Here is a 57,671-nt window from a genome sequence, read left to right as displayed (position 1 = left end):
CTCTTGAAAATTAAAATCTTTTATGACACCCACAATAGAGAAAAATTTATCATCAATATTTATTTTTGAATTGATTAGGCCTCCTTCATTTAACTGTTTTGCCATTGACTCATTAATGATTACCGATAAACTATCACTAGCTAAGTTTTTATTAAAAGATCTACCCTCAACCAGATTTAAATCTAAAGTTTCGATATAATCTGAGTCAACAACCAACATATGTGTTTCTACTCCTCGTCCTTTATGTTCAAAACCTATAACACTAGTAGAGCGAGATCCATCCTTTCCAAGACCTAAAATGTTGTTAGATGCTGATACACTCAAAATATTAGTTTTATCCTCTAGAGCATCCCTAATTAATTGCATTGCTTGTTGATCGTTTCGCTTTCCATTAAGCGGAAAAGCTATCACTTGTTCCTTATTGAACCCTAAGTCTTTGGTTCTCATAAACTCAACTTGATCTTGAAGTACTAGTGTACTACTTATAAGTAATATAGCTATACCAAATTGTAATACCATTAGGCTATTACGCAAGTAGTTTTTGCCATTGCTATCCAGTTTTCCTTTTAGACTTTGTAGTGTTCCTAGACGGCTCATTAATATTGCCGGATAGCCACCAGCTATTAATGTTATACCAATAACACAAAGTATTAGAGTTATTATTAAAGATGGATTTAGAAAAGCTTCAAACGTGGCTCTTGTTCTAAATAGCAATTGAAAATGAGGCAATAGAAACATCGCTAACAGACACCCAAGGCTAGTAGATATTATAAATACTAAAATACTTTCTCCCCAAAATTGAAAGAATAATTGTTTTTTGTTTGCACCTAGCGTTTTACGCATCCCTATTTCACGTAGCCTTTGATCACTCTTAGCAATACTCATATTTATAAAGTTAACACAAGCGATAAACAAGATTAAAATCGCAATACCTAATACTAAATATGGCATTGTACGATTTACAGTAACTGGACCTTGACTGAATTTAGCAAACCTCATGTCTGCATAAGGCAATAATTTTATTTGTCTGTAATTACCTTCACTATTGGGTTGTACACCATCTCGTTTAGCATTATCAATTTCATTTTTATAGTGAAGTTGCGTGAAATCTTTTGTGCTGCTTTCAAACTGAATAGGTGTTACCGCTTTGGAAAGTTGCATATATACTTCATGATTTTCAACATCCCAGCGTCCGACTCCTCGCTCATAAGCATGATATGGCTGACTTTTAAAATTTAATATCACATCAAACCCTATGGAACTTGTCTCAGGAAAATCTTCTACAATTGCAGTAACAGTAAATGGTACTTCTTGCTCATCTCGTAAAATAGTAACCGTTTGGCCAATAGCATTTTCATCACCAAATATTCGTTTTGCTGCAAGCTCTGTCATAGCAACAGAAGATTCTGAAGTTATAGGGTTTTCTTTATCTCCTTTGATTATTGGGAAACTAAATATGTCAAAAAAATCAGGATCAACATAAGCACTACTCATACCAAGTTGCTTATCTTGATAACTCACCAACACACCAGAACCATTATATCGAGTTATCTTTTCAACTCCTGTAATTTCGTCGCGTAATGCAGCTGAAAAAGGCTCTGATTTAGATATATTAGCTTCAATACCATTTGGTGTACTGTCTTCTGAATACACCATATATATATTATCGCCATGTTCATGAAAACGATCATAAGAAAGTTCGTATATAGCAAACATGGCTAGCAATAGTGCTACACCAAATGCAATGGTAAGTCCAACAACATTAAGCGAAGTGAAAATTTTGTTCTTCCAAAGGTTTCTTATTGCTATTTTGAAATAATTCTTAATCATGATTTCTTCGGTTTTTGATTGACGATGTTTATTCTGTTTTAAGAGCATTAATCGGGTTTGCTGTAGCAGCTCTATAACATTGCCAACCAACGGTAACCATTGCTATTAAAAGTGTTACAAATCCTGCTAAGCCAAAAAACCACCATTTTAGCTCAATAGCATAACCAAAGTTGCTTAACCAATTCGAGCATAACCAATATCCAATAGGAAATGCAATTAGTGCTGCTATAATTACCATTTTACCAAATTCACTTGACAACATTTTTACGATGCCAAAAACACTTGATCCCAATATTTTGCGAATACCTATTTCTTTTGCTTTGCGTTCTGCTGTAAAAGTTGCAAGCCCAAAAAGACCAAGGCATGAAATAATAATAGCTAATGCTGCAAAAAAGTCAGAAAGATTAGCCACTTTTTGTTCTGAACTGTATAGCTTATCATAATCATTATCTAAGAAAGAATAGTCAAATGAATAGCCAGGATTAAACTTAACATAAATAGCTTCCATTTTTGATAATGTTTCACGCTCTGTCCCAGTATTAATTCTAGCCATTACATTATTTCCATAAGCCCTAAACCTAATAATTAATGGTTCCACTTTTTGATGTAGTGAACCATATTGGAAGTCCTTAACAATACCTACTATTTCTTGTTGATGTTCACCCTTTTGAAGTAATTTACCTATTGGATTTTCCAAGTTCATTAACTTTAACGCAGACTCATTAAGTATAATTTTATCATAGTCGTCGTTAAATTCTTTAGAAAAAGTTCGACCTGCTATTAATTCCATACCTAGGGTTTCTATAGCGCCATAACCCATTCTTGGAGATTGAAATACAACATGCTCTTGAGAATCTTTTCCAGGCCATATCCAACCACTATTATTATCGTTCCCTGCTAAAAAATCTCCATTCATTAGACCAACACTACTAATAGTTGGTATATCTTTCAATTCAGAAAGAAGAGCCTCTGGTCTTTCTATATTACTACCTATTTCAAATTGAATGACATTCTCTTTATGGTAGCCTAGATTTTTTGTTTGCATAAAATCAATTTGCTTATTGATCACCAGTATGCCTATAATAAAAATGATAGAAATCGAAAACTGAAAAATCACAAGTCCTCTTCTAATGAAAAATTCCCAGACTGATTTTGGAGCATTTCCTTTTAAAACTTCTACGGGTTTAAATGAAGACAATCTAAAAGCAGGATAGCTGCCTGCCAAGAACCCTGTTATTAAAATAATGCCTATAATTAACAGGAGTTGATTTACATCGAAATTCAATACAATATTTTTATCAGTAATAGCATTAAAATTTGGCAGAAACAGAATCACTAAAAGTATAGCAACCACAAGTGATATTAATACCAAGATAATCGCTTCGCTTAAATATTGATATATTAATGATTTTCGATTTGCACCAAGTGTCTTTTTTACACCAACTTCTTTCATTCTCCTACTTGCTTGCGCTGTAGAAAGGTTCATGAAGTTGATACAAGCGATGAGTAAGGTAAATAGTGCAATAATGATAAATAACCTTATATAAACAATACGCCCACCAACTTGCACGCCATTTTCATAGGGTTGATTAAGATATCTTTCCGAAAATTTTTGGACAAAACTTGTAAACTTAAATTTGCCATCTCTTTTACTATTAAGATAGTTGGCAATCTTTTTATTAAAACTAGAAATGTTTGTACCGTCTTTTAAGACTAAAAAGGATTTAGCATAATGGCCGCTCCAGTCACCAGCCCATCTGTCTGCATCTATCAATAAATCTGAATGTACAATATATTCAAATTGAAGTGTTGAATTTATAGGAGGTGTCTTAAAAACACCGGAAACAACTAAGGTCTCTTCTCCATTCCCATCGGTCCATTTATAATTCCAATTTAAAGTTTTATCTACGGCATCTTCTACGGTTTTAAATAGTCTTTTTGCTAAATCTTCAGAAATAACAACTTTATGCTTATTGTTTAAAACTTCACTTTGATTTCCAACTAACAAATCGAAAGAAAATACTTCAAAGAAATTAGGTGCTGCAAATAATCCTTTTGCCACTTGATCATTATCTTCATAAGTAAATACACCTTCGGGAGTAGCAAAATCGCTATTAACACATGTTGCTGATATAACTTCGGGAAACTCTTTGGTGAGTGCATCTGCTAGTAAAATTGGACTATCATCTAAAGTTATAATTTCATCACTCATTTTTAAATTTGAGATCACCTGATACAACTGTGCTTCGTTGTCATGAAATTTGTCTACACTCATTTCATCACTTACCCAAAGCGAAATAAAAAGCACACATGCCATACCAGCTGAGAGTCCAATTATATTGATAATAAAACTGCTCTTATACTTTTTAAAACCTCGAATCGCTATTTTAAGATTGTGTTTTAACATGGTTAATACTTTTTATTCCGTACGTAATGATTTTACTGGGTTAGTAGTGGCTGATTTAATTGCTTGAAAGCTAACCGTTGCCAAGGCAATTGTAATGGCTATAACACCTGCCATGATAAACATCCACCACTCTATATCAATTTTATAGGCAAAATCCTCCAACCAATTATGCATCGCGTACCATGCTAATGGTGCCGAAATCACAAATGCAATACCTACAAGTTTTATAAAGTCTTTGGATAACAAATTCACAATACTGCCTACAGAGGCACCAATCACCTTACGAATCCCAATTTCTTTTTTACGCTGTATTGTGCTGTGCGCTGCAAGTCCTAAAAGTCCTAAACAGGATATAAAAATCGCCAATAAAGCAAAGCTTAGAAATAAGTTTCCAAAATCTTCTTCGGCTTCATATTGTTCATCGAATAGTTCGTCTAAAAAATAATACTCAAATGGATCAGCAGGCATCATGGACAACCATGTTTTTTCAATAGCTCCTATGGTCTGAGTAATATTATTAGATGCGATCTTAACAGTCATAATATTTGTACTATTAGGATCCAATCGCATAGTGATTGGAGCTATATCTTGCTGAAGTGATCTAAAATTGAAGTCCTTAACCACACCTATAATCTGACCATTACTTCCCCATTGCTGATATCTTGCACCAATAGCATCCTTAGCATTTGTATAACCTAAAAGTGACACTGCTTTTTCATTAATAATCATGGCTTGTGTCGAGTCTGAAGCAAAGTCCCTAGAAAAGGCACGACCAGCAACCACCTCCATTCCTAATTGTGGTATATAATCCTCATTAACAAAATACAAATCTAAGTTCGCCACTTGTAGGTCTCCATTTTGGTTTTCTATTTCAGAGTAAGCTGCAGGATTTCCAGAACCAGGTACGCTAGACGCTAGAGCTATTCCTTTAACACCAGGTATTGCAGAGATACTGGTTTTAAGGGCATCTTGACTATTTCCAATTTGTGTAGGAATAACCAAAGTATGCTCCTTGTTGAAACCTAAATCTTGATTTCTCATATATTGCATCTGGTTATAAATAATAATCGTCCCAATAATCAAAGCAATAGAAATAGTAAACTGCACCACCACCAAACTCTTTCTTAATAAGACGCCTTTACTACCTTTAGAAAAACTTCCTTTAAGCACGCTAACTGGTCTAAACGATGATAAAACAATAGCAGGATAGATTCCTGCAACAACACCGATGCTAAGTGCAATTAAAAAGAGATAAAGGATATTAACTGGTTCAGTAAAAATACCTGAACTTACGGTTTTACCTGCTAGCGCATTGAAGTAAGGCAAACTCAAAGCTGTTAGTCCTACGGCTAAAAGAAAAGCTAATAGACAAACCACAACAGATTCGCTGATAAATTGAAATGCTAGTTGATTTTTTTGAGCACCAACAACTTTTCTAATACCAACTTCTCGAGCGCGCTCAACGGATCTTGCTGTAGCTAAATTTATATAATTGATGCTAGCAATAAGTAATATAAAAATACCAATTATTGAAAATATGTAAACATTATTAATATTTCCGGTAATATTTCCCCCTCGACTAGATTTTAAATAAACGTCTGAAAAAGGCTCCAAAAACAAGGTGACAAACATTTGCGACTGGCGCATTTGATCCCCTGTTCTTTTCTCGATAAATGCAGGAAATTTTGACTCTAAATCTTTTGGATTTACGCTTTCACTAGTCAATACATAATGTGATGGATCATAACTACCCCATTGTTCATCACGGTCACTAGGAGAAGCCGTAAACGTAATCATAGACATGACTATATCCGCCTGAATTTGTGAATTCTCAGGAATTTCTTTCATTACTCCAGTAACTACTCCTAAATCATCAAAACCTTCCAACTCGAGATTTTGCCCTATGGGATTATCTTGACCAAAATATTTATTAGCTATAGTCTCAGAAAGTACTAAGCTATTAGGTTGTTTTAAAATTTGAGTTTTATCGCCTTTAACTAGTTCAAAATCAAAAATTTCAAAAAATGACGAATCTACTGCCACAACATCTTCCTCAATAACCTTTTTATTGTTTTTTACTACGGTCAAATTTAAATTCATGACTCGAGTAGATTTAAGAATCTCGGGGAATTCCTGTTCTAAGGCTGGAGCGACAGGCCAAGCTGCTATGCTCGCTTCTATGGTTTCAGATGGTGTTTTAATATCTGCTACTATTCTATAAATCGAGTCAGATTTCTCATGCATTTTATCATAACTCAACTCAAAACTCACATATAATAAGACAAGAAATCCTGCGGTCATACCTATCGCAAGACCACTTATATTTAATGCTGTAAATCCAATATGCTTAAACAAGTTTCTGAATGCTATTTTGAAATAATTCTTAATCATGACTATTCGATTTTTAATTGATAATAACTATTCTGTACGCAAAGATTTTACTGGATTTGCCATTGCTGCCTTAAATGATACCAAACCCACTATGAATATAGTTCCCATTAATACTAAGAGGGCAACACCAACTATTGCTAGTTGATTAATTTCTATGCGATAAGCAAAATTTGACAACCAATTTTTAACAACAAAAATTGAAATTGGCCAGGCAATTAAGGTTGCTAAGACTATAAAACCTATATACTCTTTAACTGAAATTTTTAGAATAGAAGCTACCGAAGCTCCCAAGACTTTTCGTATCCCTATTTCTTTAGTTCGACTAATAATGAGTAATAAAGTAATACCTATAATTCCTAAAAGGGCAAGAAAAATGGCAATACTATTAAGTACAAAAACGAGACTTCCCATCTGTTTATCCTCAGCATGCAGAGCTTTGTAATTAGAATCCAGAAATTGAACTTCTAGCGGAAATGGTTCATTTAACTCGTTATAAGCGTTCTGAATTTTTTCTAAACCAGATGCAGTAGTTCCAGGTCTTAGAGCTATTATACTCATACCATACATACGGACACTATTTGAAACCACTATAAAATAAGGTTGAATTTTCTCCCTTAGGGAAAAGAGATTTATATCCTCGAAAATACCGTCTATTGTAAATGGGAAACCAACATTACCTTCTTCATCTGTAAACTCAGGCTCCGTAATAATTGTTAAACCAATAAGTTCATTCGGTGTTATATTTTTTATATCGGCCAATTTATTTGCAGCCGTTCGGTTGATAATAGTACGTCTAGGCTGATTTTCAGAATCATTTAAAATGGATTCAGATAAGGATGTTTCCAATCCATAGGCTTTTAGCGCAGCGTAATCCATGTAGAGCTGATTTGCATCATCAAAAATAATTTCCTCCCCTTCGATTTTATAGGTGAGTTGGTTATATGTTCCAATAGCTAAAGAAGAACCGTTAGCCACGGTCTCGACTTCTGGTATTTGTTTTAATTTCTGCTGAAATACATCAAGATTCTCAGGAGATGTATTTGCGTAAAGGATATTCTCTTTATTAAAACCTAAGTCCTTGTTCGCAATAAAATCTACTTGTCCTTGAATAAAATAGGAAATAGCTGTGATACCAATTATTATGACAAACTGACTTATAATAAGATATTTTCTCACTGAAAATTCTTGGTAGCTTTTTTCTTTTAGCCTATCCTGAAATAGGCTCATGGCACTCATTCCAGATAATTTAAATGCTGGTAAAATACTAGATACAATACCTATAGCTGCAGCCAAAAGAAGTATTGTAACATAAACCCTATATGCATTAGCAGGATCAAACTCTAACGACACACCCATTAATTCATTAAACACTGGTATAGCGAATGGCAATAAGATTATTGCCAATAATGCTGCTATCATCGATAAAAGAATGCCCTCAAAAACAAATTGCCTTGCCACCGAACTTCTTGAGGCACCTATAACTTTTTTAATTCCGATTGTTTTGGACTGTTTTGATTTTAGGGCGAACGTAAAATTAGAATAGTTAAAAACGCAAATGCATAAAATGAATACAGCAAAGCCTCCAATTAAAAGGACGTAATTTATATTTCCTGGTGGTTTTAGCTCATAAAGGATATTCGATTTGAGATGAATATCCGCGACAGGTTGTAAAAAATGCTTCTTAAAAGTTGGGTTATCAACAGTATTTGGAAAAATAGCTGCCCTAGCTTCTTTTATTTGTGCTTCAATAGTGCTTTGGCTGACTCCATTTTGAGCTTGGAGATACACGTGACTTCCCCAATAATCTAAATGCTTTGTATGCATTGCTAGTGAAAAATCAAAATGAGAATTGCCAGGAACATCTTCAATTATTGCGGCAATAGCATAATTTTCTCCTCCAATATTTACAGTCTGCTGAATTGATTCACCATAGTTATTCTCTTTTAATAGAACATTAGCAACGCTTTCTGTTAATATGACTGAATTTTGATTGTTATAAAAATCCGTAAAACTCCCGTACTTAATATCCCAAGTAAACAGTTCAGTAAAAGATCTAGGTGTATTGGTATACAGTACATCTTTTACTTTAATCTCCTTTTCATTGAAGCGTACATACTCTAAATCTGCAGTCGTTATAAAATGTGTGGCTGATTTCACTCCTGGCAAATCCGATAGTTTAGTGATTTGATTTATTTGCTCTTCTCCTTCACTACTATTCCAATTCTGGAAACCGATTATACTATAATCCTGCGAACGCAAGGTCGCTGCTAAACGATATATAGAATCCGAGTTTTTATGAAATTTATCATAACTCGTCTCAAAATTCAAATAGGCAATAGCAATATAAATCACCAAAATACTCGTGACTAGACTTACTAAATTAAAGCTCGTAAAAAGGGCGTTCTTTTTAAAACTTCTGAATGCTATTTTAAGACTGTTTTGTATCATGATTCTTATTTTTTTAGCTTAACTATTATTAAAAATGAATAGCCATTTATTCTGTCCGTAATGATTTTACAGGGTTTGCCGAAGCTGCTTTAATAGCTTGAAAACTAACAGTAATCAATGTGATTATTAGTGCTCCAAGACAAGCAATAAGAAACACATCCCAGCCTACTGAAGTTCTGTAAGGAAACTTTTGCAACCACCCACTCATTACATAATATGCTAAAGGCGAAGCAATTACTAAAGCTAACACAACTAAGGTTATAAAGTCTTTAGAAAGTAATAACCATAGCTGACTAATAGATGCGCCAAGTACTTTTCTAACACCTATTTCTTTAGTTCGCTGCTCTGCAACGAAAGATGCCAATCCAAAAAGCCCTAAACAACTAATAAAAATAGCCAGTGCCGTAAATACCCTTGCTAAGCTAGCCACACGTTCTTCTGATCTAAATTTCTTGCCATACTCTTCGTCTACGAACTGATAATCAAAAGGTAAATTTGGGAAGTTTGTCTGAAATGTGCTCTCAACAAGTTCCAAATTTTTGCTGACACTATTCTTCGGATTCAATCTTAAATTGTAATACGAAATATTTCCATACTGTTCAAACACATACATTGCTTGTTTAACTGGTGAATATGGCGATTGTACAACCATATCATCTATAACACCAATAATTTTTAGCGGTATCATTGTTGAATTTGGACTAGAGCCTCTAATATACTTGCCTATTGGATCTTGAATTCCCATATACTTGACAGCCGTTTTATTAAGAATAACTGCGTTAGAATCTGTTGCAAACTCTCGAGAAAAGCCTCGGCCGTCAATAAGTTTAAGACCAAGTGTTTTTACAAAATCATAGTGTACAGAAGTAAATGCCAAATCTTCTTGAAAACCTTCAGGTTTTCCCTCCCAAGTATAACCGCCACGATTAGACCAAACTTCTGTTGTAGGGCTACTCATTGCTGTCATATGTATGGCTCCTCCTGACGCAATAAATTGTTCGCGCATTATATCTTGTTTTCCAATAAACTCACTGCTCATCACTGGGATTTGAACCAAACCATTTTTGTCATATCCCGTTGGTCTATCCTTACTAAACTGAATCTGATTCATAACAACCAAAGTGCCAATGATTAGAGCAACTGAAATTGTAAATTGTGCAACTACTAAAACTTTCCGAGGCAGGGAAGCGTAGCGTCCTGCTTTAAAAGTTCCTTTCAGAACGGCAACCGGATTAAAAGATGATAAATACAAAGCAGGATAACTTCCAGCCAAGATTGCAGTCACCACAATAAATAATAATGTCGATAACCAAAACAAGCTATTTGACCATGGAAATAGTATCTCTTTACTGGCTAAATTGTTGAAACCGTTTAACGACAATAACACAATACCGATTGCTACTACGAATGCCAATAAAACAATAAGGAAAGACTCCGTTAAAAATTGAAAAACAAGTTGCCCTCTTTGCGACCCAATAGACTTGCGAATACCTACTTCAGTAGCTCGTTTTTCTGAGCGAGCTGTGCTTAAATTAATAAAATTGATACAAGCCAAAAGCAATACAAATACACCTATAATTCCAAATAGCCAAACGTTTTCAATTCGTCCACCGGTTTGCACGCCATTCTCCCAATCACTTCTTAGGTACCAATCTTTCATTGGAAACAAGAAAATCTGAGGATTAAACTCCGCTTCATCTGGTGCATTTCTTTTCTTCACATCAAGAATTTTAGCTGTTACAGCTTCCATCGTTGTATTATCGTTAATCTGAGCAAACATTTGAAATGAGTTATTACCCCAACTATCTTCAGCGTTTTTAACCCATTCTTCAGATGCTACATAAAACTTCCATGGCATTAAATATTTTAACCCGTTAAACGAGTTATTCTTAGATAAATCTTCATATACCGCTGTAACCTTTGCAGGATTAACATTATTTATTTTCACCATTTTCCCTATTGGATCCTCAGAGCCAAATAAAGTCTTTGCGGTCTCTTCAGAAAGTAATATAGAATTTGCGCCTTTTAGACTTTCTTTATCCCCTTTAATAATGTTAAGCTCTAACATTTCTACAGCTCCTTCTTGCATGTAGTTACCGGAAACATTTATATTCTTGTCACCATAACTAATATATCTCGTAAAATTCCAAGATGACATTATGAGATGCTTAAAATTATCTCCAAATTCTTCACGCATCGCAAACTCTAAAGGTCTAGGGATTGCAGGTCCTGTACCAACATTATTATTCGCAGATTCGTGCTGAAACACTTGCGCAATAGTGGCTTTTTCTTTGAAATAACTATCATAACTTAACTCATCATATATCCATAAACTAATCAGCATTGTAGCTGCCATACCAATGGCTAAACCAGAAATATTAATGAATGAATACACCTTATTCTTAAGAAGGTTTCTAAACGCTATTTTGAAATAATTTTTAAGCATAATTTCTAAGAATTACTGTTCGTTTTTGATGAATTTCTTATTCCGACCTTAAGACCTTTGCTGGATTTATTATTGCCGATCTAATTGCATGATAGCTTATGGTACACAATGCAATAACAATAACTGCAATACCCGCAAAAACAAATACAGTCCAAGACATCTCAATTCTATATTCATAATCTTGCAACCAAGTATGCATTAAGTAATAAGCTATAGGAATAGCAACGGTCAGAGCTACTAAGATTAGGATTAAAAAATTCTTTGTAAGTAGTTTAAAAATGGTTTGCACCGAAGCACCTAAAACTTTTCTAATGCTCATTTCTTTATTGCGTTGCTCTACCATATATGCTGAAAGCGCTAGTAATCCTAAACAGGCGACCAATATTGCTAAAATAGCAAAAGCAGTAAAAATCACTTTTATTCTACTGACACTATCATACATTTTCGCAAATGAAGCATCCATGAATTCGTATCGAAAAGCCATATTAGGTACAAACTCTTTCCACTTAGCTTCTAGTGATACCAATACTGCCGACAAATCTCTTGTATTCATTTTAACAGATGTAATTGTAGGACTAGTTCCCCTGAAAAAACATAGTGGTCTTACCGATGTTTTCATCGTATCGAAATTAAAATCTTCTACAACACCAATGATTTCATATAGTTGACCATACCTAGAAACTCTTTTGCCTAAAGGTTCTTTTAGTCTTAACGCTTTTACCATAGCTTGGTTCATAATAACTGATTGTTCGTCAGACACCCTGTCTTTAATAAAATTACGTCCTTCCACTATGTTCATGCCCATGGTTTCAATGTAGTCTTCATCTATAATCCATGCTTGCCCTGGAGTAGTTTCATCAATACCTTCTTTTCCTTCGTTTACAAAACTATTTCCATTTCGTTTTGTCCCTTCAATAGGCAAATAATCACTTATAGTAACATTACCAACTCCTTGTATTTTTTTAAGCTCTTCTTTAAAAGTTTCAAGACGGTCGTTCAAAACATTAGTGCTATGAATTTGAACAACTTGATCTTTCTCGAACCCAACTTTAGAATTTAAAATAAAATTCATTTGTTGATTTACTATTAGGGTCCCAACTATTAAAATAATAGAAACTGTAAATTGAAATACCACCAAACTGCTTCTTAGTCCACCTGATTTAACACCAGAAGTCAGCTTTCCTTTTAGAACATTAATAGGATTGAAGTTTGAGAGGTAAAAAGACGGATATAAACCTGCGAGTACACCCACTATTACTGAAGACGTCAGAACAATTGATATAAAACCAATACTAGACCAAGGTAGTATTAAATCTATTCCAGACATTGTTCTAAAAAGCGGCATTGATATAGCTGATAATGCTATACCCAGAATAAAAGCAATAAATGATATGAGTATAGACTCTGCCAAAAACTGACTAATAAGCTGTGTTCGCGAAGAACCAACAACTTTTCTTAATCCAACTTCTTTAGCACGGCTAGCAGATTTTGCTGTAGAAAGATTTACAAAATTTATACTGGCGATAATGAGAATAAACAAAGCTACGATGCCAAAAATCCAGATAACCTTTATATCATTTCGAAAACTTGATTCATAATTAACATGTGTAGAATAGAGATTAATATCAGTTAAAGGCTGTAAGTACATTTTTTCTCTTTCATGAGCTTGCTCCCACCCTGCAAATCCTGCCAGCTTATAGGATGGTTTTATATACTTTTCCATTAATGTACTGTTCATCTTATTTTCAAAAGATGAAACATCTATCCCTGCTTTTAAAACTATATAAGTAAAATAATTATTTTGAAACCATCTGGTTTGTTCGCCTTCTCCAAATTCCTCACCCTCTAAAGTGATGAAAGAATTAAAATCCAAATGAGAATTACTCTTAAAATCCTTGAATACACCAGTGATTTTGAATGGCCTTTCATTATTACCGTTCAAATACATACTCCGCCCAATAGGGTTTTGATTTTTAAAGTACTTTTTAGCAATGGCTTCAGAAATAACAATGGTATTTGGAGTTGAAAGCGCCGTTTTAGCTTCACCATTAACCATTACAATATCCATTATGTCAATTATAGACTGATCCGCATAGGCAAACCCTTCTTCATAATGTTGGGTAACTTCTCCATCAAAACGTATTTCATTACTTCCTGCTCCCCAAAACAAACCATTAGACATTAGTCTTCCTGAAAGTTCTACTTCTTCAAAATCAGTTAAAAGCGTAGGTGCTGTATTTGCTGAAAAATGTATACCTGCATCTACACGTTCTCCATCAATATAATCGCGATTCAATCTATATACATTTTCAGAATTTGAAACGTGTTGATCATAACTACTTTCATGAAGAATATAAATTGAAATCAAAATACAGGCAGCCACACCTATACTAAGCCCAAAAATGTTTATAAATGAAAACCCTTTATTCTTAAGAAGGTTTCTAAACGCTATTTTGAAATAATTTTTAAGCATAATCTCTAAGAATTACTGTTCGTTTGTTGATTGATTTGGCTGCAACACTTCAGTATAATTTTGGTTGATTAATTGATTGGCTGTATGTTATACTGAAGTGTTTTCACCTGGTTGATTGATTTTGATTGATGATTGATGATTGATTGATTGATAATATTATTTAAGCAAGAATGTTTTCAGTTACTTTTTGACCATCTAACATTCTAATGATACGGTGGCTATATTTGGCATCGTGCTCGCTGTGAGTCACCATGATGATTGTTGTCCCTGCTTCATTTAGGTCTATAAGCAAATCCATAACCTCGTTACCATTCACACTATCCAAATTACCTGTTGGCTCATCAGCCAAGATTAATTTCGGATTGTTAACAACTGCTCGTGCTACAGCCACACGCTGTTGCTGACCACCAGATAATTGTTGAGGGAAGTGATTTCTACGATGCATAATTTGCATTTTCTCCAAAACCTCTTCAACCTTTTTCTTGCGCTCTGCAGGTTTTACACCGGTATAGATTAATGGTAATTCTACGTTTTCAAAAACCGTAAGTTCATCTATGAGGTTAAAGCTCTGAAAGACAAAACCGATGTTGTGCTTGCGCAATTCTGAACGCTTACGTTCATTGTAACCTGCTACCTCTTCGCCATTGAACATAAAACTTCCTCCGTCTGGATCGTCCAATAAGCCCAAGATATTCAACAAGGTAGATTTGCCGCATCCCGAAGGTCCCATTATAGCAACAAACTCTCCTTCTTTAACTCCAAAGGATAATTTGTTGAGCGCAATAGTTTGAACTTCTTCCGTTTTGTAAAACTTCTCTAAATCCGTAATCTGTATCATTTTATTGTGTGTTATATTATTATTTAATTTCTATTCCTATTAATTTTGACTATACCCAGCCTACCGCAGTTACTTTAAAATCAGCTCTTCAACATCACCGAAAGAATCATAACTCGATGTTACCACCTTATCTCCTGGATTGAGACCTTCAAGAACTTCATAATATTCTGTATTCTGACTTCCTAACCTCACGTCTACCTTATAAGCTGTAGAGCCATCTTCACTTACCTTAAACATCCAATTACCACCTGTCTTTTGAAAAAATCCGCCTTTCGCAACTAATAAGGCCTCTTTTTCTGCACTCAGTGCTACTCTAATTTGTAAATTCTGACCCCTTCTTATGCCTTCTGGTGTTTCTCCTTCAAATTTCATATCCACTTGAAAGCGTCCATTAGTAACCTGAGTAAAAACCTTTTTAATTACTAAAGTATAGGTCTTTCCATTTAATGTGAATGTACCTGTTTGACCGTTGTAAATTCTTGAGATATAATGTTCATCTATATCTACTCTAACTTTATAGCCACTTGTTACATCCACCTGTCCTAGGCGTGTTCCCTTAGTAATAGATTGGCCGATCTCAGCATCTAACGAGGTTAGTTGACCATCGATTGGTGCACGCACTACCAAGTCCCCCACTTTCTTTCGCATTAACTCCAAAGCACTTTGTGTTCTGGCATAAGAGTCTCTAGCTTGATTGATTTCAAGTTTAGAAGAAATAGAATCTTCTGAAAGTACTTGCTCAGCCAATTTCATACGCTCTTTTTGATAATTGTAGTCGTTCTCAGAAGATTCATAATCCATTCTTCCAATCGCGCCCTTATCATAAAGCCTTTTATTTAAATCGTAAACACGTTTTGCTTCAATAAGACTATTCTCTACATCTGTAAATTGATTCTGTCTATTAATGGTATTCTGACGTGCCGCATTCTGAGAAATCTGCATTTGCGTCAATAGATTATAAACCGAAGTTTCTTGATTGACTAAGCTAAGCTCCAAATCAGTATTTGATAATCTTAAAATTGGCTCTCCCTTTTTCATCATCGCACCGTCCTCTACAAACTTTTCTTCAACGCGACCGCCTTCTAGAGCATCTAGATAAATTGTCGTTATTGGAAGTACTATACCATTTACAGGAATATTCTCCTGAAATACATCTTTAGAAACAGTATGTATTGAAATTCGTTCTTTTTCTACATTTAACTTAGAACCACCTGATGTCTGAAGTATTACATAGACAATTAAAGCTATGATGGCTAAAATACCAGCGGCTAAACCTAGTTTTTTTGATGAGAATTTTTTCTTTTGAATTGGTACGTCCATTATTATTTTGTTTTGACATTTAATATATAGTGAAGATGATGCCAAAAACATATTTATCTAAATATCAGTTATTTACATTTTTATTCGAAAATAAAAGTGTCCGATTTTGATACAGTTTGTGTCCGAAAGTGTACAGTTATTAAGTGCTACGTAATTTTATTTTTTGATGCTTTTGAAGTCGAACTTAAAATCGTAATATTGTAATACTAAGCCTTGAAATAGCTTTTATGAACATTTTAAAGTAAAGGGTAAACTATTTCTTGGTAACCTTTCTACTAATTAAATCTCGATTATCGAGCAATGGTTTTAAAAAATGCTACCATATTAGTTGTTGATGATGATGCAGATGTCCTTACTGCATTACGATTGCTTCTTAAACCTTTGGTTAAAGATGTAGTAATAGAAAAGAATCCTAATAATATCAATTCGCATATCGAACGTAATGCCATTGATGTTGTCATTCTAGATATGAATTTTAGCGGATTGGTAAACACAGGTAACGAAGGTATTTTTTGGTTGAATAAAATCAGAAAGCTAAAGCCTGAAATTTCAGTTATTCTAATGACAGCTTATGCAGATATTGACTTAGCTATCAAAGGACTAAAAGAAGGAGCTTCTGACTTTCTAATGAAACCTTGGAAGAATGAAAAAATCATTGAAACCATTACCACAATTCTAAGGAATAAAAAAGCGAACACCGCTAAACAAGATAATTTCAAATCAAGTAATATTGAAATCATTGGAGATAGTGATGTCATGAATGATGTCTTTGTTAAGCTTAAAAAAGTAGCACCTACTGATGCCAATGTGCTTATCCTTGGTGAAAATGGTACAGGTAAAGATCTAATTGCCAGAGCACTTCATGATAATTCCAATAGAAAAGACAAACCATTTATAAAAGTTGATGTTGGCGCACTAACATCATCGCTTTTTGAAAGCGAACTCTTTGGTTACAAAAAAGGTGCCTTTACTGATGCTAGAGAAGATAGGAAAGGACGTTTTGAAGCTGCTAACGGTGGTACGCTCTTCCTAGATGAAATTGGTAACATTACTTTAGGGCAACAAGTAAGGTTACTTACTGTTTTGCAGAATAGGCAAGTTACACCTTTGGGCTCAAATGAACCCATTCCCATAGATATAAGACTAATTTGCGCTACTAATGTAGATCCTAAGGTTCTAGCTGATGAAAAAAAATTCAGGAAAGACCTCATCTATAGAATTAATACTGTTGACATTATTATTCCTCCTTTAAGAGAACGCGGAACAGACATTACTGAATTGTCTCATCATTTTGTTGCATTGTATGCAGAGAAATACAATAAGACTTCTTTTTCTTTTGATTCAGGATTTATTTCAAAACTTAAAAAGCATGATTTCCCTGGTAATGTTCGCGAATTACAATATGTACTCGAGCGCGCTGTAATTATGACTGATGGCATTATTTTAAAACCAGAAGATTTAGTATTCTCTTCAATTGAGCGTTCTCCAACATCTAAAAATATTGAAACCACTAGTTTAAACTTAGATGATATAGAAAAGAATGCCATCTTAACTGTGTTAGAAAAACATAAAGGAAATGTCTCTAAATCTGCTAAAGAATTAGGAATTACAAGAGCTGCACTCTACAGACGATTAGATAAATATGAACTTTAAAGGTTACATTCTTAGATTATTCTTTAGAATTCTACTCCTCGTAAGTTCTATTCTTGGATTAGTATATCTCATATACAAAGATAAAACCGCTTATGCCGTAATTGCTGGTATCGCGATAGTTTACCTTTTTATTAATACCTATACATTTGTAAAACGCCGTTTTGTCGCCATGGACGATTTTTTTGAAGCGGTAAAATATCGTGACTTTTCAAGATGGTTCCCAGAAGACAGGGGCCCAAAGGATATTAGGTTTTTATATACAGGCTTCAATGAAATTAACCGAACCATAAAGGAAATTAATTCCAAGAATGAGGCACAATACGTCTATCTTCAGAAGATTCTGGAAATGGTAGATATTGGCATTATTGCCTATAATATAGAGTCAGGTGATGTTCTTTGGAGCAATGATTCTTTTAGTGAGATTTTGGATATGCCCTCTTTCAAAAACATCCATTTTGTTGAAAGTAGAAAACCGGAATTGTTTAATACTGTTTTTGAAACCTACCATAGAGAACCAAATTCTATATCTATTGCTTTACAAAATGAGAGTATTAAAATATTAATTTCAGACACTGTATTTCAAGTTGATGATGATGCCTTTAAGCTAATCGTTATTCAAGATATAGATAATACCTTAAACAAGAATGAGTCTGAATCTTGGAAGAAATTATTAAGTGTAATGACGCATGAAATTATGAATTCCATTGCGCCAATTTCATCATTGGCAGACACCCTTCAATCCAACCTTCAGCAAGCTATAGAACAACCTAATAACAACACGTTGGAACTAGACGACTTAAACGCTGGGATTAAAACCATTAAGAATCGTAGTGAGGGCTTGTTAAAATTCGCAAAAACCTATCGTAGCTTAAGTAAAGTAACAAACTTAAATCTGCAACGTGTAAAGGTCTCTGAATTATTCAATAACATTAAGTTATTAATGGCACCATCCATAAAGGCAAAAAATATAGATATTGAGTTTAAGGTTTCTGGTCCAAAATTAGCTTTAGATATAGACACACATCTTATTGAACAAGTGTTAATCAACCTCATACTTAATGCCGTTGATGCTTGTAAGCACAAAGTTGATGCTCAAATAAAAGTCTTAGCTTCTCAAAACCCAAATAGAGACATTGTAATCAAAGTTTATGACAATGGCTCAGGTATCCCTCAAAATATTCTTGAGAATATATTTGTACCATTCTTTACAAGTAAAGCCACAGGAAGCGGCATTGGCTTAAGTCTTTGCAAACAAATAATGTTACTTCATAAAGGACGAATACTTGTTAAAAGTGTTGAGGATGAAGGTTCTGTATTTAGTTTGGTGTTTTAAAATGAAAAAACAGAGTCTTAAAACAAATGTCCCAAATTATTTTACAAAAAAAGCCAAACATCGCTTTTAAGTCTTACTCTCCCAATAACATTTCGGGTGTAACTACAGTTCTAAAACCAATATGTTCTGCAGAAGAATCATTGGCGTTCCCCATTCTTGAAGATACCCTATAACTCGCACAATAAGAATCACTGCATAAAAAAGACCCTCCTTTAATTACTCTTTCTTTAGAATAGGGGTTGTTTGGGTTATATGGATTGTTTGCCCCTGTAGGATTTATAGACGTTTTATTTTTAGAAGCTAACTGACTATAATAGTTCAAGTTGTAATAATCTGTTGTAATCTCCCAAACATTGCCTGCCATATCATACAAACCAAAGGTATTTGGCGGGTATGACTTTACAGGTGCTGTTCTTTCATACCCATCTTCTAAGGTATTATTCACAGGGAATTCTCCCTCCCAACTATTTACATTTTGAGACAAAACATCTTGAGTATCTCCCCAAAAAAAGATAGTATTCTCCTTACCGCCTCTTGCTGCATATTCCCATTCTGCCTCTGTCGGTAATCTTCTCTCAGCCCATTTGCAGTAGGCTTGAGCATCTTCATATGCAATGTGAACTACAGGATGATCATCTTTTCCATTTATATCGGAATCTGGGCCACTAGGATGTCTCCAATTCGCACCAATCTTCCATTTCCACCATTGTGAAAAATCATATAAATTAGGAACAGACTCTTTCGTTTTCTTAAAAATAAGAGATCCGGGTTGCATAATAGAATCATGAGGTTTCGGTGTTCCTTCTGGTAATTGTTTTTTCAATTCCTCCCATTCAATCTCACTTTCTGAAACTGTTATGTACCCTGTTTCATTTACAAATTCCGAAAATTGAGCGTTGGTAACTTCTGTAATATCCATAAAAAAACCATCAACTGTAACTTGATGTTGCGGCTTTTCATGTTGCATGGCCATCTTATCGTGAGATACAGCTCCTTGCATAAATGTTCCTTTCGGAATCCAAACAAGACCCTCTGGAGGATTACTGATAAGACTATCAAGTATTTTTTGTGATATAACAACTTCCCGTTCAGGTATGGGTATGGTTGCCTTTGAATTACTTTTAGATTCAATTCCAGGTTCATTTTTACAACCTAAAGCCATGAAGAAACAAATAGTAATTACAAGGACGTGTTTAATAGTTTTCATTGTGGATATTCTAAACTAAAGTTTACCTGACTTTCAAAATTAATATATTGTCAACGATTAGTTAGAAAATTATAACAACTTTATAATTGCGCCACTTTACTAAATCCGTTTTTGAAAATACTTACTGAAAATCAAGAATAATAAACCACATAGCAACCAAGCTGGAAGCGTTACAAAAGATAAAAAGACACCAAATTGAACAGATATAAAGTAAAACAATCCAAAGCTTATTGCCCAAGCCAAGAACACAGATTTGTTAAATGCTAAGTTAGCAGCTTCCGCATAATTCTTTACAATGCCCACCTTTTTATGGAAAAAGTGCTCAAATACTATAATAGCACCAAATGGCGCCAATATAAATCCATACAGGGCCACAAAACCTAATAACTTCATTGCAAATGCTGGGAATAAACCAGCAATCGTTGCTATTGTTCCTGCTATTATGGTCACCCAAAAGGTTGACACTTTAGGTATAATAGCTTGAAACGCCAAACCTGCTCTATAAATAGTTGGGTTAGCAGTAGTCCATCCTGCCAATACAACAGCGATAATTCCAAAAACACCTATAGCATTATGAGCCAATGGCCCTGGTGCTACCGGAGGTGCCTCGCCATTACTTAAAAAAGCTTGTGCCTCTGGTGACTTTAAATACACCGCATATAATAATGCCGCTGCAATCCAAGCCATATAATGTCCTACATACATACCTGCTGCAGTCGTCCATCCAGAACTTTTCTTCTTAGCAAACCTAAACACAGACAAATCTGACATACCTACATGCATGGCTGCATTGGCAAACCAAGACCAGATTACAACATGCCAGAATGTAAATTTTATTTGCCCAGGAAAAGGCTCTGATCCTTCACCCCAAATATCCCAAAACTCTGAAAAACTATTAACACCTAATTGACCCAAAGCAACCACTCCACACGCAACGAAAGCCAATACTATTAACGGCGACATCCAGTTGGCAGCTTTAGATACGGTGTCATAACCTTTCGAAGCAATTAATGAAATGACCGCTCCTATTATTATAACAATTATTATCCATGTAGGACCATTGGGTGTAGTATCCGTAAGTTTAGGCATTTCCATATCAAAAGGAATACCTACTGCCGTCGCAGAGACCGTAATCATGGCACCAGCAAGGAAACAAAATAATATTCCATTGGCTAGATTATAACCTATAACCAATTTTTTTCCGCAGATTTTTTCTAATTGGTAGTAAAGCGTCAGTCTATTCTTTACAGCGATTTCTGCTGTTAGAAACCTCCAGCTTAAGACCGCTAATAAATTACCTAATAACAAACCAATAATTAAATCAAAAGCACTAACACCAGCAGTCAGAAACAAAGGTCCAATCATAAATTCGGTTCCAGCAGCATGTTCTCCTGCATACATACCCAAAAAGCTTTTCCAACTTTTAAGTTTTGATTGTGGTACTGGTGTTCTTTCAAATTCACCTCCGGCTATTTCTTCGATGTCTTCTTCTATATTGAATTGGCTCATATAATTTAGTTTTAGTTAGTTGTTAGTTTGGATATAGCTTATTCTATTAAGTGATCCGGAAAATCTGTTGTACTCTCGCAACATAATTGCTCCATGACTTGTTGTAATTCTGTCTTTAATAATGAAATCGTATGGTCTCCACCTTTTTTACCTAGAGCTGAAACTCCATACATAAATGAACGCCCCATAAATGTAAACTTAGCACCGCTTGCCATTGCTCTAGCCACGTCAGGACCTGAACGAATACCACTATCCATCATCACTTCTATTTTATCACCGTATTTTTCGGCAATAGTCGTTAACGGTTTAATGGTAGATTGTCCTGCATCTAATTGACGCCCGCCATGGTTAGATACTATAATACCATCAATTCCTAATCGTATTGCTTCTTCAGTATCATACTCAGAAGCCACACCTTTTAGAACCAATTTTCCTTTCCACATATCTCGGATAGGTTTTATTTTTTCTTCATTTAATCGTCCGCTAAAGGTTTGATCCATAAACTTACCCAATTGTTTTAAATCGAGATCTTTTGGCATATAAGGTTTTAAGACCTCAAAATTGGGAATTCCATATTTTAAGGTTTGCAAACTCCAATGTGGACGTCCAAATGCTTGCAAAATATTCGTTAAATTCATTTTAGGAGGCATTGCCAAACCATTTCTTATATCTCTTGGTCTAAACCCAAACGTAGGAACATCACATAGAATAACCAAAACAGGGCATTCTGCAACTTCTGCGCGTTTGATAATATCATCTCTCAATCTGTTTTCGGTTGGATGATACAGTTGAAACCATGCTCTTCCTTCTGTTAATTCACTAGCACGTTCGATACTAGTTGTAGTAACCGTACTGAGAATAAATGGAATATTATGCTCGAAAGCGGCTTTAGCCAAAATCTCTGGAGAATTCGGCCACATAAGTCCTTGCAATCCTACTGGTGCTATACCGAAAGGAGCATCGTATTCAATACCAAATAATTTAGTTTTTAAGGAAGATCCATGGTGTTTTCTTAAATAATTTGGTTTAAGCTGCACTTCTCTTATCTCGGCGGTGTTTCTGATCAAATTAACATCTTCATTACAGCCACCATCTAAATATTCAAAAGCAAATTTTGGGATTTTCTTTTGTGCTCTTGTCCGTAGATCATCTATGGATGGATATCTTGTATCAAACTTTAAGGCCATATTACTTATAATTTTAATTTCTTATACCTTTAACTTACTATAAATGGTACGTGTTTTTTCAGAGCGTAATTCTTTTTCAAAAATTTCGAGTTTAATGCCGTGTCTGAAATTGAGATAGCAGCGCCTAATGCCGAGCCCAATGATGCATCTGTGGTTCTTAATTTCTTATCTCTAAAATAGTGAGATAGTAGCTTGATATATAGATCATTATCACTAAATCCACCATCAACGTAAAGCCTAGAAATAGTATCATTTCCAATAGCCTTTTTAATACATTTAATTTGCAACAATACTAATTCCGTCATCAATTGATGATAAGCATGTTCGTATTTATGATAAGAGTAATACGTTATACTCGGCATATCATCATCTTCAATACTTTCCCATTTAAAAGATGGTGTGAAGTCTTGCATAATTTCAAAGTAGGTATCATAATCAAAACTGACAGTTCGATGGTAGTCTTCATCTACTCCAAAAACTTCGTTTAGTTTTTCAACCTGTATTTTATATTCATTTCCCAAAAACAACCTTGAAGCCTTAACTGGTTTTCCATTGATACGCATATAGTTAATGCTGTTCTTGTCTGTAAGGTCTTCGGAAATAGGCTTTTCGGTGAATGGATTAAATGCTATACTCCATGTGCCAGTTGAAATGAGAACAAATTTTTTCTTTAAACTTCTAACATAAGGAAGAAGTGCTGCAGAACTATCATGTATACCAACACCAATTTTAATCCGATTACCGTTGTAGTTCATATTAATACTTGTCTCGGTAGACACTATAGGCGGTAAAATCTCATCGATACCTTCTTTATAAACCCAACTATGATAATCTCGTTTTCCATAATCCCAAAGAGCGGTGTGACAGCCTATACTAGTATATTCGCTAACAGGAATACCACTGAAAATGTAACTTAGATACTGTGGTAAGTGCAAAGAATATTTAATCTTTGCAAATATGTCTGGTTTCGTTTTTTTTATCCAATACAATTGCAATCCAGAATTTAGCATACTTAAATCTGCACATCCTGTATTTTTGAGAAATTTTTCCTTTGGTCCATAAGTCTTAAAGAAAGATGAAATAATTTGTTCTGGTAATTGTTTGGTATAATTATAAAGCGGTGTTAGCGGATTACCTTCCTTATCAATATGAACAAAACTAGCACCATAAGTTGAAAAATTAATGGCTTTGACTTCAAACTCATCTGCAGTTAGGATTCTATTAAAAACTTCTTTTAGCCATTTTTGTAATGCTGAAAGATTTTCTGTTGGATGACCATCTTCATCAACAATTTCATCGAAAGAAATATACTCTTTATGAACCTCTTGGAAATTCTTATCAAATAAGAAAAACTTTTTATTTGTTTTACCAATATCAAAAACAGCTGTGACCTTTGTTTTCATAGTATATGACTAAAGCCCTGTTGCAATGGTGTTTTTCCCTCTTTCTTTTATAAGCTGACCTCTTACATCCAACCTTCTATAAGAGTCTATTGGACTTATAGCACCTCCTGTATTTAAACGTGCTTTTTCAAGTAATGGTCTAACATCTGTTCTGTAGGCACCTTGTAAAATTTCCTGGCATTTCACAACATCATTGTTTGCTTGGGCTGCTTTCAAAGCTTCTTGGTCTATAAGTAATGCTTTGGCGTAAGCTTCTTGAATAGCTTCTAAAGATTGAATTAAATCTTCCAATGGATCTTTTACATTATGGCTAGCATCAATCATCCAAGCCAAATCAGGATTTTGTGGGTTGTTCTGCATGCCATAAACCAATTCATTAAAAATTAAGAATAAGGCATAAGGCTTAATGCTACCAACGGTTAAATCGTCATCGCCATATTTACTATCATTAAAATGAAATCCTCCAAGTTTACCCTTAAGTTGTAATATGGCTACGATTTGTTCAATGTTCGAATTTGGTAAATGATGTCCTAAATCCACTAACGTGTAGGCTTTATCACCACAACCATTTGCTAACATTAAAGACGCTCCCCAATCTTGTATTACCGTACTGTAAAAGTTTGGCTCGTATGGCTTATATTCAATAAGCATGGACCAGTCATTTGGTAAACCTTTGTAAATATCTTTTAAACTATCCTGTGTATTCTGAAAAGCTGTCTGAAAGTTATTTTGGCCTGGAAAACAAGACCCATCTGCTAGCCAAACTGTTAAGCATTTAGAACCTAATTTATTGCCAATATTAATGACGTCCAAGTTATGCTGAATTGCTTGTTCTCTAACAGCACTGCTAATGTTACTCAATGAACCGTACTTATAGCTTTCCTTTGCATCTGTTTGATCCTGAAACGTATTTGAGTTAACGGCATCAAATTTTATATGCAAAGCATCTGCTTTTTCTTTAATCGCCTTATAGTCTGAAGGGATATCCCAGGGAATGTGCAAGGAGACCGCTCCTGCTGTTTGGGTCAGACTATGCAATATGCCAACATCTTCTATTTTTTGTTCAAGATTTGACGGTTCTCCGTAAAATGAAAAACGTCCAAAACGCGTACCTCCTGCTCCTAATGCCCAACTTGGGATAGCCACTTGAAATTCCGATAATTTTGAAACAATATTAGAAATATTGTGACCTTTTTTGGATAACTTATTTGCTAGGAAATCAAAACTTTCTGAGTGTTCTTCAAGCTTATTTCTATTTGAATCTTGGATGTGATCATTATTTATTATCATTTGAAACTTTTTTCTGAATTAGAAAGAGACTCCCATAAACTTAACTAAAATTTATGGGAGTTTTCATTAACTAAACTAAACTAATCAAATATTATCTTACAAAGGCATTTGCCATCCCACCATCAACATTTAAAATGTTTCCTGTTGATTTATCGAGTAATCCAACAAAAGAGAATACTCCATTGGCAATATCATCTGGTGTGATAATTTCGTTTAGTAGATTCCTTTTTGCGTAAAAGGCAGGTAATTCTTCAACCGTAATTCCGTTGGCCTTTGCTCTACCTTCGGCCCAAGCACCTTCCCATATTTTACTGCCCACAATAACACCATCTGGATTTACGGTATTTACCCTTACTTTATCTTTTGCTAATTCTGCAGCTAACAAACGTACCATGTGCTGTTGGGCTGCTTTGGCAGTGCCATAAGCAACATTATTTGGACCTGCAACTAATCCATTTTTACTTGCTATTGCTATATAATCTCCGCCTAATCCCTGTTTGCGAGTTATTGCGGAGAATTGTTTTGCTAAATCAAACTGACCTTTTACTAATATACTTTGTAAGATGTTCCAATCTTTATCCGTTGTATCTAATAAAGGTTTTGAAATTGCTAATCCGGCACTATGAACAACGATATCTACACCTCCAAACTCAATAATGGCTTTTTTGTAAGCACTTTCAATAGATTCAGTATTAGTAACGTCACAGGTTGCATAAGTGGATACATCTCTTGCATAAGTTCCGTTGGCCTCTTCAAGTGCATCTTCGTTAATATCTGTTAGTACTACGTTTGCACCTTCAGCAGCAAGTTTATCCGCAATTGCCTTACCTATGCCTCCTCCTGCTCCTGTAATCAAAGCCACTCTACGAGATAATGGTTTTTCTTTTGGCATACGTTGTAACTTTGCTTCTTCCAATAACCAATATTCTATATCAAAAGCCTCTTGTCTTGGTAAAGACGTATATTCTGTTATAGCTTCCGCACCGCGCATTACGTTAATGGCGTTTATGTAAAATTCACTCGCTACACGTGTGGTTTGTTTGTTTTTAGCGAAACTGAACATGCCCACACCAGGATAAATTATTATTACTGGATTTGCATCACGCATGGCTGGACTGTTATCCCTTTTACAAGTGTTATAATAGTCTGCATATTCTTGTCTATAGGCTTCAAATGCTGGCTCTAACTTTTTTAAAATAGCGTCGGCATCCGATAAATCCTCGTTTTTATCTAGACTTAAAACCAAAGGCTGGATTTTTGTTCTTAAAAAATGATCTGGACAAGATGTACCCATTGGCGCCAATCGTTCCAGATCATTGCTATTAATATATTCCATTACCACATCTGTATCAGAGAAGTGACCTATCATTCTATTTTCAGAAGAACATAGCCCTCGTAAAAGCGGCATAATTTGAGCTGCTTTTTCTAGACGATCTGCCTTTGGAAGACTTTCTATTTTTTGTCCACCAAAAACTAAACCTTTCTCTTTAATCTTTTTATCTATATACTCTGAAGCCATCTCAATAACTTCTAAACTATTCATATAGCACTCGTATGATGTGTCTCCCCATGTAAATAAGCCATGACTCCCCAACACAATGCCTCTAATACCTGGGTTATCTGCCAGACATTTTTCCAATTGAAGTCCTAAATCAAATCCTGGTCGTTGCCAAGGGACCCAACCCATAGTGTCTCCCCAAATTTCTTTGGTAACTTGCTCACTATCTTTAGCGGCAGCAACCGCAATTAATGCATCTGGATGCAGATGATCTATATGAGCAAATGGTAACAAACCATGAAGTGGTGTATCTATTGAAGGCGCTTTACTGTCTAAATCATAAATACAATGATTGAATAATCCAACCATACGATCTTCATCATGCAACCCTTGGTATACATTTTTTAAATCACGCAGTCTTTTAGTATATAAACCAGCTATTCCCGATCTTTTTAAAGTTCCAATATCACCACCAGAGCCCTTAACCCACATTACTTCAACGTCTTCATTGGTTAATGGATCAGTTTCAATAGTTTTGCAGCTTGTATTTCCACCTCCATAATTAGTAATCCTTAAATCGGCACCTAATATATTTGAACGATATAAAAATAAATCTACTTGGTTATCACCTAAAGCAAGTGCTTTTGATTCGTCCCATAGATAATCTACGTATTTAAAATTTTTCGTAATTGTCTTCATAAAAAGTGTTAAAATAAATTCTTTAACCAAATATATATTTCATAAAAAGCTTTTCTATCCTGTACTGTACCGTAATGAGAAGATAAGTTCATTAAAATATATATTTTTAAATGTGAAAATCAATAGAAACCCAAATCCATAGACACTTACGGAAGACCTATCGTGTAATAAAGACTCAAACAACTTAATATATCAATAGCATAAAGTTGGGCCTCCATAAAATTCAAATCCAAAATTTGATGTTATGAAATTTAAAAACACAAAACTTCAAGCATCTTGTGCGAGAACTCTTGCCGTTATAAATCCCATATTATCTAGAGGATTACGAGCTAAAAATACTTTTGTATTGAAATACATTAAAGGCCTTTTTATAGTAAAGAATTATTAACTTGCTATATTTGTGATTAGTTAAACAAAACTTTCAACCTTTAAATTCTGTTTTATTTTGGACATGATGAAATTTATAAATATTGATGACGAATCTAGGGTACCTAAATACCAGCAGATTATAGATTCGATTATTCATAATATTTCGGAGGAGAATCTGACAATGGGTCAAAAAATTCCCTCAATAAACATGTTTAGTGAAGAATTTTATCTATCTAGAGATACTGTTGAAAAAGCATACAGCATTTTAAAAGAACGCAATATCATAAACGCCATTCGTGGTAAAGGTTATTACATCAACCGAACAAAATTAATTTCCAAAATAAACATCCTGTTTTTGGTTAATAAATTAAGTTCTTATAAGCTGAGAACATACAATTCCTTTATTAATAGCATTGGCGCAAATTCTCATACAGATCTTATCATCTATCATTGTGACGAATCGTTATTTTTAAATTTGTTGGATAAAAATAAATCGGCTTACGACTATTATGTCATTATGCCTCATTTTAAAACTGACGATCTGAAGCACGTAAGTTTTACAGATAAAGCCATTAAGGCCATTAAACAACTTCCGCAAAACAAACTAGTCATATTAGATAATTATAAACCTGAAATGGGTGGAAATCATGTAGAAATCTATCAGGATTTTGAAAATGACATTTACAATGCGTTAAAAGAAGGTATCTCTAAAATCAAGAGATATAAAAAAATTATGTTGGTCTACCCAGAAAAAGCTGTCTACCCTTATCCTAGAAGAATTCTTCACGGATTTAGAAAATTCTGTGTAGAATTCAAACTTGATTTTGAGATTCTTGATAAGGTATTTGACGATATGATTATAAAAAAGGGCGATTTATTTATAACCATTGAAGAATCTGACTTGGTTAATTTAGTGAAACAGGCTAAAGAAGATGAATTTGTATTAGGTGAAGATATCGGTATCATTTCTTATAACGATACACCATTAAAAGATTTGTTAGGAATTACGGTTATATCTACTGATTTTAAAATCATGGGCGAAACGACTGCTGATATGATTTTAAACAATAAAAAGGGTCGCGTAAAAGTTCCCTTTAACCTAATTGAAAGAGATTCCCATTAATAGATTCTTCATTACACTCACCCCACAAAATTATAAACTAACGTCATAAGTTCTCATCTGCAAACTTGAAGGGTTTTTAACAACTATCTCCTGATTCAGTTTGCTTAGCTTTCCTGTTTTAATGTCACGTCGAAAGACTATAATATTATTGGTAAACTGATTCGCAACCAATAAAAATTCTCCAGAGGGGTCTATGGCAAAGTTTCTTGGGTGTTCTCCATAAGTTCGTTCATGCTCAATTAAAGTAAGAGTTCCATTTTCTGGATTGATAGAAAATATTGAAATACTATCTTCTTCTGGGCCACGATTTGAGGCGTATAAAAATTTACCATCTGGAGAGATATGCACGTCTGCTGCCCTATAAATATTCTGATGCTTTTGATAAGATTGATAATCTTCAACATATTCCAAATCCCCATTCCGAAAATTGAAAGCTGTTAATTTTCCACTTAATTCGGCAATGCTATATCCAAATTTACCGTTTGGGTGAAACGCAAAATGCCTAGGTCCACTTCCTGGTTTCATTTTAATTTGGTTTTCATTATTTAGTAATGAATCCTTTGTATTACTATTAAAACTAAACCCTCTTATTTTATCGGCACCAAGGTCATGGGCAAATAAAAATTCATTATCAGGTGAAAAATTTGAAGAATGTATATGCGATGCTTCCTGTCTTTCTTTAATGACACTACTATCCTTAAATCTTAAAACTTGAGAATGTGGTTTAAGACTTCCATCCTTATTAATTTTGAATAAACTCAAACTGCCATCAGAATATTGAGAACTTGCTAAAAACTTCCCTGTTTTATCGATGTCGATATGCGCAGGATTTAAGCCACCACAATCTTGTATATTTATTAAGTCAAGTTTTCCATTTATAGAATCCACAACAAAGGCGGCTATTTTCCCATGATATGGCATTTGACTATCCATAACAGAATACAAGTACTTACCATTGTTAGATAATTTTAAAAAGGATGTATTGGTAACACTATCTAGCGTAAATTTTAAAGAAGCTTCACCTGTTTCATTGTTAAACTCAAAAACATGGATACCTTCTCCTGGTTTTTTATCCGTAAAGCTACCTACAAAGAGTAAAGTTGTTTCTTTTTTTGACTGACAACCAACAAGTAATAAAAAGACTAAGATTAGCGATAAGCATTTCAATATTTTATTTAGCTGCATAAGCTTTGGTTAATAGGCCTTGTAATAGGTTTTACTGGCATCCGTTTGTATGATTTCATTTTTATAAATGAGCTTGTCTCCTTCTCCAATGTAAATGCTATGCAAACTTTTATTTTCATTCAAAGAAATTACAGCAAAAGTGCCTTGAAAGTAAATACCTAATGCTTCATCTTGAAATATGTCATTTTTCGACTGTGTAATGACATATTGAATCAATTTTTCGGTCGGTGTATTACTAATAATCTTCAATCCTTTATAAAGACCGTTTTCTTCTAATTTTTCAACGGATTGTATTGTAGCCTTTTCGTTTTCATTAAAAGGTTCAAAAACCACAACAAAAGGATTTTTCCAAGCTTCACCTTTATTACGAATTACCAATGTTGGTGTTGGCAAATCGTCATAAGGTTTTGGTGACTCAAAAGTTGTAGGCGCTTTTACTTTGGTATATTCCCTATTTTCAAAACCTGGAATATGAAGTTGCATAAACACGCTTCCCGTACTTAACTTTTTTGTAGTAAATGTCGCCTTAACATCCTTGTCATAGGCTTGTGAGGATTTTACATTTTTAAAAAAATGCCATCCAGGGTTTCGATAGACTTTATTATGCCTCCATTTACCATTGGCATTTGCCATATAGCGCTTTGGTGTTTTTTTGAAATTCAGATCTTTAGTTTCAAACACCAATTTATCACCAATATTATGATATAAATAGTCGTGATATTCATCTGGAAGCTTTGATTTTGAACGAAATACATCTACATAATAGCCTGTGGTTGGTGATGTCCGTATGAGTGCTAATGTACGCTCTTGAACTGCTTCTGCTTTATCTCCCTTATTATCTTCGAAACTGGTTTGACTAAAAGAATGGAATGGTGAGACTGCTTCTTCACCTACTTTAGGTTCCATAGAAATAAGTTGAACCGTGTTTATTCCTAGATTGACCCATCCACCTTCACCTTGAGAACTTCCATTAACGATAACCGTATTGTGGGCAGCAAATAGTCTTGAATAATTTTCATGCAGGTCTTTTCCATAGCGGTTTCTACCATGGTCAACACCTAATACCTGACCTTCTCCATACAATTCAATATTCATACCTTCAGCATGGCCATGAACCATGTGAGCACCTCCCACAAAACCCATTAAGCCATCTTTTGGGTCATTTGTACTACTAAAGTTACGTTGTAATACAATACCTGCATGATATACTCTATCGGTTCTAGGTAAATCTATCTTAGCGACTTCTTCACTCATATCATTATTGTACCAAAACAAAGCTTCGAGGTTTTTTCTGTGGTATTTACCTTTAGTCATAGCGCGTTTAATGAGCGGTGCAAATTTATCTTCCAACTCTGGTAAACTATCCATTTGTGCCAATACAAAAGCATTTTCATAAGCTTCGTATGGTGCATGTGCTTTTCTATGTCCATCTCCCCATCTCACAATCTCATTATTTGGAAAAACAAAATAGTCGAGCCTTGGCAGTGCGAATAATATGTTTTGATATTTTTTGCCCAACTCTAAAGATGGATTATACTTATTCACCACCAATAATAATTTTGCTAAAATCGCGGTAGAATGATTTAAATACTGTGAGGTCTCGGGCCAAATATCCCCTTTGTTTTTATACTTTTTATACATGACGTTGAGTCCGTCTTGATTGTCAGTGTTTTCAGTTAGGAAATAGGATAATAATGTTTCACGCTCTTTTTCGTCATCCATAGCCAAAGCATTATATACCAAACTTGGAGATTCCAAAACTGAATGATTTGAACCTGTTTGTCCATAATTTATGGTAATATCTGCATAGGTTCTGCATACATCCTGAAGTTCATCTACAGGAAAATCTACTTTTTTGTTTTTGATGATATCAAATGCTTGTCCACCGTTTTTAAGGTAAGACGCCGTAAAATCATAAATCAAAGGCACTTTATAACCTAAAACACGTACTTCTCTAAAACCATCATACGGAAACAACCAACCGCCTCGACCATGCCAATCTGAAAGTTGAGATTTTTGAACTGATTTTGCGAAAGCATATAAAATACTACTTGCTACATAGGCGTATTTTTCGTCTTGAGTTAGATAATACATCATGCCACAGTCTAAAGCAACTTGCAGATATTTAATCAATAACTCCATGTTTTTCTTCTCGGCGTCTGTTGCATTATCAAGATTTTTTTGAACACCATTTTCGACATGATAGGTTTTATAAAATGGTGGGAAGCTATTTTTTTGACCTTCGGACCAATTGAATGGTAGCTTTTCTAAATAGGTCTTTGGATTTTTAATAAAGGATTTAACTTGAACATCTGCTTTTCCTTTTAATTCTTTAAAGATGTCTTTTGCCCAATCTTGAGTCTCTATTTTTTCAAGAACTTGATTCCGCTCTTCGGCCGTCACTAAAATAAAAGGGCGTTCTTTAGTCTGACTACTCATTTTAAAAGTAATGAGTATCAGTATTACTATAAACCTGATATTTAGGGTTAAATATTTAAATTTCATTGACATCATTTTCACAACCTCGTTTAGCCCTAGTTACTTAAACCATTCCGTATGGTATATTTGCCGTAACCTTTCTAAATCATCTTTAAATTCTGCGTCATTAGTAAAGTGTGTGGTTTCAAAAGGATCTTGCTTTAAGTTTAATAACTGTTCTTCAATGCCATCAACATCATAGCGTGTATACTTCAAACCGTATTTATCAACTACCATTTTACCTATTTCGCTTTCCACACCAAGCGTTTCTCTCCATGATACTTCTTTACCTTCAAAAAGTGGTCTTAGGCTTTTACCTCGAGCATCAGAAACCCCTTCTATGTTTGCGTAATCACATGCCGTTGGAAGTAAATCCAGTCCGTTTGAGATTAAATCCATCTCGTTAACCTGACCTTTTGGAATATGACCTTTCCACATCGCCATAAATGGAACGTTTGCAGATTCTTCATATAAGGTCGATTTATGCTCCATACGATGACTTGCACTCATATCACCATGGTCACTTGAAAAAATTATAAGCGTATTCTCCTCTTGTCCGCTGTTCTTTATGGCATCTAATAGCACTTGCACTTCTTTATCCATAACCTCGGTTAGGCGATGGTAAGCATACCTGTGATGTTTCCAATCGTTTTCTGTAAAATGTTCTCTGGCATTTTTACGAAACGGCCTGTTATTAATTAAGCTTTTAACCGCTTTTGGCTCATCGGTTTGAGGTTCGAAATTTTTGGGCAATGGCGGACAATAGTTTGAATAAAATTCTTCTTCGCTAACGCCTTCTGGAATTTTCATGGCTTCACCTAATGCTGCCAATTCAACTTTTGCACGTTTTAAGAGAACTGCATCATTTTTACTAGTCGCCTTTTCTCGTAAAGCCATGTAGCAAATGTCATGTGGGTTTATTAATGACACTACCATGAAATATGGATTTTCATGCTTTTCTTTAATGATATCTGCCGCTTTGTTTACCAGTTCACCTCTTTCGTCATCACTAAATTTATTAAATCCAAGTGCGGCTGGTGTTAAGGATTCTGGTAAATGTTCTTTACCACCAAAATACAGTTCGTAATTAGCTTTTTTCAAGTAATAAGCAATGGTTGTATTTTGCACTTCTTGAGAAACTGTTGGGATTTTCATTGATCCTCTATTTTCTCGAATCTCGTTGCCTTTATCATCTTTGAAATAACCTGGAAAGCGACCTGTCATTAAACTCACTCTTGCCGGTGAACACACAGGATTGGTAGTATAGGCTCTTGTAAAACAAATACCGTTATTTGCGATATAATCTAATGCTGGTGTTTTTAAATAGGTATTACCAGCATTACTCATCATATTAGCGCTCATTTGGTCTACATATACATATATGATATTCGGTCGTGTTTCTTTTTTAGTAGTAATCTTCTTTTCTTCGTTTTTACAACTAATTAAGGCTAAGAAAAGGATTAGAAGACCTATATAATTTGATACACTTTTCACTATTCAACCTTTTATTTTAAAAAATCTTTTCCCCATTTTACTCGCAACTCTTTAGCAAGTTCATTTACGGTTTCTTGATACTCCGGTTTTTCAGCCAAATTGTCGAGTTCTAATGGGTCGGTCTTATGATCAAACAACATTCGCGCATAGGCTATTCCATCGTCTTTAGTCCATTCGGTATAAAATAAGTTGCCTTTAATCAAGGTTACAGCATCCTTGAATTTACTGACTGCCCAGTCTTTTTCTGGTGTTTCTCCATTTAGAATTGGCGCAAAGCTATGTCCTTCAATATTTTTTGGCACATCTAAACCAGCAAGTTCCACTAAACTTGGATAGATATCCACATATTCAGTTATGGCATTTGTTTTTTGTCCTTTGGTTTTACCTGGTACCTTTAAGATTAAAGGTGTTTTTAAAGCGGTCTCGAATGTGGAATGTTTAGACCATAATTTATGGTCTCCTAAATTCCAGCCATGGTCTCCCCATAAAACAACTATGGTATCATCTTCTAACTCTAAGCGTTTTAATTCGCCTAACACCAAACCAATTTGTGCATCTATATAACTGACACAAGCATAATAACCGTGAATCAATTCTTTAGCTAAATCTTTTGGAAGATCTCCTTTTTTAGGGATATTACCATAATTGCGTAACTCACCAAAATTGTGAAAGGCTTGCTTAGGTGTACTTTTGGGCTGTACATAACTTTCTGGCAATTCAATTTTTGCCCTATCGTATAAATCCCAATATTTTTTTGGCGCATTAAATGGTAAGTGCGGTTTCATAAAACCTAAAGCTAAAAAGAAAGGCTCGTTCTTGTTTTTCAGCATTTTTAAATCTGCTATTCCTTTTTGGGCTATTTTGCCATCAAAATAGGCCGTATCATCAACATCTGCCATTTCAAATGCAGCAGCTCCTGCAACAGCTAAATTTGCATCGCCATTATCAATTCTATTTTTTTCCAATTGATAGTTGCGAATATTTCCTTTTGGGAACCAAATATTATCCCAAGCTAAACTGTCATCATTTCTTTTATGATATATCTTTCCGTTAGAAATCGTAGTATATCCATTTTGCTTGAAAAAATTAGGCAATGAAACTGCCTGAGGTGCATCTTTATCTGCCCTTGTACTGTAATTTATAAAACGATGTCTTGTCGGACGCAAACCTGTAAGCAAACTCGCCCTTGAAGCACCGCATACAGGAATATTACAATAGGCGCGATCAAATACTAAACTTTCATCTGCCAATTTATCTAGATTTGGCGATTTGATATGATTAACACCATAAAGATTAAGTTCAGGCCTTAAATCATCTACAGCAATAAACAAGATATTCATTGGTTTTTGGTCTTGTTTCTCAACGGTTTTCTCTTTTTCATTTTTGCATGACATGAAAAGGATTACTAAACCAAATATGTACCTGAAGAATTTATTCATTTTATGATGTTTTTTACCAATGTTCAATTACAATATAATCGTCTTTTTTCAAGGTGTCTTTTAAGGAATCGGGAATTTTGCGTCTAGGTGTGTCTTGGTCTAGTTTAAACCCTTTTTTTCCCTTAGGTGTTATGATAGGCATATTTCCCACGGAATCATCTAAAATATCTCCTTGGGCTTTCATCCAAACAAATAAATCTTGTTTCATTTGTTCTTTAACAGCTTGTAGTTCTGGATTTTGAGCTAAATTTTTTTCCTCAAATGGGTCATTCTCCACATCATATAATTCCTCAAACGGTTCGTTTTTAAATTTCTCCGCACCACGTTTTATAAAGAAATCCACATTTGGCTTTCCTGTTAAATTTTTATCAACCACTTCAATTGAATTAAAGTTTCTGATGTATTTAAATCGCTTATCTCGAATCATGCGAGATGGGAAAATTTCAGAATTTAAAATGTTTTGATTGGTTCTTACACCATAAACATAAGTGTTGATTTCATCATCTTTCCCTTTAAGCAAAGGCAACATACTTTTACCATCCATATCTTGGGTTGTCTTACCACCTGCAACCTCTAAAAAAGTTGGTAAGACATCCGTATAATGAATTAATTGATTTGACGTTGAACCTGCTTTTATAACTTCTGGCCAACGCGCCACAAATGGTACTCTTAAACCAATATCTTTTACGGTAAACTTACCTGAAACACCGTGATCCGCACTGTATATAAACAGTGTGTTTTTATCTAAATGGGTGTCGACAAATTTTAAAACGTTTTCTAGCTGCGTATTGTCTTCCGCGATGCTTCGATAGTAGCCTGCCCTACTTTTAACATAAGCTTTATCGCTTTTTTTATGAGCATTAAACGGATAAAACTTAAGGTCTTCAGCATTTAGATTTTTGACGTCAAAATATTTTCCGTGCGGATATTTAGATGTAATGAACATGCAAAACGGTTTTTTAGCCGTTTTGAAATAATTTTCAATACTATCCAATGGAATGTATTCTCTTGGTACGTTTTCTTTTGGCACTGGTTCCCATTCCTTGTCCCATTGATATACGCTATTTGGCTTTACATGACTTTTTCCAGCTAAAACGACTTCATAACCTAAACTTTTCATGTGTTCTGTCACACTTTTAATGTCCGGTTTTGTAGCCGTATGATTTGCAAAACAACCATTTTTAAGCGGATATTGTCCTGTGAAAATTTGAGATCGACTAGGCGCGCAAATCGCTTGTGCAGTAAATGCATTTGTAAAGCGCATGCCTTCTTCTGCCAATAGATCTACAGCAGAAGTATTTACTTTTTCGTTACCATAACAACCATAATCGTAAACATCTTGATCATCTGCTAGATAGAAGATGATATTTGGTTTTTGATCATCATTATTTTTTTTTTGTGTAGATGATGTATTGCAACTTAAAAAAAGAATTGCTAAAAAAACAAACATTGAAATCTTTGAAAAGATCTTCATACTAACGAATCTTCTAATGGTCAAACGCTCTTAGTTATACAGTACTTTTTTGTAAGAATTATTTAATTTCAGAATATACATTCCATGTGAAAAATTAGAGATATCTATTGTCTTTTCTTTTCCAGACAGAACTTTAACTCCAGTTAGGCTATACACTTCCCAATGCGCTGTTGTATTACTTTTTATTGTAAATACGCCATTAGAACTTGGATTAGGGAAGATAGTAAAAGCATTGTCTAAATTATTTTCATCTACAGACAACCCATCTTGCACAAATGTGGCTGCTATATCTAAATCTGATGTTACGATTATTGTTAATGGGTTTTCAGTACTCACAATATCACCAGACCAACCTTGAAACTCCCAACCTGCATCAGGATAAGTATTAAACGTAACTTCATTACCTGTAAAAACTGTTCCGCCAGAAGGAGAAACTACACCAAAGCCTTCAATAATATTAGTAGTTATGGAATGCTCTTCAATTCCAACTTTTAGCATTAACTCCATACTATCAATTTCTACAGTACCTCCCAAACTTGACAAATTTGCAACCTCAACATTAAAAGAATCAATGGTTCCATTCCAATCTGCATCTACACTTAAATCTATAATGTAGGTATTAAAGGAAGTTTCATTAATTCCTGGACGAATACGACGCTGATGTTTCACACCATCTATATACCAAACAAACCAAAACTTATCGCTATCAGTTTCATTTTTAAGCACAATTTTAAACCTATCAAAATTATCAACGTTAAATGAAGTATCATAAATAAGGTTTGGATAATTACCCGTAATAGACATATTAATAATACCCCCAGCTATGGTAGAAGCCATTTGGGATGTGGCAAATTGCTGAAAATCTTCGTTTGTTGTCCATATATATTGTGGTGTATTTAATACCGTTACTAAATTAGAATTAGTCCTAAATTCGATTTTTTCAAAAGCAAAAGAGGCAATTTCAGTATCTAAACTAATAATAGAACCAGGTTCACCATCAGTTCGTGCAGTAGTGACTATACTTTCCCAATCACTATACTGGTGTGGGTTTGGATTTTCATAAGCTTCATATGCAGCTAAACCGGCTTCAGTTAAAATTCTTTCTGGATCACCTTTATCATCAAATCCACTCATTACATAGCCTAGTCCAGAATTTTCTTCTAAGAAATTCTGAAGTTTATTATTGGTTTTATCATAAGAAATACTTCTATAATACAAGGTTGTACCTTCTGGTAATTCGGACGTAAAAGACACATTTACGGCTTCATTATCTATATAGTTTAAAGCATTGTTATTATAATTATATACTAAAACATCATATTCTGTAGCGCCATCATTTTTTGCGAAAATAGCATCAACATCATTTGTTGAAGTTTCTGGTGTACCAGAAATATCTGTTGTATAATGCACTTTACCATTCATAGAATTTAAAATACTAATGCCTGGAGGATCTTGTGAACCTGTTCTATTTCCCCATCTATATACTAAATCTAGGCCATTGCCTTTGTTTTCATAAAAAATATTAGAAAAATATAATTCTACAATTTCTGCATGCGATGTTTCTGCATTAATAAACCCATTGCCATCAGCACCATTCATTGTGGTTACTGTTGCATACTCCATTAAATCAATGGTTGCATTGGCGTTCCATTCTGGATGATTTATTAAATCTGCAAATAGTTTATTATACTTAATACTCATATTACGTAAATTGCCATTACCTAAAACGACGTAATCTGATACTCCCCAAAAATCATATTGCACATTATTATCAAAACAATATTCTATTAAATCCTCAGCAAAAGACGCAAAAGGCTCTCCTTTGTAATTTAGCACAGTGCCATTTTGATAGAGAAAATCTGGAGCTCTTGTATGTAAACCAATAATTGCATCTGGTAAAACTGACCTTACTGCATTTTCTGTATTTTCAAAATGTTCTATAAAATCTTGTTTGGTACCATACCAATGGTTTGGTGTTTCGATTTCAGAACCAACTCTAAAACGCCAAGACAACACCATTTCTTCTCCATAGTTTGCAACTAACTCGGTCATCAATGCTACTATATAATCATGGTATGCCACTTGATCTGCAGGAGGTAAAGAATTACCGTAAATAGATATTTGTTCGTTCTCTCGAAAATTAACATAATCTATAGTCCCTTCTGGTATAAACGTATAGCCGTGTTGAAACGCCCAAGGCGGTTGATCTAAGACAATTTGATGTATTTCTGTTTGAGAATTAATAATATTATCTAACCTTGCTATCAGTGGCTCAAATCTATAAACGTATTGATTATTAATAGAATCATATAAACAGGTATCAAAATCTAAATCTTTCATTCGTACTCCATTTACAATTTTATTGATTCCGCCAATCATTCTAACGGTATTCATTTTAAGTCCTGGACGTACATTTGAACCATTTTGGGGACTAATTCTATTAGCTATAGACCAAATATTATGTAAAGGTGCGCGCTCATTAACTTCATCTGTAAAATCTGTTGATAAAGTTACTTGTGCGCTTAAGTTGTAAAAACTAAAAACACATAATACTAGAACAAGTTTTTTTAGAGAAAACATCTGCTATGTTTTTAAATTAAAAAAATCACTAGAAAATCTGACGTAAGATAATTATATTAATTACGCTAACTATCCTGCTCTGTTTCCAAAAACGATTCATTATCATTTTAGAAGAAATATATAAGAGTTCCCTATCAGCTCCAATGATATCCACTGATTTTTATTCAGTTCCATTAACTCGCATTTTTTGCTCTACAAAATAAGGCTGAAATGTATAATTGGATTCCGAATCCCATTTTGAATTCACTTTAGGCAATAGCGCTTTTAACTCTTTAATTTTTTGCGCGTATATAGGGTTATCTGCTTCATTATTCCATTCATTAGGGTCTGTACTGTGGTCGTAAAATTCTTGAGCTCCATCTTCGTATTGAATATACCTAAACCCATCTTTTTTAATGGCGTGATTGTTCATCCCAAAGGTTGTAATGGCATAACTATTATTCAAGCCTTCATTTTTTTTCATCATACCCACTAAACTTACACCTTCATTTTTAGAATAGGCTGGCAATCCACTTAATTCCAAAAGTGTTGGATAAATGGAAAGCATTTCTACTGGTGTTTCTATTTTTTTCCCTTTAGGTAAATTAGGACCTGCAAATAGTAATGGTGCTTTAGTAGCAGTTTCCCAAAGCGCATGTTTTGCAAAAGTGCCTTTTTCACCCAAACGATAACCATGGTCTGACCATAATACAATCATTGTATTATCTGCATATTTACTGCTTTCTAAAGCATCTAGAACTCGACCTAGCTCATAATCTACATAACTCATACAGGCTAAATAGGCTTGTATAATTTTTTTCCATTCTCCGCTTTCTTTTGCCCATTCTGTTGATGGCATCATTGGTAAATCATTAATTTGCATTCCTACAGGCGGAATATCATTTAAATCGTCTGCCAAATATGGCGGTGTTTCTATACTTTCCAAAGGATGCATATCAAACCATTTTTGAGGCACATACAATGGCACATGAACACGAAGAAATCCAAGTCCCATAAAAAATGGTTTATCGTATGTTCTGTTTAACCGCTCCACAACCCAATTTACAGATTGATGGTCTGGCATTAAGGAATCGTTCTCAGGAAAAGCACCCCAATCAGTGTTTGTTCTTCCATGAATGCCTTTAATACCTTTACCTCTACCGTCCCAAACAAAACGCTTTTTAGGATGTGGTCCGAAACCTTTTACGCGTCCTCCAGATTCATTAAACATACTATCTGGTGCATGTACATGAAATAATTTACCAATACCCATCGTATGATAGCCATTTTGCTCAAAATACTCTGGAAGAAATGTAATGTCTTTTGTGGCTGGGCTTCCTGCTCTTCGGATTTTATTATCTGGTGTCATACCATAAATTCCTGTGGTAGATGGACGCAAACCTGTCATTATAGAGGCTCGTGATGGGCCACACAATGGCGCCTGAACATGTGCGTTAGTGAACGTCACTCCCATAGCTGCCAACCTATCGAAATTTGGTGTTTTAGCATTTGAAAAATTAGCAATTGGACTAATCCAGTTGTTTAAGTCATCAACAGAAATAAACAAGATATTAGGTTTAGAAACGTCTTCTTTAGGCTCTGCGACTTTTTCATTTTTACATGAAAACATCAGTAGTATCAAAAATATGAAGCGTATGTTTTTCATAATTACCAATTACTATTCTGTTCTAAATGCTTCAATTTTCTTGTTCAGTTTTTCGACCAATTCAGGATTACTGCTCGCAATATTTTGTTTCTCAAAAGGGTCTTCATCAATATTAAATAATTGTATTTTTTCCTTTGGCTTTCTAACCACATCTGGCACAATCAATTTATAAGGTGGCGCAATTGCTATAGTGTAAAACAAACTAGACTCTATAGTCGTAAAATCGTGTGCATAGATTTCTCCAAAAATCTCTTCTCTATTATTAAGCGCTTCTTCATCTAAAACATTGATGCCTGGTAAGTTTTTAGGTTTATCAATATTCAAAATATCTAGAACTGTTGGCACCATATCAATACTACTTACAACGGTTGTCGTATCCATCTTTGGCTTAATTTCTCCTGCCCATTTATACATAATTGGTGTGCGCATTCCCAAGTCGTAAGGCGAGCGTTTGGATATTTCATTATACTTGCTATCATTTAAATTTTGCACCCAACCATTATCACACACATAAACAAAAAGGGTGTTTTCGGTCAACCCTTTTTCTTCAATAATATCAAATAATTCGCCACAAGTTTGATCAAACCATTCGCACATTGCCCAATACTTTGCAACATATTCAGTAGGTGCTTTTGGAAGATATTTATCTAGCAAACGTTTTGGTGGCGTATGTGGTGAATGCGGTAAAAAAGGTGCATACCATAAAAAGAATGGCTTTTTTTCTTTAATGGCTAAATCGACATAACTTGTTAAAGTATCCATGCCTTTTCGTCCAATTTCTAGTCCATAATCACCATGACGACCTCCACGATTTGGGTCCCCATGGGTCATACCATAATCAAATCCACCAACTTTATGATTACCATGCCACCATTTACCTGTTTGAAACGATAAATAACCCTTACTTTTTAATATATCTGGTAGTGTAGTTAATTTCTCAAAATGAGGAATCATGTGCTTATAGGCCTCAGTTCTATTCTTTCTCTTAACAGCTTTATCTTTAGTCCTTTCATAAACCACATCGTTTCCAAGGATGCCATGGTCTTTTGGATACATTCCTGTGATTATGGTTGCTAAGGATGGTGAACACAAAGATGTTGGCACATAACCTCTGGTGAATGTTAGACTTTCTGAAGCAAATTTATCTAGCCTTGGTGTTTCAATATTTTCATCTCCCATAAAACTGTAATCGGTCCATGATTGGTCATCTGAAAGGATGAATACAATGTTAGGCAATTGCGACTCTTCAGCCTCTTTTTCGTCTTTAGCTATTTTGTTTTTTGTCTCATTTCCGCAAGACAATATTAAACTTAACATCAATAGGGTAAAACCTGTATATTTATATCTTTTCATTTTAACTATTCATTTTTGATTCGCTTTAATTATTTAATACTTCAGCCTCTTTTTTAGTCCTCTTAATAGGCCCATTATCTCCTAACAGATACATATTTCTAAAATATGAACCTTCTTCTTTTTCTCCAACAATCAGTCTAGCATCAGGATGTGGATTATCAATTAGTGAAGATATCACAAATCCTGAGTTCTTTCGACTTAAAAGGACTGGTCCTTTATTAAAGATTTTACCAGCATCAAAACTGTCCCATCGACTGATTTCACCGACATCATTGTTGGTCTGACTTTCTAAATATAGGCTTACTTCTGTGACTGATTTTACGTCGAAAATACCATCCCCTTTTGGAAGATTAGATGTATCGCTTTTTAACCAGACTTGTCCATCCCATCTAAAATGCTGTATGCGTTTTGGACCACTTCTGTTGGCACCTACGTCTGGACCAACCAAAACTCCCACATGTGGATTACCATTTGGGTCTACGTCTGTTATCGCCTGAAACGTCCAATCATCAGCGATAATAGTCACTAAGGCTTTTTCATCTGCCAATTCCTTGGTTAAAGGCATTGCTAAAGGTTCGTTTTTTACGTTTTTCCATTGATTGGTTTTGGTATCAAAAACCATGTAATAAAGGTTATGCCGTTCTGGAATATGCCCACGTTCATCCTGAGTGTTATTTCTATCCCTACAAATATGATAATCAAATGCCACAATAATATCGTCTCCATTACCTTTGCTCACCCAAGGATACCAAGAATCTTCAGCCAATATATCTGTTCTGCGTTTGTGTTTTAAAAATGAAATAGGATCACCAAAAGTGACACCATTATCGGTAGATTTTTGATACACCCAATTACTTCTATGTGCTCCGTGACGATAAAATAAATACATATCGCCATTGTCCATTTTTACAAACTGACTGTAGGTACCAAATACCGAAATATTATCCAATGTTTCCCAAGAAGAAATATCTAATGGTTTTTTGGAAACGGCATGTAAATTTTTTCCGTAATGATGATTTCCTAAAGGATTATCACCATCTTCAGCTGTCCCACCATGACCTCCAAAAGCAATATGAATATAATCAGCATCATCAATAAGAATGGCTGGTTTGCCATGATTGTCTATTTGCTTTTTGCGGTTTGGGTCTTTACCCATTTCGCTAATTCCCGCTTTAAATGGGCCTTTCCATTCTTTTGTAGTATGATTATAAGACGCTACATAAGGGTCTTCTAAAGTACCTTGGTAAGCCACATAAGTAATGCCTTTGTGGTACACACCAGCTGGATGTTGCACAATTGCCACCGCATTTCCAAAACCATTATCGGCAAAATAGTCCGCCATTTGATTTTCTTCTGAGGTTGCCTTGGCATCTTTGGTTTTTGATGCACATCCTAAAAAACAAAAACAAATCAAAAGTGTTTTAAAAACGTGTTTATTCATTACCATTTTAAAGTTTAATTTTTTTATAAAATTGAATCTTTACAGGTCCCAAAAGTCCGGAAGTTTTGAGTTCATCATCTTCGCTCCAATGTTTCCATGACGGAAACGTGATTCTTTTACTAGGCCTTTGAGTATTATTGAGCAACCAATTGGGTAAACGTTTTATTTTATTGCCTTTACGTTCAAAATCTAGTGATAATTTTTCATCGCCAATTAATTGGTTTGGCCATAGGTTGGTTACTTTTATTTCAAGGGTGTTTTCTCCAACTTTTACATCATCGGTAATGTCAATTCTAAATGGTGCTTTCCAGAGTATTCCTAATGTCTTACCGTTTATAATGACTTCTGCGATGACGGCTACACTTCCTAAATCCAATTCTAGTTTTTTATCAGATTTTAAGTGTTTTTTAGACAATTTAAACCTCTTTTGATAACGCGCTGTTCCTGAAAAATGCTGAATATCTTCGTTTGAAGATTCTGACCACGACATTAATTCATCAAACTTTACTTTATTTTCTGAATCAGATTCTGACGGAAATGAAACATCCCAAGCACCAGACAGCACCATTGGTTTAGTCACAGATTTCACCTTAACAGTCTTGGTTTTTCCAAATGCATTTGTATAGGTGAGTTCGCCTGGATATGGTGTTATCCATTGTGCTTTCTCTTTATTTAAAACTAACTCAGGTTTGATGATGTCTTTTGAAAGATTTAAATGTCTTCCTTTTGGAATGAACAACGCTTGTTCTTCGCCATCTGTTGTAAAGGTTATTTTTATAGCCGTATTATTACCTTGAGGTGTTTTCCCATCAATCAACCGATTTTTTACAGGAATACTATATTCTCTTAAAGCTATCTTTTCTTTGATTGTATTAGTAACATCATAAACAGGATAATTCTTTGGAACGCCTTTGGTTTCTGGTTTGAATTTCCCAAAAACGGCTTTTAGGACTTTAAGGTCTTTATCGCCTGCATCAATATCAACAAACTCCTTTTCGCGAACATATTTAGTTTCAATAGCATCACCAATTTGATATTCCATTCTAAACTCCTTTACATATCCCATAGCAGGGTCGCAATCACAAAAATGTCGCGTTGCTTGAATATGTAATTGATTATCTTTTACCTCAGAAGCTACTTTATCCGTAATATCCACTACACCCTCTTGAAGAAATGTACCATATTCAGCTTTAATGATTTTTAAATTTGAAAGAGGTTCACGTTGAGGATTCTCAATATCCATTTGAGCTGAAACCAAATTGTGTTTTGCTTTTGAGACGTTCTTAAACACCACGAATACCGCTTCTTCTGAACCTAATTGAATTGGCAAACTAATGGTACCATCTTTATGATCTTGCCAAACGGCTGGTTGTTTAATTTCACCCGTTTCAGCATTCCAAAGTTCTGGCTGTTTTCCTGATACTCGAAAACGCATATTTATTTCTCGACTTTCTTTTCTAGCATTCGCGATAAAGTAAATATCGGCTTCATCGGTTTTTCTGTGAATGAAACTGATGTCTGAAGCATCATCGCTTTCAATTTTAAAATCCGTTGATAATTGGGATTGTTTTAAAAAATCTACAATCGAAATGTCCTTTACCAATGCTTTATTCCATAAGGAATTCGTAAGTTTTTCAACTTCTGTATCACATAAAGGGAAGTTTTCTAAACTTGGTGATTTTTCAGGTTTAAAACCTATGACTTTTCCGCCATTTGAAACTAATTCTTCGATTTTCCTTAGTGTCTCTGGTTTTATCCAATCGGATTCAGGTAAAACTAAAACCTCATATTGTCCACCAACAGGTGTGCATATCTTTCCGTCTTTTATGAATACATCTGACAACTTATTAGAACCAATTAAATCATAATCGTATCCCAAATGCTTGATTTCGGGTAATAAAAAAGCGGTATTTGGTGAAGATTCACCTGTAAACACTAAAACGTCGGCTACATTTCGACCTTGTTGCAGCAAAAACTGTGAACGCGCGATGTAATCCATAAAGCCCTTACTTTGGCTCCACCAGGTATTTAATCGATTGAAATCAGTACCATGATAACTTAAGGCTAATCCTGGTGCCACGTCCCAAGGTTGATGCACATAGGTGTGAAAAATAAAACGTGTAATCCCTTCTGCCCATGCCTTATCGCCAATGGATTTGAGTTGCGCAGGATGCTCATCCCAACCACCAATACCTGTAAACGATTCGGCTCCAACAATAGAACTCCCATTTAAATGGGCAATAGAGGATACGAACTTAGGCGAATCGAAAAACGGATATCCACCACTCCAAAACTCACACATCACAATATCTCCTGTAGCACCAACTTGCATATTATCAAACGGTCCCCAATAGGGTTCTACTGAAAATTTCATTCCATTTTTATGGCATAAATCACGAAAATGACCATAGTAATTTTCAGCCATTAAATCGCCAATCGTTCTTCTAAAATCCCAAAGAAAGCGTTCCGTAACTTCCCCACTTTCTACATAATAACCTGCTAGAGTTGGTAAATATTCTGTGAGAGTATAACCTCTTAATTTTTCAAACTCAGCATCAAAACCAGCAGTCCAATTGGTGGTTCCAACTTCGTAACTATCAATCAAACAATTATTAACCGTACTACCTACTAAATCTCCTAATTTATTAAGGATGGGTTGAATACCGCCTTCCCAATAGACATCTACGGCCTTTTCACTCATTTTATCTACTTCTAAACCACGACCACTTTCTGGTGCTGGATGATTCGTTTTTCCTATGGCTGTATGGCCTATTCTTAAAATAATCCATTCGCCTTGAGGCACATGCCATTCTAAAAATCCGGCTTTGTTTAGTTTCGACGTTAAATCAACAATATTGTTTTTATTGACTATTGCTGAAGCAGGAATGTCTTTTGCATCTGGCAGTAAATGATTACGAATACGCCCAGTTAGGTTTTTATAATCTAATCCATCTATTTTAATATCGGATTGAAGCTTAGGAAATGCCAAGACTGCAATATCTTTATAATAGTTTAGTTTGGTTTCTGGTTGTGGTAATTGGTCTTTAAATAATTTTCCGCCTTGAACTGTAACTTCGCTATAAACCGTAGTTTGCATCGCATATTCTGGTGTCATCCATGGCCCTCCAGACGATGACCAACCTGCGCTGTTATGAAAGGTCAATTCTAAACCTAATCGTTTGGCTTCCTGTGCTGAAAAGAGAAACAAGTCTAACCATTCTTCACTTAAATAGTCTACTGAACCTTCTGGAAAACCTAAATGCACATTAAACAATTGGGCTTCTTGGATACCCACGTCTTTCATCGCCTCCAAATCTTTTGTGATTCCAGATTTAGAGACGTTACCACTAATCCAATGCCACCACGTTCTTGCTTTGGCTTCGTTTGGTGGTGATTTAAAACCAGATTCCAACTCATCGTTTATAGATGAATTTTGACCATGTAATGCCATGCTAAGCATAGCTAGGAAGAAAACATTAAATATGATTATTTTTTTTTTAATCATTGTCTGTTACTTCTAAATTATCAAAAAGATTTCCATGATAGGAACTGGCAAAAGCAACGTAACCATTACTAACAGCGTGAGTTGTTTCGGTTATTGACTTGTCATCAACAAAAACTTCAACGTTTTTATCTTGAAACTTTATCTTCAATTGGTGCCAAATATTGCCATCAAAATCGATAATATCTCCTTTGGATAATGTTTTCTTATTATGCATTAGCTTCCAGTTTCCGTTTTTTTCAATCAAAAATCGATAACCGTTCAAAAAACTTCCTTTTACACGTCCTCCTAATTCCACATTACCATCTTCAATATAAACGTCTGCACTACAGGTAAAATTCTTCCAATTCACGTCTCCTACTAAAGTGTGCGGTTTTATGTTAGTTCTTCGGTAAATTCGCATCCAATCATAACCTGGTTCTGGTGCAATTTGTTTTAAGCAATTGGTGCCATCTGCTTTTACAGCGATTTCAAAACTTCCCTTTTGATCTGAATGGTATTTTGGCAAGTCACCAACCTTTCTATCCTCGTAATCCTCTTGATATGGAAATGGAAATGCTTGAGATTCAGGAATCTCATACTTTCCTTTTTGCTGGCCAGTTGTTGTGGTTAAGGAATAGATGCTTTTAGCATCAAGTTGTATGGTAAAGGATCTCTTTTTAGGAACGACACATGCTAACTCTACAAATTGATTTTCTGAATCAGATTTCCAAACATATACCTTGTCGTCAGCTAAGCCTTTTTGAATATTTACATCTATAATCTCGGATTTTTCAGTACAAATAATCATACTCCAATTGGCACTGACTTTATCTTTTAAGGTAACAACACTTCCTTTATAAGTTGATACATCAAATACACCACAGGCTTCATCCAAATATTGCCAATTGTGTGGCGTGGCAAATTGCGTAGTATGCGCCGTTGCCCAAATCGTTGGCCAAACTTCATAATAACCGCTCCAAGGTTCATTGGCTTTCATAGCGCCTGCCTTATCCCAAGTTACAGATTTATATATTGAGCCAATAGGTGCCCAAATCAATGATTTTGTAATTTTATCTCGAATGTAAAATTTGTTGTACAATCGTGCCAAGTTTAATGCTCCTGCACCATCCCAATCTTTACCTGTCCAACTCCAATCTTCACTTGCCCAAAGTGGTTTTCCAGATTGTTTTGCTTTTTCTGTAGTTGGTCGACCACGACCATCTACCATATTGTCGGTAAACTCTCTTCCTGAAACATAATGATAACCTACAGCTTCAATGACGTCATTAAACGCGTTGTCTTTTTCTAAATCATTAAATATTTTCCAGTCACCACTGTTATCATCAGGGCCTTGAATTTTTACATTTTTATAACCACTGGCATCTAATGTTGGTCTCATATGGTTTACCAACCAATCACGATCAGTATCATTTTCATTTTCTGCAGCTGCCACCCAATCTATATCTAGATTCCATTGTTTTTTGGCAACATCTAAAAAAGCCACAAAATACTCAGCGGATTCTTGCGTGTAAATGTTTGGTTTTAGCCACCCAGGAAAACTCCAAGGTAGGTATTCAAGAATCATATCAGAATTTCTGTTTTTGGCTTCTCTCATCAACCAAAACTCATATCCGCGAGAAACCGGATTTTTTAATTCTTCTTTAGTAAAAGCGTGTGAGGGTTCTGAACCACAAGTGGAATTTTCTCCTCCACCCATTTCTACTTTTAAATGTTGAAAAGCTGCTCCAAATTTAGGTTTGAATAAAAGGTCTAAAATTTGGCTTCTTACAGGGTCTTTATAATCATATAATAAATCTGTTGAAGCACCTGCACTAACCGCTCCAATACCTTCAAAAGTGCGGCCTTCATCTTTACTGTTTATATTGATTGTGATGACGCCTTTTGCAGATTTAGAAAACACATGAGGTTGAAATGCGTTTTTTGGGTTTTCTATTTCTCCCATTTCAAACCACGAAACTTCACTGTGAACCGCTCCTCGATTATTTCCCCAAACAGTAACTTTCCAGTACACGCGCTGTGCTCTTTTTAAAGGCTCTCCTGAATACTGTATACCACTAGACTGCGATGAACTTGTTGGACCTGAATCCCAAAGGTCAGGATATTTTAATTTTTCTGGTGAGGTTGCCATTACAATTCTATAGCCTCCTTGTTTTGGACTTTTTGTATTGCCCATAAACTCCCAACTAAAATGAGGTTTATTAATAGTTATGCCTTTTGGGTTTGTTTTTGATTCACATTTCAAATCTTTCACCTCCATAGCATAGGTAAATGAACACATAAAAAATATAAAACATACTATTTTGTTCATCACACTTATACTTTTTTCACAATTGAAAACAACATGTTACTCAACACTTTTACTGCGTAAGAAAATTTAATGCAATCATTAATTGTTACTTTTTATTTTTACAATTCAATCTTTATTGCAACTATAAAACAACAACACGCCATTAAAAATCACTAATCCACAAATAATAAATACTACTGTCATTATCGCTAATATTTTATTTTAATCCACAAACAACTCGTCAATAAAAGGTCCACTTTCGCCTTCTGTTTCAAGTCTAATATTATTGGCTCCTGCTTTTAGAGTGATGATAGTGGGCACAAATTTCCACTCTTTCTCCCAACCACCAGTTGCCTTAAATTCTAATGTTCTGATGTATTCGTCATTGACGTACAATTTCATAGGATGTAATTCTCCTTCATTGTTATGCATGTACCGAAAACGAATACTATAATCACCTCCTTCACCATCATTTTCTTGATAAAATGCTACTGAACCTTCCTTTCCATCAAAGCGTACAAATCCAGTTCCTTTATAACGACGTGCGTCAGTACTTGCTTTTGCTCCGCCTTTTAAGATGCCATCTTCTGCAGAAATATTGATTCCTCTACCAATCCACATATCCTTAGAATGTTCGTCTCCCCAAAATAAACCTCGATTTTTACCAAAGGTTTCTTCCATGTCTAAAACACTCTTGCCGTTTTGTTTTATAATCGCTTTTACTGTGGTGCCATCGCTAACTTCAAAAGCTCCTTTATAAATCGTACCATTTGTTTCAGGATTATCTCCATTGGTTGTACAAAGAATTTCTAATCCATCCACATTTGAATTGCCTAAAACTTGAATCTGTTTAGCATCAATAGTAATTGTATTTGAAGTAAATAAAGCTTTATCTCCTAAAATTGATGCCGTAATAATCGAAGCCATCTGTGCATTAGGTAATTCTCTTAAAAACAATCTCGTTTTTCCAAAAAATAAAGCTCTAAAATCAGATTTTGTTCTACTTACAGAGTCAATTGGATTTCCATTTTCCATAGAAATCTTCTTCACATCGCCTCGAATATTATAGTAAACTTTGTTTTCTCCATAAGGGTATAAATTATTGTTTTCGTCTAAGCTTTCTGAAGTGATGATATAACTTGTGGTAAAACTATCTTCAGCTTCTAATTTCTGAATTGTTGTTCTTAATTTTGACGGTTGTTTACTCGTTGAAAAAGAGGTGCATTTGACTTCCTTACCATCGCTATAAGCTACGGCTTCAAGTTTCCCTTCTTCATAAGGCACCATCCATTCGCATTGCATTTCGTTCCAAACCGTTCCTGGCTGGTCTTTTCCTAAGGATTTTCCGTTTAAGAACAACTCTACTTCGTCTACATTGGAATAGACCCAAACTGGAATTTCAGTTCCCTTTTTCATTCTTGGATGTGTCCAATGCGGTAACATGTGAATCATTGGTTCTTTGGTCCATTGACTCTGATAGAAATAAAATAAATCTTTTTTGAATCCAGCGACATCTAAAGCACCTCCCATGAATAAGTTGAACGGTAAACCTCCATGTACTAAACCAGCTTCTCCGTAATAGTCGAAACCTGTCCAACGGAAATGACCACTATGCCATGGATGGTCTCGCATGACTTCCCAATACTTTCTTGCCGACACTCTTACAGTTGCATTATCATAAGACGAATTAAAACTTTGCTTTCTATTCCTCCAGTTTTTGGGATTGATACCTTCATAGAAAAAGATTTCTTTTTCGGTTAAATTGGGTAAGTCGTAAGTTCCTGGTAATTCATTATCTCGCCACCATGTTTGTGTTCTATAATAACCTCTAGTTTGCCAGGTATGTGGTGCTTCAGTAGAAATAAAAGGCTTATCGAATGTTCTGCTTTCGATAAAAGACTTTGTCTCAGAACCTCCGTTAACGCCTGTGATATCCATGTCTTCTGGATTTCCTGCGCCAGATGTAAATAATCGTGTTGGGTCTAAACGTTTGCCAAATTTTACCAATTCTGGTGCCATATCACTATGCGTTTCATTGCCTAAACTCCACACAAAAATACTTGGGTGATTTCTATCTCGTGTTATCCATTCTGTTACATCACGTTGCCACCATTCATCAAAAGCTTGTTTGCCATAATCTTGAGGTGCTTTTTTGTGCCAACCATCAAATATCTCATCCATAACAAGCAAACCTATTTCATCACAGATATCATAAAACATTGGTGGTGTTGGATTGTGTGACGGACGAATGGCATTGATACCCATATCTTTTAAGGATTGAAGTTTCCAACGCAACATCGGTTTTGTCCAAGCTCCTCCTACAGGACCTCCTTCCCAATGTTCGCAAACCCCTTTTAGTTTTATATTTTCACCATTTAACCAAAAGCCAGTTTCGGTTTTCCATTCTACAGTTTTGAAACCAAATGTGGTTTCAACCTCATCAATGATTTTTTTACCGTCTAAAATTTGAGTTACAGCCTTGTATAAACTTGGACTTTTTGGACTCCATAATTGTGGATGCTCTATTTCAAATTGGAAGGTTGGATTGGATACTTTTAATTGCTCACTTTTACGAGTTAATTCGTTTCTTTCTGGTGACAATATTTTTACCTCATATTTTAGATTCTTTAGATTACCATTAATTTCTGTATCAATTACAACTTCAGCTTTGTTTTCCTGAATGGTAGGTGTTCTTACAAAAACACTATTGGGTTTAAAATGTGTAGGATGGACCTCAATCAGTTTCACAGGTGCGTAAATTCCGCATGGATGATACCAACGTGCTGAAGGCTCTAAACTATTATCTACTCTTACAGCAATTGTATTTTCTCCTGCTTTTAAATACTTAGAAATATCGTATCTGAAACTGATGTAGCCGTAAGGTCGTTTACCTAAATGATTGCCATTGACCCAAACGTCACTATTCATGTAAACACCATCAAAATTGATGAAGGTGATGCTAGAAAGACTGGCTTTATTGACATTGAAAGATTTACGATACCAACCAATACCACCATCGTGATAGCCACCACCTTGACCTTGGTCACCACCTTTCCGCACGCCATTTTCAAAGGACCAATCGTGTGGTACGTTTAAGGCTGTCCAAGATGAATCGTCTAAGTTTTCTTGTGAAAAATTGGCGTTATCCTCTAAAATAAATTGCCATTGGTTATTGAAATTTGTTACAGAACGCTGCGTATAAACAAGATTTATACCTATAACTAAAAATAGAACTAACAGCGATTTTTTCATTTTCATTTGATTGACCTTAACGCGTCACTCAAACTTAATTTTAAAAATTATGAATATAATCCTGTAGTGTCATGCTCTGGCACAGTTATTCATAATTATTCAACTATCAATTCCTAAATTTTAATCTTTGCTTTAATCGTATTTTATCTTCTTGGCAAATCATTTTGAAGAAACGGCTTATCTCTTGGAAATTGATCTTCTAATAGTGTTTTTAGGTTTTTTTCTACTTTTTGATGCGTTTTATTTCCTGATAAATTGACATAAGACAACAAACTATTTTTATGCTCATAGAGTTCTGCTTCTAATATTTCATTGGTCTCTGAGTTTCTCCATTCGGTATAGCGCCAATTACCATCGGTAACTGTACAACCCATTATTTTTTTGCCTCTCGCATAAACACTAAATGCTGCTTCATCCCATGTTTTATTGGGTTTATCAATAACCGAAAGAAAACTTTTACCGTCAGAATCTGGCCCTTCTAAACCGCAATACTCAACTAGAGTAGAAAAAATATCGACATTTTCTATTAAAGCATCAGAAGTTTTACCTGTTACTCTTTTTTTATAGCTCGTTTCTCTACTAATAATTAAAGGTACTCTAACATCTATTTCTAAATTAGATTGCTTACACCACGATGCATATTCCCCAATTTTATAACCATGATCGCTCATGAAAATCACCATCGTATTTTTTCTTAAATCTAGCTTTTCTAAGGTTTCCATGACTTTCCCTAATTGTGCATCTATGTAACTGATTGAAGCATGATAACCATGTATTAACGCTCTCGTTAAATCATCATCTAAATCACCTTCTTTAGGAATTCCGTGATAGCTTTTTAACTCTCCCCATTTGGGTAGTGCCAATCTGTAAGCACCTTCTGGTTTTTTTCTTGAGGGAACTTTGAACTCATTTTGATCGTATAAATCCCAATATTTTTTTGGAGCATTATACGGCAAATGCGGTTTACTTAAACCAACGAACATTATAAATTTATCGTCCTTTACCTTGTTTAAAGTTTCTATAGCATAATTAGCGGCGCGTCCGTCTTTATAGGCTTCGTCTGAAACATCTGCATCCTCAAAAGCTGGTCCTTTTAACGGTTTTACACCTTCGGATTTTAGACGTTCCATTAATGCTATATTTTCAGGTTTATGGTAACTGTTTGCTTCTTTTTCAAAATAGGTTGTCCATTGGTTTTTATCATCACTACCATGATGATATACCTTACCTATACTTACCGTTTTGTATCCATTTTCTTTGAATAATTGCGGCAGTGAAATCACCTCTTTATGCACTTTACGTAGTGGTGTAAAAATACTATAAATACCAAGTGTTTCTGGACGTAAACCTGTTAACATGCTCATTCTGGAAGGTGCGCAAATAGCTTGTTGTACATAAGCTTTGTTAAACATAACACCTTCTGACGCTAGTTTGTCTATGTTCGGAGTAATCGCGGTTTCGCTTCCATAACAACCTAATTCAGCTCTTAAATCATCTACATAAAAAATTAATACATTGGGTTTCTCTTTTTGAGCAGAAACTGATGTGTATGCACATAGTATGAGAAGTAAACCTATAATTTTTTTCATTTTTATAACCATTGTCTTATGCGATATTGATTCGTACTACTTCTCTATATAGTTCAACAAGATGCTTTTGACATCGTCCACATTGCCTTGTTCTAATCCGCCATTTGTCGCTCCTGTAATCCAATATAACACCATGCCTGCATCTGAACAGTCCCACTTTCCTTTTTGAAATTTTACGATATTATCTAGTTCTGCAAGTTTTCCTTGAATCCATATGCCTTGAATTCTAGGGTCCGGATGATTTTTCGCCCAATCCCAATCTTCAAGTTTAACTTTTAACTTAATATTCTGGTCTGGAATCCGAACTTCTTCTACTCCAAAATCTAATATGTCTTGCCATTCGTAGAAATCACCTGCGTCGTCGTTTGCAGAATGATGGGTTACGACCTTGACAAATTGGTGCTTTTCTTTTGGTGCAGCTTTTAGAGCAAATCCAATGATATCTGGTTCGCCTGCTTCGATAATCCAAAGTGGGTCCTCTGCAGTAGATACACTTATGGCATGTGCTAAATCTTTAATCGTTTTTTCCTTTTGCCACTTCGCATCTAGAAAGGTTATAGACTCAAAACCTCCCCAACGTCTTGCTGTAACATCACAACTGCTTTGCATTAAGGCATGACGCTCTTCCTCTGCGGACTCTGAGATTCTTTGGTTTCTTATCAAATCGCAACTGTGTGAGTAATGTACCAATCTGTTTTCGAGCCCAGCAGCTCTTAACAAAGCAATAGAGACTGCTGTACCGCCAAGGTCATCTGGATCTGGTGAATTACCATCTGCAACAATAGCAATGCGACCTGCAGGTGCTTTAATTACAGGTGCTGAATTTTGCACCACTTCTATGTTGCTTTTGAATGGTGTTTTTATAATCGCTTTACCTTTACCAACTGGCGCAAAAACGATTCCCGACCAACGTGCTCTCGCCCATTCTTTTCCATCGGCACTAGCTATTTTTGCTACGACTGTAATTTTATCGCCTTTTTTAAGTTTTACATTTTCCCAAAGACCATTATTGTTTTCACCTTCTTCAAAAACATCGTTTGATAATGGTGGTTTAAACGTGCCTAATTTTTTATCGTTTATTAATATTTTAAACTCCGACTGTCCATCATTTTCTCCCACACCAACAAATACCAAATCGTAACTTCCATTTTTAAATGTAAAAGACGTCGATGTTTCTGCTTCTTTTTGCTTATTTGGATTAATACCAAGCCATTTGCCACCAGCATGTTTATAAAACCCTGTACCTTTTATTGGAAAATCATCAATAGGCAAGGTTTTATTTTCAATATTGGAAGCTGCAATTTGTTTGTAATAGGATTGCATAGGCCAAAGCGTAGTGACCTTTAACCCTTCATCTTTTGGAATATATGAGCTGTCCTTTGTTAGAATAAATTTATCAAACTCAAAACCATCCTCGCGCATACTAAATTGTATGTCATGAACTCCCGCTTTTTCAATATCTAAATAGATTTCTTTTGATACACCACAATGCACTTCTTTTGTACGTTGTTTACTTTCCCATGTCCATTTATGTTTTCCTTCGCACCATTGCATACGTTGACCATGTTCTGGCCACTCACTATTTAACCCAACGTGTACGCCATTATCTTCACTTCCTGTACTGAAAGCGCGTACCCAAACGTAATATCGTCCTGGATTATTTATTCTAACTTTATAATGTAAAACGCCTAATTCACCGGCTTTATTCGAGAAATTTTCTCCTTGAATGAGCTTATCAGAATGCGTGACTCTCGTATCTGGTAATATTTCAATATAAGCAGCATTACTTGCTCCTGAATGATGATGCGTATCGTCATCTCTACCTACATGAGACACAGCGTCTTTTGAGGTGATATACCATTGTCGAATTTCGGATTTACTTTGCTTATTAAAGTATTCCGCTTCAACGGCTACCACGCCATTATTTTCCATAAAAATAACGTCGTCATCAACAATCGGCATATTGAAATTTGTCGATTGGGCATTCAAAAATAAACTTGATACTAGAAGTAAACAGATTACAAATTTTAGCTTCATTTTGTCAACTTATTTAAGTTTTGATTGAAATGTGTATGTCCCAGGTTGCACTTCTAATTCAAAAGTATCGTTTCCTGTGGCAATCAACTTCATATTTGAATTATCTTCAAACGTTTTTCCATCAATTTCGAGTGTCTGGCTTGTATCGGCAGGTATAATAACTTTAGCCGTTGTATTTGGTGGAATTACGACTTCCAAATCGAACTTGCCATCCTTAATTTCCCATGAAGACAATACTTTTCCGAAAGGTGTGTTTAAACTTGCCGAAGCCGATGTTAAAGGCTCTTTGACTTGAGGTGCAATTTTAATCACTTTATATCCTGCTTCCAAAGGTGCAATACCTGCAATACGTTCATACATCCATTCACCTATGGCACCATAGGCGTAATGATTTAAGCTATTCATGCTCATGGGATTGTAACCTTCGGTTTTGCTGTAACTATTCCAACGTTCCCAAATGGTAGTCGCACCTTGATTGATAGAATAAA

Annotated in this window: 32 protein-coding genes (2 of these 32 cut by a window edge); 3 read left to right on the top strand and 29 right to left on the bottom strand. The window is 35.0% G+C overall.

The window, feature by feature from the left end:
• The 8 genes from H7F21_RS06430 to H7F21_RS06395 form a co-directional block, all read right to left on the bottom strand.
• Window positions 1-1,878, bottom strand: the 5' portion of a protein-coding gene (locus tag H7F21_RS06430) for an ABC transporter permease (RefSeq protein WP_246431426.1). Its footprint begins 588 nt before the window's first position; 1,878 of the gene's 2,466 nt are visible here — the first part of the coding sequence; its start codon is at window positions 1,876-1,878; the stop codon falls past the left edge of the window.
• A complete protein-coding gene (locus tag H7F21_RS06425; RefSeq protein WP_185788371.1) occupies window positions 1,859-4,237 on the bottom strand; it encodes an ABC transporter permease in 2,379 nt (792 codons plus the stop codon). Before H7F21_RS06425 ends, H7F21_RS06430 begins: the two co-directional genes overlap by 20 nt.
• A 12-nt stretch (window positions 4,238-4,249) precedes the next feature.
• Entirely contained in the window at window positions 4,250-6,628 is a 2,379-nt protein-coding gene (locus tag H7F21_RS06420) for an ABC transporter permease (RefSeq protein WP_185788370.1), read from the bottom strand.
• Between the two features lie 27 nt (window positions 6,629-6,655).
• Window positions 6,656-9,076 carry an ABC transporter permease gene (locus H7F21_RS06415; RefSeq protein WP_185788369.1) on the bottom strand — a complete coding sequence of 807 codons (2,421 nt, stop codon included), beginning with the start codon at window positions 9,074-9,076 and terminating at the stop codon, window positions 6,656-6,658.
• A 46-nt stretch (window positions 9,077-9,122) separates the two neighbouring features.
• A complete protein-coding gene (locus tag H7F21_RS06410; RefSeq protein ID WP_185788368.1) occupies window positions 9,123-11,522 on the bottom strand; it encodes an ABC transporter permease in 2,400 nt (799 codons plus the stop codon).
• 37 nt (window positions 11,523-11,559) lie between these two features.
• Window positions 11,560-13,995 carry an ABC transporter permease gene (locus H7F21_RS06405; RefSeq protein WP_185788367.1) on the bottom strand — a complete coding sequence of 812 codons (2,436 nt, stop codon included), beginning with the start codon at window positions 13,993-13,995 and terminating at the stop codon, window positions 11,560-11,562.
• A 160-nt stretch (window positions 13,996-14,155) separates the two neighbouring features.
• The gene (locus tag H7F21_RS06400) at window positions 14,156-14,833 is read right to left on the bottom strand and encodes an ABC transporter ATP-binding protein (RefSeq protein WP_185788366.1); all 678 of its coding nucleotides are present in this window, start codon (window positions 14,831-14,833) and stop codon (window positions 14,156-14,158) included.
• Between the two features lie 69 nt (window positions 14,834-14,902).
• Window positions 14,903-16,153 carry an efflux RND transporter periplasmic adaptor subunit gene (locus tag H7F21_RS06395; RefSeq protein ID WP_185788365.1) on the bottom strand — a complete coding sequence of 417 codons (1,251 nt, stop codon included), beginning with the start codon at window positions 16,151-16,153 and terminating at the stop codon, window positions 14,903-14,905.
• Between the two features lie 300 nt (window positions 16,154-16,453).
• Between H7F21_RS06395 and H7F21_RS06390 the strand changes: the two genes are divergently transcribed.
• Window positions 16,454-17,806, top strand: coding sequence for a sigma-54-dependent transcriptional regulator (locus tag H7F21_RS06390; protein ID WP_185788364.1), 1,353 nt, complete (start codon window positions 16,454-16,456; stop codon window positions 17,804-17,806).
• Window positions 17,796-19,139 (top strand): sensor histidine kinase, encoded by a 1,344-nt coding sequence (locus H7F21_RS06385; RefSeq protein ID WP_185788363.1) that lies wholly within the window; start codon window positions 17,796-17,798, stop codon window positions 19,137-19,139. Before H7F21_RS06390 ends, H7F21_RS06385 begins: the two co-directional genes overlap by 11 nt.
• Before the next feature lie 73 nt (window positions 19,140-19,212).
• On the opposite strand, the gene H7F21_RS06380 is transcribed toward H7F21_RS06385, so the two are convergent.
• The 6 genes from H7F21_RS06380 to H7F21_RS06355 all read right to left on the bottom strand — a co-directional run bounded on the left by H7F21_RS06380 (window position 19,213) and on the right by H7F21_RS06355 (window position 27,932).
• A complete protein-coding gene (locus tag H7F21_RS06380) occupies window positions 19,213-20,346 on the bottom strand; it encodes a formylglycine-generating enzyme family protein (protein WP_246431425.1) in 1,134 nt (377 codons plus the stop codon).
• Between the two features lie 99 nt (window positions 20,347-20,445).
• Entirely contained in the window at window positions 20,446-21,855 is a 1,410-nt protein-coding gene (locus H7F21_RS06375; protein ID WP_185788362.1) for a purine-cytosine permease family protein, read from the bottom strand.
• A 38-nt stretch (window positions 21,856-21,893) separates the two neighbouring features.
• Window positions 21,894-23,042 (bottom strand): alpha-hydroxy acid oxidase, encoded by a 1,149-nt coding sequence (locus tag H7F21_RS06370; RefSeq protein ID WP_185788361.1) that lies wholly within the window; start codon window positions 23,040-23,042, stop codon window positions 21,894-21,896.
• Window positions 23,043-23,071: 29 nt separating this feature from the next.
• A complete protein-coding gene (locus H7F21_RS06365; protein ID WP_185788360.1) occupies window positions 23,072-24,445 on the bottom strand; it encodes an FGGY-family carbohydrate kinase in 1,374 nt (457 codons plus the stop codon).
• A 9-nt stretch (window positions 24,446-24,454) separates the two neighbouring features.
• Window positions 24,455-25,735, bottom strand: a complete 1,281-nt coding sequence (locus H7F21_RS06360) for a sugar isomerase (RefSeq protein ID WP_185788359.1) — start codon at window positions 25,733-25,735, stop codon at window positions 24,455-24,457.
• A gap of 91 nt (window positions 25,736-25,826) precedes the next feature.
• Window positions 25,827-27,932, bottom strand: coding sequence for a bifunctional aldolase/short-chain dehydrogenase (locus H7F21_RS06355; RefSeq protein ID WP_185788358.1), 2,106 nt, complete (start codon window positions 27,930-27,932; stop codon window positions 25,827-25,829).
• A gap of 451 nt (window positions 27,933-28,383) precedes the next feature.
• Between H7F21_RS06355 and H7F21_RS06350 the strand changes: the two genes are divergently transcribed.
• Window positions 28,384-29,424 (top strand): GntR family transcriptional regulator, encoded by a 1,041-nt coding sequence (locus tag H7F21_RS06350; RefSeq protein ID WP_185788357.1) that lies wholly within the window; start codon window positions 28,384-28,386, stop codon window positions 29,422-29,424.
• A 30-nt stretch (window positions 29,425-29,454) separates the two neighbouring features.
• On the opposite strand, the gene H7F21_RS06345 is transcribed toward H7F21_RS06350, so the two are convergent.
• The 15 genes from H7F21_RS06345 to H7F21_RS06270 form a co-directional block, all read right to left on the bottom strand.
• Window positions 29,455-30,609: a lactonase family protein gene (locus tag H7F21_RS06345; RefSeq protein WP_185788356.1), complete on the bottom strand. Its 1,155-nt coding sequence runs from the start codon at window positions 30,607-30,609 to the stop codon at window positions 29,455-29,457.
• A 9-nt stretch (window positions 30,610-30,618) separates the two neighbouring features.
• Entirely contained in the window at window positions 30,619-33,114 is a 2,496-nt protein-coding gene (locus tag H7F21_RS06340; protein WP_185788355.1) for an endo-acting ulvan lysase-like protein, read from the bottom strand.
• A 33-nt stretch (window positions 33,115-33,147) separates the two neighbouring features.
• A complete protein-coding gene (locus H7F21_RS06335; protein ID WP_343067515.1) occupies window positions 33,148-34,581 on the bottom strand; it encodes a sulfatase family protein in 1,434 nt (477 codons plus the stop codon).
• Between the two features lie 11 nt (window positions 34,582-34,592).
• Window positions 34,593-36,020, bottom strand: coding sequence for a sulfatase (locus tag H7F21_RS06330; RefSeq protein WP_246431424.1), 1,428 nt, complete (start codon window positions 36,018-36,020; stop codon window positions 34,593-34,595).
• Between the two features lie 13 nt (window positions 36,021-36,033).
• Window positions 36,034-37,494, bottom strand: coding sequence for a sulfatase family protein (locus H7F21_RS06325; RefSeq protein ID WP_185788354.1), 1,461 nt, complete (start codon window positions 37,492-37,494; stop codon window positions 36,034-36,036).
• A 30-nt stretch (window positions 37,495-37,524) separates the two neighbouring features.
• Window positions 37,525-40,074 (bottom strand): T9SS type A sorting domain-containing protein, encoded by a 2,550-nt coding sequence (locus H7F21_RS06320; protein ID WP_185788353.1) that lies wholly within the window; start codon window positions 40,072-40,074, stop codon window positions 37,525-37,527.
• Window positions 40,075-40,234: 160 nt separating this feature from the next.
• On the bottom strand, window positions 40,235-41,719 hold the full coding sequence (locus H7F21_RS06315) for a sulfatase (protein ID WP_185788352.1): 1,485 nt from the start codon (window positions 41,717-41,719) through the stop codon (window positions 40,235-40,237).
• Between the two features lie 12 nt (window positions 41,720-41,731).
• Window positions 41,732-43,072 (bottom strand): sulfatase-like hydrolase/transferase, encoded by a 1,341-nt coding sequence (locus tag H7F21_RS06310; RefSeq protein WP_185788351.1) that lies wholly within the window; start codon window positions 43,070-43,072, stop codon window positions 41,732-41,734.
• Window positions 43,073-43,097: 25 nt separating this feature from the next.
• Window positions 43,098-44,513: a BNR-4 repeat-containing protein gene (locus H7F21_RS06305; protein ID WP_185788350.1), complete on the bottom strand. Its 1,416-nt coding sequence runs from the start codon at window positions 44,511-44,513 to the stop codon at window positions 43,098-43,100.
• Window positions 44,514-44,520: 7 nt separating this feature from the next.
• Window positions 44,521-48,018, bottom strand: coding sequence for a glycosyl hydrolase (locus H7F21_RS06300; protein ID WP_221892434.1), 3,498 nt, complete (start codon window positions 48,016-48,018; stop codon window positions 44,521-44,523).
• A complete protein-coding gene (locus H7F21_RS06295; protein WP_185788349.1) occupies window positions 48,011-50,326 on the bottom strand; it encodes a glycoside hydrolase family 78 protein in 2,316 nt (771 codons plus the stop codon). Before H7F21_RS06295 ends, H7F21_RS06300 begins: the two co-directional genes overlap by 8 nt.
• A gap of 201 nt (window positions 50,327-50,527) precedes the next feature.
• Window positions 50,528-53,557: a glycoside hydrolase family 2 TIM barrel-domain containing protein gene (locus tag H7F21_RS06290; protein WP_185788348.1), complete on the bottom strand. Its 3,030-nt coding sequence runs from the start codon at window positions 53,555-53,557 to the stop codon at window positions 50,528-50,530.
• 143 nt (window positions 53,558-53,700) lie between these two features.
• Window positions 53,701-55,146 carry a sulfatase gene (locus H7F21_RS06285; RefSeq protein WP_185788347.1) on the bottom strand — a complete coding sequence of 482 codons (1,446 nt, stop codon included), beginning with the start codon at window positions 55,144-55,146 and terminating at the stop codon, window positions 53,701-53,703.
• Between the two features lie 36 nt (window positions 55,147-55,182).
• Entirely contained in the window at window positions 55,183-57,183 is a 2,001-nt protein-coding gene (locus H7F21_RS17285; RefSeq protein ID WP_221892433.1) for a hypothetical protein, read from the bottom strand.
• A gap of 9 nt (window positions 57,184-57,192) precedes the next feature.
• A protein-coding gene (locus H7F21_RS06270; RefSeq protein WP_185788346.1) for a family 78 glycoside hydrolase catalytic domain crosses the window boundary here: on the bottom strand, window positions 57,193-57,671 show its final stretch. It continues 2,293 nt past the right edge of the window; 479 of the gene's 2,772 nt are visible here — the last part of the coding sequence; its start codon lies off the right edge, out of view; its stop codon occupies window positions 57,193-57,195.

The sequence above is a fragment of the Winogradskyella flava genome (assembly GCF_014243395.1).
In the GTDB taxonomy this organism is placed as follows: Bacteria; Bacteroidota; Bacteroidia; order Flavobacteriales; family Flavobacteriaceae; genus Winogradskyella; species Winogradskyella flava.
Note: the sequence above shows the minus strand (reverse complement) of the source record. Positions and strands in the feature narration are given on the sequence as shown.

Bases quoted from the DNA above. Each gene is read 5' to 3' on its own strand.
- H7F21_RS06425 (WP_185788371.1), bottom strand. From the start codon at position 4,237: ATGTTAAAACACAATCTTAAAATAGCGATTCGAGGTTTTAAAAAGTAT.
- H7F21_RS06420 (WP_185788370.1), bottom strand. From the start codon at position 6,628: ATGATTAAGAATTATTTCAAAATAGCATTCAGAAACTTGTTTAAGCAT.
- H7F21_RS06415 (WP_185788369.1), bottom strand. From the start codon at position 9,076: ATGATACAAAACAGTCTTAAAATAGCATTCAGAAGTTTTAAAAAGAAC.
- H7F21_RS06410 (WP_185788368.1), bottom strand. From the start codon at position 11,522: ATGCTTAAAAATTATTTCAAAATAGCGTTTAGAAACCTTCTTAAGAAT.
- H7F21_RS06405 (WP_185788367.1), bottom strand. From the start codon at position 13,995: ATGCTTAAAAATTATTTCAAAATAGCGTTTAGAAACCTTCTTAAGAAT.
- H7F21_RS06400 (WP_185788366.1), bottom strand. From the start codon at position 14,833: ATGATACAGATTACGGATTTAGAGAAGTTTTACAAAACGGAAGAAGTT.
- H7F21_RS06395 (WP_185788365.1), bottom strand. From the start codon at position 16,153: ATGGACGTACCAATTCAAAAGAAAAAATTCTCATCAAAAAAACTAGGT.
- H7F21_RS06390 (WP_185788364.1), top strand. From the start codon at position 16,454: ATGGTTTTAAAAAATGCTACCATATTAGTTGTTGATGATGATGCAGAT.
- H7F21_RS06385 (WP_185788363.1), top strand. From the start codon at position 17,796: ATGAACTTTAAAGGTTACATTCTTAGATTATTCTTTAGAATTCTACTC.
- H7F21_RS06380 (WP_246431425.1), bottom strand. From the start codon at position 20,346: ATGAAAACTATTAAACACGTCCTTGTAATTACTATTTGTTTCTTCATG.
- H7F21_RS06375 (WP_185788362.1), bottom strand. From the start codon at position 21,855: ATGAGCCAATTCAATATAGAAGAAGACATCGAAGAAATAGCCGGAGGT.
- H7F21_RS06370 (WP_185788361.1), bottom strand. From the start codon at position 23,042: ATGGCCTTAAAGTTTGATACAAGATATCCATCCATAGATGATCTACGG.
- H7F21_RS06365 (WP_185788360.1), bottom strand. From the start codon at position 24,445: ATGAAAACAAAGGTCACAGCTGTTTTTGATATTGGTAAAACAAATAAA.
- H7F21_RS06360 (WP_185788359.1), bottom strand. From the start codon at position 25,735: ATGATAATAAATAATGATCACATCCAAGATTCAAATAGAAATAAGCTT.
- H7F21_RS06355 (WP_185788358.1), bottom strand. From the start codon at position 27,932: ATGAAGACAATTACGAAAAATTTTAAATACGTAGATTATCTATGGGAC.
- H7F21_RS06350 (WP_185788357.1), top strand. From the start codon at position 28,384: ATGATGAAATTTATAAATATTGATGACGAATCTAGGGTACCTAAATAC.
- H7F21_RS06345 (WP_185788356.1), bottom strand. From the start codon at position 30,609: ATGCAGCTAAATAAAATATTGAAATGCTTATCGCTAATCTTAGTCTTT.
- H7F21_RS06340 (WP_185788355.1), bottom strand. From the start codon at position 33,114: ATGAAATTTAAATATTTAACCCTAAATATCAGGTTTATAGTAATACTG.
- H7F21_RS06330 (WP_246431424.1), bottom strand. From the start codon at position 36,020: ATGAATAAATTCTTCAGGTACATATTTGGTTTAGTAATCCTTTTCATG.
- H7F21_RS06325 (WP_185788354.1), bottom strand. From the start codon at position 37,494: ATGAAGATCTTTTCAAAGATTTCAATGTTTGTTTTTTTAGCAATTCTT.
- H7F21_RS06320 (WP_185788353.1), bottom strand. From the start codon at position 40,074: ATGTTTTCTCTAAAAAAACTTGTTCTAGTATTATGTGTTTTTAGTTTT.
- H7F21_RS06315 (WP_185788352.1), bottom strand. From the start codon at position 41,719: ATGAAAAACATACGCTTCATATTTTTGATACTACTGATGTTTTCATGT.
- H7F21_RS06310 (WP_185788351.1), bottom strand. From the start codon at position 43,072: ATGAAAAGATATAAATATACAGGTTTTACCCTATTGATGTTAAGTTTA.
- H7F21_RS06305 (WP_185788350.1), bottom strand. From the start codon at position 44,513: ATGAATAAACACGTTTTTAAAACACTTTTGATTTGTTTTTGTTTTTTA.
- H7F21_RS06300 (WP_221892434.1), bottom strand. From the start codon at position 48,018: ATGATTAAAAAAAAAATAATCATATTTAATGTTTTCTTCCTAGCTATG.
- H7F21_RS06295 (WP_185788349.1), bottom strand. From the start codon at position 50,326: ATGAACAAAATAGTATGTTTTATATTTTTTATGTGTTCATTTACCTAT.
- H7F21_RS06290 (WP_185788348.1), bottom strand. From the start codon at position 53,557: ATGAAAAAATCGCTGTTAGTTCTATTTTTAGTTATAGGTATAAATCTT.
- H7F21_RS06285 (WP_185788347.1), bottom strand. From the start codon at position 55,146: ATGAAAAAAATTATAGGTTTACTTCTCATACTATGTGCATACACATCA.
- H7F21_RS17285 (WP_221892433.1), bottom strand. From the start codon at position 57,183: ATGAAGCTAAAATTTGTAATCTGTTTACTTCTAGTATCAAGTTTATTT.